The sequence below is a fragment of the Paenibacillus sp. OAS669 genome (assembly GCF_014873645.1).
Taxonomy (GTDB): Bacteria; Bacillota; Bacilli; order Paenibacillales; family NBRC-103111; genus Paenibacillus_S; species Paenibacillus_S vulneris.
Genome location: NZ_JADBDR010000001.1, coordinates 1 through 57,671, shown reverse-complemented (window position 1 = coordinate 57,671; position 57,671 = coordinate 1). Strand labels below are relative to the sequence as shown.

At 48.4% G+C, this 57,671-nt stretch carries 40 protein-coding genes, 1 rRNA gene and 1 pseudogene (1 of these 42 running past the window's edge); 36 read left to right on the top strand and 6 right to left on the bottom strand.

The features are described from left to right. From GGC63_RS00210 to GGC63_RS00195, 4 genes are all read left to right on the top strand, one after another. Positions 1–868 carry the 3' portion of an ABC transporter substrate-binding protein gene (locus GGC63_RS00210; RefSeq protein WP_192700629.1) on the top strand. Its footprint begins 419 nt before the window's first position, so only the last 868 of its 1,287 coding nucleotides appear in the window; its start codon lies off the left edge, out of view; the stop codon is at positions 866–868. Between the two features lie 151 nt (positions 869–1,019). Next, positions 1,020–1,901: a hypothetical protein gene (locus GGC63_RS00205; RefSeq protein ID WP_192700628.1), complete on the top strand. Its 882-nt coding sequence runs from the start codon at positions 1,020–1,022 to the stop codon at positions 1,899–1,901. Between the two features lie 272 nt (positions 1,902–2,173). After that, positions 2,174–2,458: an HPr family phosphocarrier protein gene (locus tag GGC63_RS00200; RefSeq protein WP_192700627.1), complete on the top strand. Its 285-nt coding sequence runs from the start codon at positions 2,174–2,176 to the stop codon at positions 2,456–2,458. A 44-nt stretch (positions 2,459–2,502) separates the two neighbouring features. After that, entirely contained in the window at positions 2,503–3,702 is a 1,200-nt protein-coding gene (locus GGC63_RS00195) for an MFS transporter (RefSeq protein ID WP_192700626.1), read from the top strand. 35 nt (positions 3,703–3,737) lie between these two features. On the opposite strand, the gene GGC63_RS00190 is transcribed toward GGC63_RS00195, so the two are convergent. From GGC63_RS00190 to GGC63_RS00175, 4 genes are all read right to left on the bottom strand, one after another. Next, on the bottom strand, positions 3,738–4,187 hold the full coding sequence (locus GGC63_RS00190; protein WP_192700625.1) for a hypothetical protein: 450 nt from the start codon (positions 4,185–4,187) through the stop codon (positions 3,738–3,740). A gap of 161 nt (positions 4,188–4,348) precedes the next feature. Then, positions 4,349–6,607 (bottom strand): hypothetical protein, encoded by a 2,259-nt coding sequence (locus GGC63_RS00185; RefSeq protein ID WP_192700624.1) that lies wholly within the window; start codon positions 6,605–6,607, stop codon positions 4,349–4,351. 142 nt (positions 6,608–6,749) lie between these two features. After that, a complete protein-coding gene (locus GGC63_RS00180; RefSeq protein WP_192700623.1) occupies positions 6,750–8,078 on the bottom strand; it encodes an ABC transporter substrate-binding protein in 1,329 nt (442 codons plus the stop codon). Positions 8,079–8,345: 267 nt separating this feature from the next. Further along, a complete protein-coding gene (locus GGC63_RS00175; RefSeq protein WP_225947841.1) occupies positions 8,346–10,169 on the bottom strand; it encodes a hypothetical protein in 1,824 nt (607 codons plus the stop codon). A 465-nt stretch (positions 10,170–10,634) separates the two neighbouring features. Here GGC63_RS00175 and GGC63_RS00170 point away from each other — a divergent pair, with 465 nt between their 5' ends. The 20 genes from GGC63_RS00170 to GGC63_RS00075 all read left to right on the top strand — a co-directional run bounded on the left by GGC63_RS00170 (position 10,635) and on the right by GGC63_RS00075 (position 38,340). After that, positions 10,635–11,429 (top strand): Nif3-like dinuclear metal center hexameric protein, encoded by a 795-nt coding sequence (locus tag GGC63_RS00170; protein ID WP_412973846.1) that lies wholly within the window; start codon positions 10,635–10,637, stop codon positions 11,427–11,429. Between the two features lie 202 nt (positions 11,430–11,631). Beyond that, the gene (locus tag GGC63_RS00165) at positions 11,632–13,434 is read left to right on the top strand and encodes a sensor histidine kinase (protein ID WP_225947840.1); all 1,803 of its coding nucleotides are present in this window, start codon (positions 11,632–11,634) and stop codon (positions 13,432–13,434) included. After that, positions 13,397–14,209, top strand: coding sequence for a response regulator (locus tag GGC63_RS00160; protein WP_192700621.1), 813 nt, complete (start codon positions 13,397–13,399; stop codon positions 14,207–14,209). Before GGC63_RS00165 ends, GGC63_RS00160 begins: the two co-directional genes overlap by 38 nt. Before the next feature lie 101 nt (positions 14,210–14,310). Beyond that, positions 14,311–15,663 carry an extracellular solute-binding protein gene (locus GGC63_RS00155; protein WP_192700620.1) on the top strand — a complete coding sequence of 451 codons (1,353 nt, stop codon included), beginning with the start codon at positions 14,311–14,313 and terminating at the stop codon, positions 15,661–15,663. Between the two features lie 317 nt (positions 15,664–15,980). After that, positions 15,981–16,862 carry a carbohydrate ABC transporter permease gene (locus tag GGC63_RS00150; RefSeq protein WP_192700619.1) on the top strand — a complete coding sequence of 294 codons (882 nt, stop codon included), beginning with the start codon at positions 15,981–15,983 and terminating at the stop codon, positions 16,860–16,862. A 30-nt stretch (positions 16,863–16,892) separates the two neighbouring features. Further along, positions 16,893–17,759 carry a carbohydrate ABC transporter permease gene (locus GGC63_RS00145; protein WP_412973845.1) on the top strand — a complete coding sequence of 289 codons (867 nt, stop codon included), beginning with the start codon at positions 16,893–16,895 and terminating at the stop codon, positions 17,757–17,759. A gap of 14 nt (positions 17,760–17,773) precedes the next feature. Beyond that, positions 17,774–18,751, top strand: coding sequence for a glycoside hydrolase family 43 protein (locus GGC63_RS00140; RefSeq protein ID WP_192700618.1), 978 nt, complete (start codon positions 17,774–17,776; stop codon positions 18,749–18,751). A gap of 313 nt (positions 18,752–19,064) precedes the next feature. Further along, positions 19,065–20,684 carry an extracellular solute-binding protein gene (locus tag GGC63_RS00135; RefSeq protein ID WP_192700617.1) on the top strand — a complete coding sequence of 540 codons (1,620 nt, stop codon included), beginning with the start codon at positions 19,065–19,067 and terminating at the stop codon, positions 20,682–20,684. A 68-nt stretch (positions 20,685–20,752) separates the two neighbouring features. Further along, complete coding sequence (locus tag GGC63_RS00130) at positions 20,753–21,670, top strand: ABC transporter permease (RefSeq protein WP_225947839.1); 918 nt, start codon at positions 20,753–20,755, stop codon at positions 21,668–21,670. Positions 21,671–21,697: 27 nt separating this feature from the next. Continuing rightward, positions 21,698–22,576 (top strand): carbohydrate ABC transporter permease, encoded by an 879-nt coding sequence (locus GGC63_RS00125; protein WP_192700616.1) that lies wholly within the window; start codon positions 21,698–21,700, stop codon positions 22,574–22,576. Positions 22,577–22,637: 61 nt separating this feature from the next. Then, complete coding sequence (locus tag GGC63_RS35025; protein ID WP_192700615.1) at positions 22,638–24,920, top strand: helix-turn-helix domain-containing protein; 2,283 nt, start codon at positions 22,638–22,640, stop codon at positions 24,918–24,920. A 48-nt stretch (positions 24,921–24,968) separates the two neighbouring features. Next, positions 24,969–26,732 (top strand): glycoside hydrolase family 35 protein, encoded by a 1,764-nt coding sequence (locus GGC63_RS00115; protein WP_192700614.1) that lies wholly within the window; start codon positions 24,969–24,971, stop codon positions 26,730–26,732. Positions 26,733–26,770: 38 nt separating this feature from the next. Then, on the top strand, positions 26,771–28,018 hold the full coding sequence (locus tag GGC63_RS00110; RefSeq protein ID WP_225947838.1) for an alpha-L-fucosidase: 1,248 nt from the start codon (positions 26,771–26,773) through the stop codon (positions 28,016–28,018). A gap of 244 nt (positions 28,019–28,262) precedes the next feature. Continuing rightward, positions 28,263–29,087, top strand: a complete 825-nt coding sequence (locus tag GGC63_RS00105) for a sugar phosphate isomerase/epimerase family protein (protein ID WP_192700612.1) — start codon at positions 28,263–28,265, stop codon at positions 29,085–29,087. 139 nt (positions 29,088–29,226) lie between these two features. Next, positions 29,227–31,455: a helix-turn-helix domain-containing protein gene (locus GGC63_RS00100; protein ID WP_192700611.1), complete on the top strand. Its 2,229-nt coding sequence runs from the start codon at positions 29,227–29,229 to the stop codon at positions 31,453–31,455. Between the two features lie 463 nt (positions 31,456–31,918). After that, on the top strand, positions 31,919–32,860 hold the full coding sequence (locus GGC63_RS00095; protein ID WP_192700610.1) for an ABC transporter permease: 942 nt from the start codon (positions 31,919–31,921) through the stop codon (positions 32,858–32,860). A 28-nt stretch (positions 32,861–32,888) separates the two neighbouring features. Continuing rightward, the gene (locus tag GGC63_RS00090) at positions 32,889–33,764 is read left to right on the top strand and encodes a carbohydrate ABC transporter permease (RefSeq protein ID WP_079913129.1); all 876 of its coding nucleotides are present in this window, start codon (positions 32,889–32,891) and stop codon (positions 33,762–33,764) included. 50 nt (positions 33,765–33,814) lie between these two features. Further along, complete coding sequence (locus GGC63_RS00085; RefSeq protein WP_192700609.1) at positions 33,815–35,377, top strand: extracellular solute-binding protein; 1,563 nt, start codon at positions 33,815–33,817, stop codon at positions 35,375–35,377. A gap of 282 nt (positions 35,378–35,659) precedes the next feature. After that, the gene (locus GGC63_RS00080) at positions 35,660–37,360 is read left to right on the top strand and encodes an alpha-L-rhamnosidase C-terminal domain-containing protein (RefSeq protein WP_192700608.1); all 1,701 of its coding nucleotides are present in this window, start codon (positions 35,660–35,662) and stop codon (positions 37,358–37,360) included. 218 nt (positions 37,361–37,578) lie between these two features. Then, complete coding sequence (locus GGC63_RS00075) at positions 37,579–38,340, top strand: hypothetical protein (protein ID WP_192700607.1); 762 nt, start codon at positions 37,579–37,581, stop codon at positions 38,338–38,340. 291 nt (positions 38,341–38,631) lie between these two features. On the opposite strand, the gene GGC63_RS00070 is transcribed toward GGC63_RS00075, so the two are convergent. Then, the gene (locus GGC63_RS00070) at positions 38,632–39,207 is read right to left on the bottom strand and encodes a dihydrofolate reductase family protein (protein WP_192700606.1); all 576 of its coding nucleotides are present in this window, start codon (positions 39,205–39,207) and stop codon (positions 38,632–38,634) included. A gap of 696 nt (positions 39,208–39,903) precedes the next feature. On the opposite strand from GGC63_RS00070, the gene GGC63_RS00065 reads away from it, so the two are divergent. Next, a complete protein-coding gene (locus tag GGC63_RS00065) occupies positions 39,904–41,337 on the top strand; it encodes a DHA2 family efflux MFS transporter permease subunit (protein WP_192700605.1) in 1,434 nt (477 codons plus the stop codon). A gap of 343 nt (positions 41,338–41,680) precedes the next feature. On the opposite strand, the gene GGC63_RS00060 is transcribed toward GGC63_RS00065, so the two are convergent. Continuing rightward, positions 41,681–43,735 carry a TIM-barrel domain-containing protein gene (locus GGC63_RS00060; protein WP_192700604.1) on the bottom strand — a complete coding sequence of 685 codons (2,055 nt, stop codon included), beginning with the start codon at positions 43,733–43,735 and terminating at the stop codon, positions 41,681–41,683. 125 nt (positions 43,736–43,860) lie between these two features. Here GGC63_RS00060 and GGC63_RS00055 point away from each other — a divergent pair, with 125 nt between their 5' ends. The 11 genes and pseudogenes from GGC63_RS00055 to GGC63_RS00005 form a co-directional block, all read left to right on the top strand. Then, the gene (locus tag GGC63_RS00055) at positions 43,861–44,736 is read left to right on the top strand and encodes an AraC family transcriptional regulator (protein ID WP_192700603.1); all 876 of its coding nucleotides are present in this window, start codon (positions 43,861–43,863) and stop codon (positions 44,734–44,736) included. A gap of 153 nt (positions 44,737–44,889) precedes the next feature. Continuing rightward, on the top strand, positions 44,890–46,236 hold the full coding sequence (locus GGC63_RS00050; RefSeq protein WP_192700602.1) for an ABC transporter substrate-binding protein: 1,347 nt from the start codon (positions 44,890–44,892) through the stop codon (positions 46,234–46,236). A 203-nt stretch (positions 46,237–46,439) separates the two neighbouring features. Beyond that, positions 46,440–47,369, top strand: a complete 930-nt coding sequence (locus GGC63_RS00045; protein WP_192700601.1) for a carbohydrate ABC transporter permease — start codon at positions 46,440–46,442, stop codon at positions 47,367–47,369. Beyond that, on the top strand, positions 47,370–48,197 hold the full coding sequence (locus GGC63_RS00040) for a carbohydrate ABC transporter permease (RefSeq protein ID WP_192700600.1): 828 nt from the start codon (positions 47,370–47,372) through the stop codon (positions 48,195–48,197). A 166-nt stretch (positions 48,198–48,363) separates the two neighbouring features. Next, positions 48,364–49,803 (top strand): glycosyl hydrolase family 28 protein, encoded by a 1,440-nt coding sequence (locus tag GGC63_RS00035; RefSeq protein ID WP_192700599.1) that lies wholly within the window; start codon positions 48,364–48,366, stop codon positions 49,801–49,803. Positions 49,804–49,926: 123 nt separating this feature from the next. After that, the gene (locus GGC63_RS00030) at positions 49,927–51,702 is read left to right on the top strand and encodes a sensor histidine kinase (protein ID WP_192700598.1); all 1,776 of its coding nucleotides are present in this window, start codon (positions 49,927–49,929) and stop codon (positions 51,700–51,702) included. Next, positions 51,699–53,300 (top strand): response regulator, encoded by a 1,602-nt coding sequence (locus GGC63_RS00025; protein WP_192700597.1) that lies wholly within the window; start codon positions 51,699–51,701, stop codon positions 53,298–53,300. The genes GGC63_RS00030 and GGC63_RS00025 overlap by 4 nt, the downstream gene beginning before the upstream one ends. A 68-nt stretch (positions 53,301–53,368) precedes the next feature. Then, positions 53,369–53,479: pseudogene (locus GGC63_RS00020) on the top strand (IS1595 family transposase); the annotation flags it as partial. A gap of 61 nt (positions 53,480–53,540) precedes the next feature. Next, entirely contained in the window at positions 53,541–54,053 is a 513-nt protein-coding gene (locus GGC63_RS00015) for a GNAT family N-acetyltransferase (RefSeq protein WP_192700596.1), read from the top strand. A 378-nt stretch (positions 54,054–54,431) separates the two neighbouring features. Then, the gene (locus GGC63_RS00010; protein ID WP_192700595.1) at positions 54,432–56,702 is read left to right on the top strand and encodes an OmpL47-type beta-barrel domain-containing protein; all 2,271 of its coding nucleotides are present in this window, start codon (positions 54,432–54,434) and stop codon (positions 56,700–56,702) included. A gap of 884 nt (positions 56,703–57,586) precedes the next feature. Then, a 16S ribosomal RNA gene (locus GGC63_RS00005) occupies positions 57,587–57,671 on the top strand; the annotation flags it as partial.

The following is a 57,671-nucleotide window of genomic DNA, read 5'->3' as shown; positions in this document are numbered from 1 at the left end:
TGGGGACAAGAAAGAGATTTTGTACGGTCTGCCGTTCGCGCAAGATTTTTATGCTTTGTTTTATAACAAAGATCTATTCGACAAGTTCGGTGTAACTTATCCGCAGGATGGGATGACCTGGGAAGATACGATTGAGCTGGCTAAGAAGCTGACCCGTGAAGATGGAGGAATCCAGTATAAGGGGCTCGATCCTGAAGGGCCGGAAAAGCTCGGCAATTCGCTGTCCCTGCCGTTTGTCGATCCGAAAACGCAGAAGGCCACACTGGATACCGAAGGGTGGAAAAGAGTATTCGAAACCTTGAAGCAAATATATAGTATCCCAGGTAACCAGAACACGATATCGAATCATGCGGGAACGGTTAACCGCTTCGCCAAGGACAAAAATGTCGCAATGTACGCATCTCACGGCGTGATAAGCGGCCTCGCGCAATCTGATGTAAATTGGGATATAGCCCAATACCCGAGCTTCGCAGATAAGCCTAATGTGTACGGCATGGTTAAGGCATACAGCCTCTGTATCACGACGACAAGCAAACATCGCGAGCAGGCGATGCAGGCGCTTCAAGTGATGACTTCGGACGAAGTGCAGCTTGCGTACACAAAATCGACAGCTTTACTGTCGGCGCTGAAAAATCCGGAGATGAACAAACATTTCGGTGAAGACCTTCCTCTATTGAAGGGGAAGCATATTGAGGGGATTTTTAAGAGCAAGCCGGCACCCTTCGTTGCCCAATCATTGTATTCCGGTAAAGCGCGTCCGCCCCTAGAAGCAAAATTCAAAGACGTAATGGCCGGCAAAGATATCAATACGGCGCTGAGGGAAGCGCAGGAAGAAGCGACAAAGCAGATCGATGCGTTGAAGAAGTAATCCGCACTCGAATGGAGAGGAAGCGGAGGATTCCTATCAACTAGCATTAGCAGCCCAATTTATGGATGTGTTTCCTTCACTTTGTATAAGTTTTGTCCGATATAATAGATAGACATACCCCTTAGTTACAGAGAGGACAGGAGGAAACAGGATGAATTTTGAGCCGCTTAGAGGCCAGCAGGCTGCTCTTATTAACTCTGACAACCTACGGATCGATCCGACAGCCAAACAATCCGCGCCACCGCAGCTCCAAGAAAAAGTACTTTCCGGATTCGTCGTTCGAGACTCCGTAGAGATTAGCGAAACCGGCAGACAACTGGCAGAAGGCGATCTTAAGTCACAGCCTATGAAGTATTTCGGTACAACCCAGATCAACGATTCGTTAAGCCGGGTTTTGGAAGGACAGCCAGAAGAAGTATCCAATGCAGTGTACAGGATGATCGAGTCCAATTTTATCGTTGACGGAACAGTAACGGATGATAGTCAGCGAGCTGTGCTGCTGGAGATGGGACTATCCCAATCCAGGTATATTGCAGAGCATTATATGGAAGGCGGTAAGGCCAAAGAATTTCTGGACACGATGGACAGGATCGCCGCGATTGCTACGACACGATCCATTGACCCAGGGACCGGGGATATTAGCTACACGACTCCTCCAGATCGCCCCGTAGGTGCCCCCGAGGACTACATCAAACCATCGGAACTGATGAAGCTGGTAGCTCCCCAGCAATATGCCGCGTTCGAAAATGACATAAAAAATGGGGGGAATGGGCTGAGCCATTTGCTGGATTTTGTACGAAAGATTCCCCAAAACCCCGGTTGGATAGAGAGATATAAGGAGCACACGAAGCAGACTGAGGCGGTATTGAATAACGTGGAGCTAACAAACCGGTTTGAAAAAGCCGATACGACATCAGCCTCCGCCTTTATGAACAGTATGCAGGATCTCCTTAAGGAAACGACTGCTGTAAACGATTCTTACCTTAGGAATATGAGGGAATTTTTCCGGGGCCTGGGCGTACAGGTTCATTGAATGAATTGAAGGAAAGGTCGGATTGGAGCCTAGTCTTGCTCTTAATTCGGCCTTTTTGGGGTTCAGCCCGATTAGAGTTGATCAAGAAATATCAAAGCTTCATCACCACAGACACATAACGGCAGATGCCATTGACTAACAAAGCGCAGTGAGTTATAATCAAGTAATTACATAGTATTCCAATAGGAATTATAAGTCAACCAGACAACTGGAGATTCGCCTATTTCATAGGTTTGAATCTCCTTTTTATTTTCCACAGGGAGGGACTCCAATTGAAGATTTTACGAAGCTACCAATTTCCAAACGGATTTTCGTTGAGGCAGATCCTCAAATTCGTCAGTGCGGCAAATCAATTCAAGAGCCAAGTCTCGTTTGCATCTGACGGTTATTTATTTAATTCTAAGGGGGTCCTGGGTATGGTACTGTTCTTCTCCCAATTCCCAAGAACCGAGGAGATCCAATTGATCATAGAAGGCACGGATGCGGATGAAGCGAATAAAATTCTCGAATCCATCTTATATTCAGGCAGTTCGTACGCTTATAGCGCAAAGTCGTAGGAAAGTTATATCTTGACAAGCAAGCGAACGAAAAGGAGGGCGGGATGGAGCTTCATTGGAGACGAAATCTTAGCATATTATGGCTCGGTTTATTTCTCAACCATATAGCTTATACGTTGTCGGTGCCCTTTTTCCCGCTATTTCTGCAGACAGAGCTGGGGATCAGTAAAGGCGTCGAAGCCTGGTCGGGAGTGTCGATTTCGATCAGCTTCCTCATCAGCGGTTTATGTGCGCCCTTCTGGGGATCTCTTGCTGATAAATATGGCAGGAAATTGATGCTGGTTCGTTCGGGGATAGGGCTCGGTGCGGCTCACCTAGCTAACTATTTCGTTTACGACCCGTATACGTTCATCGCGGTCCGCATATTCCAAGGGTTAATGGCCGGCTTCAGCCCTGCGTCGGTCGCGTTGGTCGGCACGAACACGCCGGAAAAGCATGTCGGTTACGCTCTGGGCGTTATATCGACGGCGACTGCAGCTGGAGGGATACTAGGGCCGCTGGCGGGAGGGCTGTTGATCCACTGGGTCGGATTACGGGAATGCTTCATAGCTTCCGCCATAATCACATTCCTATCCGCCATCCTTGTTCTTGCGGGAGTTGTAGAGATTCACAAAAAGCAGGAAGGACCGCGGCCTTCCATGATAGACGACTTAAAGCAAGCGGGGCAGAACTCCCGGTTGATGAGGATTTACTGGTTAATCTTCCTTGTATCGACATCGGTCATGATTTTGGAACCGCTGATTACTATCTATGTCGTGCAGATCGGCGGAAGTGCGGATAAGGCTTCGCTCAGCTCGGGCATCGTATTCTCTGCGGTCGGGATCGCTACGGTCATTATGGGCCCCCGGTGGGGAAGGATCGGCGGACGGATTGGTTATCACAAAACTTTGCTGATCGGCCTGCTCGGCGGAGGGATTGGCAATCTGCTTCAGCTCGGAGTCACTCATTTGCTTGGCTTCGGCCTATTGCGGTTCGGTTACGGGTTATTTTTCGCGGCCGTTTATCCGGCCTTGAATGCGCTCATTATCCGTTACGCGGACAATGAATTTCGCGGCCGGGCGGTCAGCTTAAGCCAATCCGCCAACCAGTTCGGCATCGTCGTTGGCCCCCTGCTGGGAGGATTTATCGGCGGATGGATCAGTATACCGTTCGTGTTCCTCCTGACCGGAGTCGCGCTGCTGGCAGCCGCATGTGCATTAAGAACGCTCGGTTCCGGACATATAGACCGGACGGCATCCGGGTAATCAAGGGAAACAGGAAGCTGGCGCTATTTATGGCGTCAGCTTATTTTTTGAGCCTTCAGGTACTTATCTGCTTCCTCTTGCGCTTGCCTTAAAGCTGTATTCGCATCCGGAATTTTCCCCTTGACATAGTCATTATAGTATTTATCAATAATACTTCTAATCTGCCCGTCGTACTTCGTTGGGGTTGGATAAGGGCTGACCTTGCTTTTCGTAATTGCCTCGATATGCTTTCCTTTTAAGGCGGGGACGTTCTGACCGAATGAATTTTTAACAGCCGGATCAGTTAACACGGCCATTTGACCATACTCCTTGGCGCGAAACATTTGGATTTCCTTGGAAGTAAGCGCTTTGATGACTTCTGCTGCCTCGTCCGGATGAGAACTTCCTTTAGGAATAAACATCGCGTGGATATCCACCTGATTCACTACATCAGGCAGCTGCGGATGGGTTGAAAATTGTGCAATGTCCCAATTCATTCCTATCAAACTTAACACCCTTTCCTTGGTTTGATGAGAAAATGGGTGTTTTCATTACGATTTTCTGCAAGCCCTTCGTTGCGTAAGGGCCTGCCATGGACGGGAGAAGGGTATGGGGTGAGCCCCATACCCTTTCCATACTGCTCCTTGTTTTGGCCAGCAAGCAGCTCTTAATGAATTACTTTGAATGAATCCTTGCCGGTGAAGGTCCTTCCGTCCTGCAGATAACCGGTGATACTAAACGGAATGCTGCCATTCAGCCCGGCTAACGCGTTGATGACTTGCTGCCTGTCAAACTTGACCGTTAATTTCCCGTTAGCGTCCCGATCAAGATCTCCCGCTTCCATCGGAGCGGATTGGGCATAGATGGTCACGCCATTGATATTCATCCTTATGGAAGCAGCGTTTACAAGCGAGACATCCTTCGAGGCCAGTTTAATGGTTGCTGTGATGTATTTTCCATTGCTTTTGAAATTTAATGTTTTCGGCTGGGCTTCCACGTCTGCATCTATTAGCTTGCCTGCGTAATAAATATTCGGAGTAGGAGGAGCAGCCATGCCATCTCCAAGGTAATAATCGGTTAAATGAGATTGGACATACCCTTTAATCGTTATCCCATTACGGTACAGCGGATTGTGAGGGAGCGTATAGATTCGGTGATCTGTTGGAATCGGTGTTGTGAAAATGATGAGTTTGTTGTAATCCTTATTGGTTAATATAGCCTCTTCACGCCAGTCACCCATAATATCGCCGAGGAACTTGGGAACCCCGCGCCAGCTGCTAACCGCATTTTCATAATTCGTAGTCGTTACCAAACGAGACACGGAGGTTGTTTGATAATTCCATTTTTCGATTTTCCCGTTATTATAGCTTTCACTCAATAAATCCCCGTCCCAGAACATACGCATAGTTGGCCACGGATTCCCTTTATTATCCTTTGTGGTAATCTGTGTGTTGCTTGGGCCATGGTATATCCCTTCAAATGAAAAGACTTCATAACCAGGATAACGAGGGTCAATATCCCCAACATCGCCACGGCCCACATCCCATGCAGGAGGTGTAGTATTATGCTGCCAAATCATCTGACCTGTAGTGGCATCGTAATAGTACTCAAGTAAACCATAAGGGTTATTCTGTTGAATGGCATATCCTTGAAGTCCAGGCCGGTTCGGATCCATCTTGCCGATGTAGAAGCGATCCCCATGCACGACGTTACTGTCCGTTAAAGAATAAAGCAGCGTGCCGTCATGATCCAGGACGAAGCCAATTTGTGCTATTTCATCCTTTCCATCCCCATCTACATCTGCGATACGGATTTGGTGACCGTCAGCAAGGTTTTGAGAACCGCGCAGCCATTTCCAGTCTCTTACAAGATTGTCACCCTCCAGATGATAAGCCGCAATAAGCATATTAAAGCCGCCGTCTGCTCTACGATTTTTGGCATTAACGACAACACTCGGCGTTGTTCCGTTAAGATATCCGATGCCAAGCTGAGCGGCCAATGGACCGATGGAAATATAATCATCCGGAAGCTCACTGGCGCTTTGGAGTTTTCCTGTCATGCCGTTAAGTACTGCCAGCCATTGTTTCGTATCGTTTTGATCGGTCCATACCTCGCCATCCCCAAACTTCACGCCATTGGCGATCTTGAGGAGGACTTCTGCCTTCCCGTCTCCATCCATATCATAAACAGTAAGCCCATCCCAATGTCCAACACTAACTGTAGCTGAACCAGGGGAAATATTATCCTGATTCAAGCTGTTAGGACCAAGATTTACTTCCCAGAGAAAGGTTCCGTCGCGTTTGTACGCTTCAATGATCTGAGGCTTCTCAGCATCTCGAGCCACGAGATAATCATATTCGCCATCTCCATCAAGATCTCCAACCCATATATGATTGATGCTGCCGCCATCACGTATTGGAACGGTGAAGTACGGTGCATCCACAGGATTCGCTGGAAGGGTAAACGAAGCACTAGCTTTTTGTTTTTGACCGTTGATCACCGGCTTCACAAAATAAACATTATCCTTCGTCAGATCAGCCGTAGTGTCTGTATAATTAGTGCCCTTTGTCAGAACGGAACCATTCAGCTTAACGGCTTGACCGCCTGCTGTGGAACGATAAATATCAAAACCAATCCCTGAAGGATCCAATGCGAGCAACCGCCAACTGATGAATACATTGGAGCCACTGCGGACTGCAACGACTCCACGGCCCAGATCTTCCATGCGTCTTAACAAATCACCATTCGTCGGGGCTGACTGGCCCGGGGATTGTTCCAAAGTAGTATAAACGCTGGCTGTGACAGAGGCTGTTTCCGCCTCATTTACGATTGGACCACCGGTTTCATTTGCGTTTGCAGCTAATACCGAGCTGTACATAGTCGTGCATATAGAAAGTATTAAAGATAGGCTAACTCCTTTTTTCACTAAAAAATCTCCCTTCCTTGGCTGTTATTCGAATCTATCCTCTCATGGGACGAATTACAATTCTGTTATGTACATTGGGAGAGAGGGTATGACTCAGAGAACCCGCTGACCGTCCTCATGCAGCTGGCATCACGCTTTGTTATCATTTGGTTTGCTCGGCTTCGATTTTCTTATTCGAATTTTCATCGATCGTACGAAGTGCCGTATTCATATCGGTTTCCCCTAGAACAACCTTAGGCAGCAATGCTTTGACCTCGTTTTCCGGAGTGCCGTCGTATGGTGACTTCAAGGGAATAGCTGCCGGTTTATGGGCGAATACGGCAGACCAGTTTTTATCTTTAAAAGGACTTCCCTGGGCAAAAGCTTTCTTTACGGTATCGCTTGTCAGGACAGGAACCTCACCTTTTTTGGAGATGGCCAATTGAAACTCTTCGGAAACCAAATATTTGATGACTTTTATTGCCGCTTCTTTGTTTTTACTTGTTTTGGTGACGCTGAAATAGACCGGATAAGGTTGGCTTCCAGTTCCAGGCATATCCTTGAACACCGGCAAAGTCGCGATATCCCAATTCATCCCTTCCATGGCACTGGCGCTTGTAAACACAGTACTCGTCAATCCGACATACATGGCCAGATTGCGATCCTTCACGAAATTGTCCTTGGTAGGAAGATTCCCCGATCGTACGTTCATCATGAACTCTTTGTACCCTGCATTTGAAGCCGGCTTCACATAGATTGCCTCAAAAAGCTTATTCCATAATTCGTTGGTGCTGAAGGTGGCTTTGAGCGTTTTGGGATCCACGGTCCCAAGGGAGTATTGATTCGTTCTGAGAACATGCCCGGTCTCCCCGTATAGACCCACGATTTGCTGTCCATTCTCGTTTCTTGTCAGCTGCTTGCTGAGCTCAGTCGCCTCATCCCAGGTTAACCCGTCTTTGGGATAAGGTACGCCGAACTTATCAAACAAATCCTTGTTATAGAACAAGACCACATTCAAGTTCGTGACCGGTATTCCCCATAAGCCGCCGCCGGAAAGCTGCTTCATCCCATTCACAGCCACCGGATCAAGCTGATTTAAATCGATATTTTCTTTTTTGATCAACTCGCTCATATCGTATTGCAGGTCATTTTTCACCATGGAGTTCATGAAATAGCCGATGGAATCGAAATTCATATCGATCGGTTGGTTTGCGGCGAACAGCTCGCTTTTGCTTGTTCCCTTCCCAGTCTTGATATAGGTGATGGTGTAATTAGGGAATTTACTGCGGATCGCATTGCCGAACCGTTCATCGAAGCTCTCCACAGAATCACCGCTATCGGAATGAATCACCAATTCCACAGGTTTGCTATCCCCTTCAGACAAACTCACGTTAGATTCCTGACCGGTCTTTTCGCTGTTGCTGCACCCCGTTGCCAGCGCAGCAGCGATAGTGAAGGTGAGCATCGTACTGCCAGTTTTTTTACGATTCACTTTGTATTTCCCCCTTAATAATCGAAACTCATCCCTGCTGGCTCAAAAAACAACTGCCATTGACTGTGAAAGTTAGATTGACACACCTCCATGATTTAACTTTATCTACCATTTAAGTAATTGCATATCACCTCCTTTCAATATTTGGGATGACGAATTATTGATCATAGACTAACAAAGTCTCTGGGGAAATTCCCCGCATATCTTACGTATTCGCTCGGCAAATCCCGCATTTTTGGACAAGATAGGTTATATGCAAGGGCATCATTACGGCGTTAAATAAATATTGGGTTTGGGCGGTGTAGACATTCCGTTTCCAAGGTAATAATCCGTTAAATGAGACTGCTTGTATCCTTTAATAGTCATACTGTTCCGGTATAAAGGGTTTTGAGCAAGAGTGTAGAGTCGTGTATTGGTTGGAAGGGGAGTAGTAAAGATGACGAGCTTTGAAAAATCACTGCTTGTTAAAATAACTTCTTCACGCCAGTCACCAAAAATATCACCGTAGAACATAGGAGCACCACGTTCACTGCGAGTGGCTGTATGGTAATTCCAGGTAGTTACCAATCGGGAAACAGAGCTTGAGCTATAGTTCCATTTCTCAATTTTTCCGTCATTAAAGCTTTCACTCAAGAGATCTCCGTCCCACCACAGACGGAAGGCAGGGTATGGTGCTGCCGTCGTTGTTATCTGATTGTTAGTCGGGCCGTTATAAATTCCTGAGAAAGACCACGTTTCGTAACCGGAATACCGGGGGTCAATATCCCCAACATCTCCACGGCCAACATCCCCCGTTGGAGGTGTAGTAGTATGCTGCCAAAGCATCGAACCCGTCGTAGCATCGTAATAGTACTCAAGCAGCCCAAACGGATTGTCCTGTTGAATACCATAGCCTTGAAGTCCCGACCTGTTGGGATCCAGCTTGCCGATATAGAAGCGGTCGCCATGTACAACATTGCTGCCCGCCAAAGAGTAACGTAATGTACCGTCGCCATTAAGGACCAAGCCAATTTCCGCTATCTCATCTTTACCGTCGCCATCCAGGTCCGCAATCCGCATTTGATGGCCGTCCGGGGCGTTTTGTGAACCGCGTAACCATTTCCAATCCCTTGTAAGGTTAGAGCCGCTCCAACGATAAGCAGAAACAACACAATTAAAGGAGCCGTCTGAATTACGGTTTTTCGCAAAAACAACGATGCTTGGAGTCGTTCCATTGAGATAACCAATGCCCAATTGAGTGGCTAGAGGGCCAACAGAGCTATAATCGTCCGGAAGAGGAGAGTAATTTTGGAGCGCTCCCGTCATACCGTCAAGTACAGCAAGCCATTGTTTCGTATCACTGCTGTTATTCCAAACAGTACCATCGCCAAAAGTAACACCATTCGCGATTTTGAGTACGACTTCGGCTTTGCCGTCTCCATTCAAATCATAAACCGTAACGCCATCCCACATTCCGACACTAATCGTTGAAGAACCGGGCGAAATGTTGTTTTGATTGCTGCTGTTGGGCCCGAGATTGACCGACCATAGAAAAGTGCCATCGCGTTTGTAGGCTTCCAGTCTCTGAGGGGTTGTTTCGGTACGGTCCACGAGAAAATCGTATTCATGATCCCCATCGAAATCTCCGACCCATACGTTTTTAATGGCTGAGCCGCTACGCAGCGGAACTGTGACGACAGGCTCATCTGCATGGTTGGCCGTAAGGGTAAATGAAGCGCTTGCCGCTTGTTCCGCACCGCTGATTACCGGTTTCACGTAATAACGATTAGACTTGGTAAGATCGGCAGTCGTGTCCGTAAAATTGGTGCCTCCGGTCAAAACCGAGCTGTTTAGCTTGACTGCGGCGCCGCCCCCTGCAGATCGGTATATATTAAAACCAATTCCTGCCGGATCCAGTGCCAGTAAACGCCAGCTGATAAAAACATTGGAGCCATTTCGGACAGCTACTACACCCCGGCCCAGGTTTTCCATTTGCCTAGGACCTATTGCTGCGTCTGCCGAGTAGATGGGGAAGAATAGTGAAGTAGTGATGAGGGTAGAAGCAACGACTAAATTCAAGCCGCGCTTTAGTAAGCTGCCAGTCTTTTTCAATAAAATCAACTCCTCTTATGAATGTTGAGTCGAGCTTTTGGCAATCAAGACCAGAATCCCCCAGCAATAGAACGCTTACATTATACTCACCCCCCTTTAAATTTTTTTAGAAATCATCAGTGTCCCGATAGAATGAGGCAAGACAATTCCTGCCTTGTCTGTAATCCCTCCTTGGTTCGCACTTTGTTTTGAATACGTTTACATTAACAGATCAATAAACTTAATTCTTCGCTTATTTTTATGATTTTTCAAAACCCCGTTTATTTTGTTCTGGCCTATACAATTTCCTGATTGAAGCGGGAAAACATATTTAAAAATTACAATTTTTGTTGAATTGTTCTATGTAATAAACAGGCTCTTTCCATTAGAATAAATATACAAGCGAAGGCTCCAAGACAGGATCGACAGGTAGACGCAGGTCCCGCCGTTGAGCAGCGAAAACACTAGGATAAAGGAATGATGCAGTTGACGATCACCATAGGACAGGTTATTGAGTTGTTGTTGGAGAAGGGTCCGCAAAACGAATCTACTGTTGATACATTAAGATACGGATCGCCTCAGACGGTAGTAACGGGGATAGCCGTCGTTTTTGTGGCTACTCAGGCAGTGATTGAGCAGGCCGCGGCTTTGGGAGCCAACTTGATCATTTCACACGAGGGTACGTTTTACCGCCATCAGGAGGATGGGATGATAGGGCAGGATGATCCGGTTATTATGGAGAAAAACAATTTGCTTGATCGCACCGGCATCGCCATATATCGCTACCATGATCATATTCATCGTTGGGAAACAGACGGGATTATGACCGGTTTGCTCAATGCACTGGACTGGACGCCTTACGTTGAAGAGCATCTGCCTGCCGCAACGATTGTACAAATTCCTGGCATGTCCCTTGAACGTACAGCGCAATATTTGAAGGAAAAGCTGCAAATTCCATTCGTGCGTGTTGTGGGGGAACCGGAGATGCCCTGTACCCGCATTGGGTTATTGGCAGGTTACCGGGGAGGGGGGGCCCTGGCACTTCCATTATTGAAGGATTACCATCTCGATCTGGTTATCGCCGGAGAAGGGCCGGAATGGGAAACACCGGAGTATGTTCGGGACGCTGTTCATCAAGGAAGGAACAAGGCATTCATCGCTTTAGGCCATGCGGAGAGCGAGGAGTACGGCATGAAGGAATTATCGGAGCGGCTGCGGGAGCAATTCCCTGGTCTTCCCGTACATTTTATTAGGGAAAATCCGTTATTTCGTATTGTATAGGGAAATACGACGATGATGTACATCAAGAATGGCCTGCCTGGAATGGCGGTCATTCTTGATTTTATTTTGGGGCGTCAGATCGTATCTTAATAATACGCAAGCGCTCTGCCGTTGGCGGGATGGAAGTAATAGTCAAATGAACAGGGGTTGTAGTATGATTTGGTCAGGACATGACGCAACTAAGATGAGGGAGGACCCTACTTTGTGGCAGAAGGTGGCACATTGGAACACGCTGCGCAATCAGATGCTGGCTGGATTCGTTTCCGTTATGATTATCGTTCTGATTTGTGCCGGCATCATAACGTACAACTCGGTTTCCGGGCTCCTCAATTCCAAAGCGGAGACTCAGATGAAGCAAATCGCCAGCCAAGCCGACGGCAGATTGGAAGCGGTTATTAAGCAGATCGACACCTTAACCTTGCAGGCGGTCAACGACGCGTACTTGCAGCAGCTTTTTCTGTCGATGGTTAACGGGGATAAAGCCAGCTTCAGCGACCGCCAGGCTCTGATGAAAATCGCCAATCATATCCAGGGGTACAGCGGTGGCGTAACCAACGTTGAATTGTATACTCCGGATTATGTAAGGGTATTTCCGCTAGACGAGGAAAGCCTTACGCATCGGGTTACTACAAGCTGGATCGAACAGGCCGATAGAGAGAAGGGAAAGCTGATCTGGGTCGGGAACGACCCGAAGGATTCCGAATCGGTCTTGGCGATACGCAGGATCAATCTGGTTGACCGCTGGTTTTCGAACGGCGGGTATTTACTGGTACGCATCAACCGAAGCTATTTTGAATTCCAGCCCGGGCTGCCGGACAGCGGGCATCGCGAGCTGCTGCTGCTTGCCGATAGCGCGGGAAAACCGATTGTGGCGGACGGAGCGGCACTCTCCGATGTGAGTGAACTGATGGTCACCGATGCACAGAAGGTTACGATCGGGCAGCAGCGCTACATTCTCGTCAAGCAGCCTTCCGAAACGACCGGCTGGACGCTCATGATTTTGTACCCGGTCAGCGACATCACTGAAGGAATTTCCGTACTGCGATGGGCCATTCTTGTATCCGGGGCGATCGGTTCGATTTTATTTATTCTTTTGTCCTTCGTGCTATCGATGATGATTACCAGACCTATCCTTCGGCTCATGAGGGCGATGCGCAATACCCGGCAAGGCGTTCTGACGCCTAACCTTACGAAATCCTATACGACTGAGCTGAATGATTTGAATATGACCTACAACCAGATGGTGGATAACATCAACCGTCTCATTAAGCTGGTGTATGAAAAAGAAGCTCTCCAAAGCCGCACCGAATTGAAAGCGCTGCAGGCTCAAATCAATCCCCATTTTCTGTATAATACTTTGGAAGCGCTGTACTGGTCCTTGCAGGAGAAGGAGGAGGAAGAGCTCGCCGACCTCGTCGTGGCAATGTCGGATTTGTTCCGCTATGTCATAGACAGCCCGAATAAAGACGAATGGGTTACCATCGGTGAGGAGCTTGAACATATCAAACGCTACCTGCGTATTATGAGCGTTAGGTTTGGCAGCCGCCTGGTTTGGGACATTAGCGCTCCCGACGTTTATCATCACGTTCATGTTCCCAAGCTGCTGATTCAGCCGCTGGTGGAGAACGCGATTTTGTACGGACTGGAAGGGAAAACAGGATCAGGCCTCATCACCATCCGGGTAGAGCCGTCACCTGTACAGGCATCGGAGGTGCGAATTATGGTAAGTGACGACGGTCCAGGTATGAACGAGCGAGAGCTTCATGCCATCATGAGTACCCTGAAGGCGGGAGGTGTTCCTCCAACGAAAGGAAAGGGAACCGGGACGGGCATTTTGAATGTACAGCGACGCATTCGGCTCTATTACCCGGCTTCCGCCGAGGGCGGCAGAGGATTGTCGATTATCAGCAACCCCGGGCAAGGGACCCGTGTTAGCTTTGAGATTCCGATTCATAAGGAGGCAGCCGATGATTCAATCCGGGAAAACCATTCTTATTGTGGATGATGAACCGTTAACCAGAGAGGGCATTCGCAAAACCTTGGAGACATGGTCGGCCGGGCAGCATCAAATATGGAGCGGCAGCAATGCGGCGGAAGCCCTTGAGGTGCTATCCAGCCGTCAGGTCCATCTGCTGATCACAGACATCCGAATGCCGGAGGTAAACGGCCTGCAGCTGGTGGAAACCATGCAGCGTACCGGTCATAAACCCGTAGTTATCATCATTTCCGGACATCCGGATTTTCAGTACGCCCAATCGGCGATTCAATTAGGTGTCGTCAATTATTTGCTGAAGCCGATTCAGAAGAGCAAGCTGGTTGAGGCCGTGGAGCAGGCGCTGCGAATCGAAGAAGAGCGCGGACGCGTTGAAGTACTGGAGAAATTGGTCGATACGCGGCTCATGCAGGCCAAGACCGCTGCCAAGCAATATAGTCTGCCGGTCCAGCAAGCAATCAGCTATGTGGAGCAGCATTTGCAGGAGCCGCTCGGCATGCGTGAGGTAGCAAACCAGATTCACCTGAATCCGAGCTATTTTAGTGCGCTGTTCAAGGAACAGACGGGCTTTACCTTTAGCGAATACATAACGAGAAGCAGGCTGCAGAAGGCGAAGGAGCTGCTGCTGCAAACCAGGCTTTCGATTACGGATATTTCGGAACAGATCGGCTACCAGACGCCAAAGTATTTTATCAAGCTGTTTAAAGATTACGAAGGGATTAGTCCGAATCAGTACCGTAAACAAGCGAACGAAGCCGGAAGCATGGTTGAAAACGTAGAGACCTAAAAAAAGTGGAATAATTCCCGATGGCCGTTACCTCCTGCAACGGAAATAAAAGCGTTACAATCAATCTCGTAGTCAATATATGGTTGAGGGGGAAATGAAGCATGGCGAATAAAGCGCTTACTTGGACGTTGACCACAATGCTAAGCCTAGGTATGGTACTGTCAGGCTGCTCCAGCTCGAACGGAGGAACAAGCCAGAACTCGCAGGAACCGGCGAAAGGCGGCGGCACAAACACAACCGAATCAACTAAGAAAGTTACGATTAAAATGATGCACCTTTGGCCGGCAGGGAGCTCGGCTACACAGAACAAAATTGTAAACGATATCATTAAAGAGTATCAGACCGCAAATCCCAACGTTACGGTAGAACAAGAGATTCTGGAGAATGAGCAGTATAAAAACAAAATGAAAGTGCTGTCCACCGCCAACAATCTTCCGGACGTGGGCTTCACGTGGGCGGCGGGGTACATGGACCCTTATGTAAAAGGCGACATGTTTGCTCCTCTGGATGATTTGCTTCAGGGCGATCTGAAAGATAAGTTTGTCAGCGGAACGACAAATGCTTACGCCTTCAGCGGAAAAACCTACGGCCTTCCCGTGGAGCTGAACATTGTGCCGGTTTACTACAATAAAGCAATATTTGCCAAGTACAATCTGCAGCCGCCCAAAACCTACGACGATTTTAAAAATATCGTGAAAACGCTTAGCTCAAACGGCGTAGCCCCAATCGCGCTGGGTAACAAAGACCGCTGGACGGGTTCACTCTGGTACATGTATTTGGCCGATCGGCTGGGCGGACCGGAAACGTTGAAAAAGGCGATTGACCGTACAGGTTCGTTCGAAGATCCGAATCTGATCCGCGCCGCTTCCGAAATTAGACAGCTTGTAGATATGAACGCATTTAACAAGGGCTTCAACGGCTTGTCCAACGATGAAGGCAAGGCGGAGTTCATGAACAGCAAGGCGGCTATGTACATGATGGGTACATGGGAGCTTCCGAACTATACGACGAACAAGGATGTTCCGCAATCGTTCAAAGACCAGATCGGCTTCTTCAAATTCCCGACGGTTGATGGCGGCAAGGGGAACCTCGACAGCTGGGTTGGCGGGCCGGGGGTCGGCTTGTTCGTGGCCAATAACTCCAAGGTGAAGGAAGAATCCAAGAAATTCGTAAGCTTCTTCGTTCAAAAATGGGGAGAGCACGCGATCTCGGAAGCCGGTGTCATTCCGGCAACCAAGGTGGACACCTCCAAAGTAAAGCTTCCTCAAATGTATATTGATCTGTTGAACGAGCTGAATAAAGCGAGCAATATCACCTTGTTTGCGGACGTTCAGATGAAGCCTTCCTCGGCCGAGGTGCACTTGAACATGATTCAAGCGTTATTCGGTAAAGCGGCGACGCCTGAAGAGTTCGCCAAGAAGCATGAAGAGGCTCTGGCTAAGGAAGGCAAATAGTAGTCTAGTAGAATAAAGCATAGAAAGAAAGAGCATATTTTTGGATAGGTCTAGATTTTCGAGAAACCCAACTATTCAGAATAAGGCAGATGGGTGGAGGTGGGGTATCCCCTGTAGGAGCGGTAGCGTCCGCCTTTGTTATCGGGAATATACCGCTGTTAAACGATAAAAATAAATTTCCCGATAACAACAGCGGCTGGAAGGGGATACCCCACCGGTGTACCACGTACAGATCTGGATCTTTGCAGGTTTCTCGAAAGTCTCAGCATATCTGGATATGTCCTTTCTCTCTATCGCCAGGAAAGGGGAGTGCCAGATTGAATAAAGTCATGTCCAGCAAATCTATCATCGCGCTGTATGTCATTCCCTCGCTGCTTTTAGTGTTGGCCTTAATCTATTTGCCGATCGTGTTGACGGGCTATTATGGATTAATGAAGTGGGACGGCGTCGGCAAGATGAGTATCATCGGTTTGCACAACTATACCACGCTGCTTCATGATGAATTGTTCTGGAACAGCGCCAAGCATTCTTTTCTTCTTGCGCTGTTTTCAGCGCTGAGCTTGCTGGTCTATTTGCTGGTTGCGCTGGTCTTGTCCTCGCAAATTCGCGGTGCCAACATCTTTCGCAAAGTGTACTTGATTCCCATGCTGCTGTCGTCCGTAGCAATCGCCCAGCTGTGGCTGAAAATATTTCATCCGACGAATGGCGTACTAAACCATTTGTTATCTTCACTGGGAGTTAAATCTACACCCGAATGGCTCTCGGATCCTTCGATTGCCCTGTATGCGATCTTTATTCCGATATTGTGGCAGTATGCGGGGTTTTATATTTTGATTTATTATGCCGCGCTAAAAAATGTGCCTGCCTCACTCATCGAATCGGCCCGGATTGACGGCGCAAGCCCGTGGCGGATGGCTTGGTCGATCCGTATTCCGTTAATCTCCGAAGTATTGAAAGTGACCGTCGTGCTTGCCGTTGTCGGCTCGCTCAAATATTTTGATCTCATCTATGTCATGACGGGCGGCGGCCCGAACGGAGCCAGTGAAGTCATGGCCTCCTACATGTACAAGAAGGCGTTCAAAGAATACGATTTCGGTTACGCCAGTGCAATCGGCTTCTTCCTGCTGTTGATTTGCCTGGTGATGACGTGGCTGATACGCAAGCTGACAGCATCCAAGGACAACATCCAATATTCATGATGAAAGGAGAACCCGGTGAATATCCAAACGATAGAGCGTAAAACACAAACGGCCGCCGTGAACAGCAAGCTTTTCGCACAGATCGGATATGTCGGTCTGTACATAGTTTTAACCGCCGTCGCCGTGATTCAGATTGTTCCGCTGCTTTGGCTGATGCTGTTCTCCTTGAAAAATAATGAAGAAATATTCAATTTGGCTCCTTTCGCATTCCCGGAACGGCTTCGCTGGGAAAATTACGAGAAAGTATGGACACAAGGGCATATTAGTGCCTACTTTTTCAACAGTGTGTGGATGACCGTCGTTTCTGTTGCGGTTACCGTATTGCTGGCAAGCCTCGTCACCTTCGCGTTGACGCGGATGAAATGGAAGCTGCAGTCGCTCGTTCTCGGCATTTTCATGGTCGGATTGATGATTCCCGTGCATTCGACGCTTATTCCGCTTTTCAGCTTGTTTACGCAAACCCATTTGACCAATCATCCGCTGTCGATCATCCTGACGTATATCGCCTTTAACCTGCCGATTACGATTATGATTATGCTTGGATTTTATTATACGCTGCCCCGCGAGGTGGAAGAAGCGGCAGTCATGGACGGATGCTCCGTGAACCGTATCTTCTTCAGTATTATCCTGCCGATGACTGTATCAGTCCTATCGACAGCGGTTATTATCAATATGATTTATAACTGGAATGAGTTTATTTTCGTCAACACGTTCATCAGCTCGGATAAGTATAAAACATTAACGGTCGGCATACAAAACTTCATCGGCCAATATACGACGGACTGGGGGGCCATCGGGGCTACACTCATGATCAGTATTCTGCCGATATTACTGGCGTTCGTGCTGCTAAGCAATCGCATAGTAGAAGGGATTGCAGCCGGTTCGGTCAAAGGATGAAAGGAGCAATCGAAATGCAAAATCTGCCTATACCCAAACAACCTCTGGTTACGCATATGTACACTGCCGATCCATCTGCACATGTATTCGAAGGGAAGCTCTACATTTATCCTTCTCATGATATTGATCACGATGGGCCTACGAATGATAATGGCGACCAATATGCGATGGAAGATTATCATGTCTTGTCTCTGGATAACTTTGAATCGCCTGTTGTCGATCACGGCCAGGTCCTTCACCTGAAAGATATCCCATGGGCTTCCAAACAGCTTTGGGCCCCGGACGCTGCGTACAAAAATAACACCTACTACCTGTTCTTCCCCGCACGGGATCATGAAGGGATCTTTAGAATCGGCGTTGCAACGAGCACGTCGCCGGCGGGTCCTTTTCTCCCGCAGCCGCAATATATCGAGGGCAGCTTCAGCATTGACCCCGCCGTTCTCGTCGATGATGATAGTCAAGCCTATATGTATTTTGGCGGACTATGGGGAGGGCAGCTGGAGAAATGGCAGACGGGCGTATTCAATCCGAATGCTGAAGGGCCCGCTCCCGGCGAGCCGGCGCTTGGTCCTTACGTTGCGCTGCTAAGCGAAGACATGCTGTCCTTTCAAAGCAAGCCTGTGGAGATTTCGATAGTAGACGAAGCCGGCAACCCCCTATTGGCAGGTGACGAGGAACGTCGTTATTTCGAAGGACCTTGGGTGCATAAATATAAGGGTTGGTACTACTTGTCTTACTCTACAGGCACGACCCACAAGCTGGTCTATGCGATCAGCCGGAATCCGGAAGGGCCGTACACCTTTAAAGGGACTATCCTAACCCCGGTCATCGGCTGGACTACCCATCATTCCATCGTCCAGTTCGAGGACAAATGGTATTTGTTTTATCATGACTGCTCCCTTTCTGATGGAGTGGATCATAAGCGCTGCGTGAAATATGCTGAGCTGCATTATAACGAGGACGGGACGATACAAACGATCGAACCTTATTAGTAATGCGAGCAACTGTTTTAGTAAAAGAAGTATCATGCGAAAAGCCTCGAGCTCTCGAGAAAGAGAGATTCGGGGCTTTTTTTATTCGAAAAAAACAGTCGAGAGCCCCGAAAAGCCTTATGGAACAAGGCTTTGTCATAAATTGTAGATCGAGGCAAATAGAAGCGATAGCAATTTCATAAGAAATCGATATAGTAGAATTATTGAAGATATACTTCATGATGAATCGAATGTATTCTTGCATTCATAGGCTTAAGGCTACTCCACGATATGGTGCCGGTGCCGAACCTAATACGATAAAGGGGAGTGTTTTATGAAAAGTAAGATACGTTCGAAAGCATTGCCGGTAGCGGCTTCTATTCTTGCATTGTCGCTGACGGCAGCCTGCGGCAGCACGGGGCAGGATAACGCGAAAGGAAGCGGAGCATCGGCTGATAACGGAGCTTCCGGAGCTCCAGTGAAAGTAACTATGTGGACACCGCTCAATCCTAACGCTGCAGCTGCAGTCAAGAGTATGAGCGAGCTGCCCATGATGCAGGAATGGTCCAAAAAGACGAATGTGACCTTTGAGTTCCAGCATCCATCAGGTACGAGCACGCAAGATCAGCAGCAGCAATATGGCGTCATGGTAGCCTCCAACAATTTGCCGGACTCGATGCTGTGGAACTGGAGCAACATAACCGGCGGTACAACCAAGATGTTTCAAGATGGAACCATCATGAAGCTGAACGATCTGATCGATAAGTATGCGCCGAATTTGAAGAAAATTTTGAATGACAATCCGCAAATTGCCAAGCAGGTCAAGGCAGACAACGGCGATATCTATGTTTTGCCTCATTTGAGAGTAGGGCAGCATGGACAATATAAAACCTTCTCGGGATTGATGCTCCGCCAAGACTGGCTCGATGAGCTGGGACTGAAGATGCCGGAGACGATGGACGAGTGGGAACAGGTACTGAAAGCGTTCAAAGAGAAAAAAGGCGCGATCCCTTTCACTTCTCAGAAGAACTATGTGATCTCCAATTATGATTTTGCAGGCGCTTTCGGGCTTCCGGGCATGAACTTTTATGTGGATAACGGCAAGGTCAAATATGGGCCGCTTGCACCGGAATATAAGGAGTATTTGGCGTTAATGCAGCGCTGGTACAAAGAAGGCCTGATTGATCCGGACTTTGCGTCTAACGACTCCAAAACGATGGATGCGAAGGTGACTTCCGGTAAAGCGGGGGCATTCTTTGGTTATATCGGCGGAAGCATGGGAGTGTACACGCCCGCTTTAGTAAAAGAAAATCCGAAAGCCAAGCTTGCGGCCGCGCAATTTCCGGTGATGAAGAAAGGCGAGGAGCCTAAATTCACGCAAGCGTCATGGGAATATGACAATGTAGGTACGGTCATTTCAAGCAAGAGCAAGCACGCTGCCGACATTGTGAAGGCTATGGATTATCTGTACAGCGATGAAGGTGCTATGCTGAAAAACTTCGGTATTGAAGGTCAAACGTACAAAATGGAGAACGGTCAGCCGAAGTATACGGACCTGATTTTGAACAATCCGGATAAATTGCCGATTGCTACTGCGATGGGTAAATATTTTATCGCGAACTACAGCTTTACCGGTTTGGACGATGACCGCTATAACGATCAATACTACCTGCTGCCTGAGCAAAAGGAAGCTGTGAAAATCTACTCGAAGTACTCAAATAATACGTATAAATATGCACTTCCTCCGATCGTGCCTACACCCGAGGAAGCCAAAGAAATGTCTAAGATTAAGAACGATGTGGAGACGCTGTTGAAGGAGCAAGTAACCAAAATCATTATGGGCTCCGTAAAGGTTGAAGATTATGATAAAACCATCGAGCAAATCAAGAAAATGAATATTGATCGCGCAATAGAAATTAACCAGGCGGCATTGGATCGTTACAACAAGCGTTAATAGACAGATGAATCGAGGGGGAGCCTATCTGTTTCCCCTCTTTCATACGCTGGAGAGGAATGGAAAATATGGCGAAGTCCATTAGGTTGCTAACGGATGATATTAGGAAGAATCGCGCCATCTACCTGATGGTACTTCCGGTTGTCCTGTATTTCTTTATTTTTAAATATTTGCCGATGTACGGCGCTGTCATTGCTTTCAAGGATTTTAGCCCGGCGAGAGGGATTTGGGGCAGCGAATGGGTCGGATTGGATCATTTCACCGCATTTTTCAAAAGCTATTATTTCGTCCGCGTGCTGAAGAATACGTTTTTGATCAGCTTTTACAGCTTGATATTTGGTTTCCCGGCGCCGATCCTTTTAGCTTTGCTGCTGAACGAGCTTCGTCAAAAATGGTTTAAATCGATCGTGCAAACGGTTTCTTATTTGCCGCATTTCGTCTCCATTGTCGTCATTGCCGGCCTCATTATTGACTTTACGAATCGTGACGGCATCGTAAATTCCGTGATTACCTTCTTTGGAGGGGAAAGCTCAACGCTATTGAACGATCCAAGTAACTTCCGTACGATTTTCGTCAGCACAGGGGTTTGGCAGGAGCTTGGCTGGTCGTCCATTATTTATTTGGCTGCATTAAGCGGCATCAACCCGGAGCTGTACGAAGCCGCTCGTGTGGATGGGGCGGGCAGAATCCGGCAAATATGGAGTGTGACGCTGCCGGGTATTGTTCCTACGATTATGATATTGCTAATTCTTAGAGTCGGCGGTCTTATGGAGGTCGGATTTGAGAAGATCGTCCTGCTGTACAACCCTAATACTTATGAAACCGCAGATGTCATCTCGTCCTTTGTTTACCGTGAAGGCCTGGCTCAAGGCAATGATTACAGTTATACAACGGCTGTAGGCTTGTTCCAGTCGGTGCTGAACTTTGTGCTGCTGATTGGCGCTAACAGCTTCTCCCGCAGATTGACGGGGAACCAGTTATGGTAGTTACAGCTTGGGGAGGGTTTCCTGCATATGAAAACAAGCGCATCTGAGCGTACGTTCGATGTCATCAATATACTGATCATGACGATTATTATGGTTTGCACGCTATATCCGTTTTACTATGTTCTGATGGCTTCCATCAGCGATTCCAATTTGCTTATCCGTCATACCGGATTGCTGCTGAAGCCGGTAGGCTTTAATCTGGAAGCGTTCCAAATGGTGCTGAAGAACCCGAATATTTTTTCAGGCTATAGAAATACCCTTATTGTTCTGGTTGCAGGAACGGCTATCAATTTGTTGTTCACAACCCTTGGAGCGTACGCTCTTTCCAGAAAGTTTATGCTGCGGAAATACATCATGATGGCCATCGTATTTACCATGTACTTTAGCGGCGGATTAATTCCTACTTATCTATTAATTAATAATACTCTTCATATGGGTAACAGCCTGCTTGCGCTTATCGTTCCGGTAGCGATCAGCACGTGGAACCTGATTATTATGCGAACCTCCTTTGAAGCGATCCCGGAGGGTCTGCTGGAGTCTGCCAAAATGGACGGCGCAGGGGAATACCGCATCTTATTTCAAATTGTTGTCCCTCTTTCTATGCCCGTTATAGCCGTAATGGTGTTATACTATGGCGTGTCTCATTGGAATTCCTGGTTTCAGGCGATGCTGTTTCTTCAGAACCGGGAATTGTTTCCGCTGCAGCTCATTCTAAGAGAAATTCTTGTACAGAACAGCACGGATTCAATGACTACCGGTACGGGGAATGCGAACGATACGATGGCGATCGGGGAGAGTATCAAGTACGCGACGATCATGGTAGCGACGCTGCCCATCTTGATCGTATATCCTTTTTTGCAAAAATACTTTGTAAAAGGCGTTATGGTTGGGGCTATTAAAGGGTAGGAGCAAAAATCGCTGATAGGAAAACAAAATGAGATTTAACAAGTATGGGGGGCTTCTTCTAGTGAAACGCAGCATATATTTATTTTGGCTAATCTCCAACTTAACCATTCTATGTATTCCTATCATCATTACGATGCTTGTCCTTTTTCAGTCCCAGCATTTGTTGAGTACAGAGGTAATTCGCTCGAACAGGGCACTGCTCAATCAGATCAAGCAATCTCTTGACAACCAGTTTAAAGATATTAAGCAGATGGGCATGCAGCTGTCGCTGGACCCTAAGGTTGTCAGTTATGTGGATAAAGCGGATTACAGTGATGTGCAAACCAGGCTGGATACGTTAGCCTTAATTCCTTCGCTTAATTCTTATTCAGCCTCCAACGGGAACATCAGTGAAATGTATGTCTATTTGAAAAAGCAGCATTTTGGCGTTACGACGTCGACGATGAACGAGGAGCCGCTGCTCTTTCAGCTGCATCACGGGAACGAAGGCATCACGCTGCAGCAATGGAGAGAACGTATGGAGCAGCCGTACTTCGGAAGCTTTCTCTCCTTAGCCCCCGGCAGTCTGGTTTATTTGCAATCCTTACCGCTTCAGATTGGCGATAACCCGCCGGCTACTCTGGTCGTTCTGCTGAATGAAGAGCGTCTCAAAAATGAGATCTCGAATATTCAAATTGCCCAAGCCGGCACCGTAACCATTCTAGATAAGGAGAATCATCCGATTCTGTTTACTGGAGACCCGGATACCGCTAGTCAACTCGATTTTAGCCAAATCCAGTCTTCAGAAGGCTCCTTTAACCAGCAGCTAGGCAAGGAGGAAGTGACGGTATCCTATATAGCCTCTGTAGAAACGGATTGGAAGTATGTGTCCATCATTCCGGCCAAAGTATATTCCGCCAAGGTAAGTCAGCTGCGCAGCTGGATCTATGTAGCCTTGCTGCTCTGCTTATTCGTAGGCGGACCGTTATCCATCTGGATCACAAGGCGGCATTATATGCCGATCCGCCGCATGGTGGACAGCGTATCTCCGAAGGTGAGATCCAATCTGGAAGGCATCGGAGATGAGTTCTCGCTGCTGCAGTCCTTCATGACAGAGAATGCGGCTATGCAGGATTTGGCCAACCAGACGATCCAGAAGCAGCAAAATGCGTTAAAAAGCCATTTTCTCGCACGGCTTCTGAAAGGCAGGGTGGAAAGCGGCTCAGCGCTGATCCAATCGCTGGAATCGTTCGATCTGCGTTTTGAGACGAATCGGTTTGCCGTACTGTTCATGCATATCGGTGATTATTCGGCCTTGTTCAAGGATAATGATTTGCGCGACGCGGAATCGAAGCTGCAGTATGTTTATTTCATCGTAACGAACATTACGGAGGAGCTCATTAAACGCAGGCACGCCGTACATTCTACGGAAGTGGATGGCATGATGGCTTTCCTTGTCAATATTTATGGGTATGATGAGGCACGCGCTAAGCAGGAATTGATCGAAATCGCCCATGAGGCGCAGAAGGTCATTCAGGATAATTTTTATATCCAGGTGACGATTGGGATCAGCGGAATTCATTCCTCTCTGAGTGGAATCCCGCATGGATTCGATGAAGCCCTCGAAGCATTGGAATATAAATTCGTCATCGGGCCAAGCCAAATCATTCCGTTTGACCGGATCAAGCGGCCCAAGAATGAGCTGTATTATCCGCTGGATATGGAGCGGCAGCTGATTAATCATATTCGTACGGGACAATATGAAGAGGCTATGGAAACCGTTGGCGAATTGATAGCTACGAACGTATCGGATGGTACGCTGTCCCTGCAGCTCGGCAAGCTTCTCATGTTTGAATTGATCGGGACGATTCTGAAAGCCATTGAGCATATGGATCACGGGACGAACGAGCTGGCTGCGGAGAAGCATGAGCTCATTAAACAGTTGACCCAGTGCGAATCGTTTACGGAGATTGAGGATGAAATATATCAATTTTTGAAGACCGTGTGCGATTACGTCGATTCCAAGAAAAAGAGCCATAATACGAATCTGAAGGAGCAAGTGCTTACCTATATTGAGGACAATTTGTCCGATATCGATTTGAGTCTGACGTCGACTTCTCATCATTTTAATGTGAACGGGCCATATTTATCGAGGTTTTTCAAGGAACAAACAGGAGAAACGTTCATCGACTATGTGAATAAGCAGCGTGTACAATGGAGCAAGAAGCTTCTGCAGGAATCCGAGGAGACGATTACGGACATTACGCAAAAGGTCGGATTCTCAAATAGCAATACGTTTATTCGAGTGTTTAAACGATACGAGGGGATTACTCCCGGGCAGTTCAGAAAAGGGGAGCAGCCGTAAAGGCGATCCCATCAGCCATTTTCATTCTCTTGAGGAGGGGGACACGTAATGCCTATTTTGCAAGCAAAAAATCGTCAGTTTCTTTTGGATGGGGAACCGTTTCAAATCATATCCGGAGCCATCCATTATTTTCGCGTCGTGCCGGAGTATTGGGAGGACCGCCTGCTCAAGCTTAAGTCGTGCGGATTCAATACGGTGGAAACCTACCTTCCCTGGAACCTGCATGAGCCGAAGGAAAATACCTTTTGCTTTGAAGGACTTGCCGATGTCGAGGGCTTTATTCGCCTCGCCGGTGATTTAGGGCTGCACGTCATAGTAAGGCCTAGCCCGTATATTTGTGCGGAATGGGAATTCGGCGGTCTGCCGGCTTGGCTCCTGCGCTATCCGGACATCAGGCTTAGATGTATGGATCGAACGTATTTGGAGAAGGTCGATCGTTATTACGATGAGCTGATCCCTCGCCTCGTTCCGCTGTTAAGTACGAACGGCGGACCGATTCTGGCGGTGCAGATTGAGAACGAATACGGCAGCTACGGCAATGACAAGGCGTATCTGGCTTATTTGCGGGACGGGCTTATCCGGCGCGGAGTGGACGTGCTGCTGTTTACTTCCGATGGCCCGACGGATGGAATGCTGCAAGGCGGGACGCTGCCTGATGTATTAGCTACCGTCAATTTTGGTTCGAAGCCTGAGGAGGCATATGAGAAATTCCGTGAATACCGGCCTGATGAGCCTTTGATGTGTATGGAATACTGGAACGGCTGGTTCGATCATTGGTTGAAGCCGCATCATACGAGAGAGGCAGACGACGTGGCGGATGTTTTCGAACGTATGCTTCAGGCAGGCGCTTCCGTCAATTTCTATATGTTCCACGGTGGAACTAATTTCGGCTTCTACAACGGGGCGAACTTCCAACAGAAGTATGAAGCTACGGTTACCAGCTACGATTACGATTCGCCTTTGTCCGAGTGCGGAGATGAGACGGAAAAGTTCCATGCTGTGCGCCGGGTGATTTCCAAATATCAGGGGGTTCCTTTGGAGAGCTTTCCTCCCATGCCTCAACCGACCATTAAAAAAAGCTATGGCCGCATAGCGTTAAATGAACAAGCCGATGTTCTGGCCCATTTGCCGCTGCTGTCTGAGCCTGTCCAGCGAACTTGTCCCGACCCGATGGAGCTGGTCGGCCAAAGCTACGGATTCATCGTATACTCGACGCAAATCTCGGGACCGCGTACCGGTGAGCTGCTGCATCTGGATGAGGTTCACGACCGGGCGCAGGTGTTCCTGGATGGCGTGTACCAGGGCACCGTTGAACGCTGGAATCCCCAGCCGATCGAGCTGACAGTTTCCAAGCCGGGAGCCAGATTGGACATTATCGTTGAGAATATGGGCCGGGTGAACTACGGACCTAAGCTGAAGGATTATAAAGGAATCACTCATGGTGTTCGGCTGAACAACCAATTTCTGTTCGATTGGACGATATATCCGCTTCCCCTTGAGAGCTTGGCTTCTATACCGTTTGAGAAGACTGCAGAAGAAGCTGCCGAAAGGAAGGACCGGCCTGTTTTTTACAGAGGAGAGCTTGAGGTTGAGGAACGGGGAGATACGTTCATTCGTACGGAGGGTTGGACCAAGGGCGTCGTATGGATCAACGGCTTTAATCTGGGCCGTTACTGGAATCAGGGACCGACGCGTACGTTATATGTGCCGGCTCCGCTGCTGCGCGCAGGCCGCAATGAGATTGTTGTTCTTGAGCTGCACCATACGGAGAAGACAACGATTGAACTGGCGGATACGCCTGATTTAGGGTGAGAAGCAAAAGATGATGTAGAGATGAGGGGATGTTGGCTATGACTACAAAACCAGTGCCTACCGCCAGACAGCTTGCCTACCAGGATTGGGAATTCGGCTTATTCATTCATTTCGGCTTACGTACCTTCTATGAAGGCTATGTCGATTTTGATTCCAGGCCAATGGACCCAGCCGCTTTCCATCCTGTCGATCTGGATTGCGATCAGTGGATTCGTACGGCAAAGGAAGCGGGTATGCAGTATGCGGTATTAACGGCTAAGCATCACGACGGCTTCTCCAATTGGCCGACTTCTTACAGCTCCTTTACGGTTGCCGCTTCTCCTTGGAGGGGAGGCCAGGGGGATGTGATCCGCGAATTCGTTGATGCGTGCCGCAAATATGAGGTGAAGCCGGGGCTTTATTATTCCCCTTACGACGGCTCGGCCGACTTCTATACGCAGGATGAGCAAGCGTATGACGACTACTTTGTCAATCAAATCACAGAGCTTCTGACGAACTATGGTGATATCGATATTCTCTGGTTCGACGGCTGCGGATCCGAAAATCATACGTATGATTGGCCGCGGATCATTGGCGAAATACGCCGGCTGCAGCCCAATATTTTGATATTCAATATGGGGGATCCCGATTTCCGATGGGTCGGTAACGAAGACGGCATAGCACCTGTTCCTTGCTGGAACGCGGTCAGTTCAACGTCCGTTTCGATTTTGACGGAGGATAAAGAGGAGCTGCCCGATACCCTCTGGCTTCCGGCAGGGTGTGACGTTCAGATGCGTGCCAATTGGTTCTACAGCGACAGCGATGAACCTACCATGAAGAGCCTGGATGAGCTCATGGGGCTGTATTATTATTCGGTTGGCCGCGGAACGAACTTACTGCTGAACATTGGGCCCGATCGGGAAGGGAAGCTGCCCGCTAAGGATACGGAGCGGCTTCTTGAGTTCGGGGCGGAAGTCCGCAGGTGCTTCGGGAACCCGCTGGCCACGATTGCCCAATGCTCAAAGGACGGTCAGACTTGGGTCTACGAGCCGGCAGAGGCTCATTTACTGGACCATATTGTGATCCAGGAGGATCTGACCGGGGGCGAATGCATCCGCCGCTTCAAGATATCGGTCGTGACCGCCAAATCTCATCGGGTCGTCAGTCTCTACGAAGGCCAGAACATCGGGCATAAGGCCATAATTCGCCTTCCCGCGGTTAAGGCTTCCCGTGTGATAGTGGAAATACTCGAGTGTGATGGAGAGCCGAGCCTGCGGGAGCTTGCTTTCTTTTACACCGGAGGGTAGAAGGGGAATGAATAGCTCACCCTTTCATCGCTGCTGAGCAGTGGTGGAGGGGTGATTTTTTTTGCTTTTTTCCCCTTTTGACTAAAAAACATGTGCGACCCATTGGATATCGCAAAATGATTTGAAGCATTTCAGCCTAATTCTTTAATAATTACAAATAATATTTAGTTATTCTATAGAATTTGTCATAGCCCAACTTTATAATGTGGACAGATCATTACGCCTATTAAAGGAGAGGTTTTCTGTGATTACGTTAACCGGATTCGCGGATGAGATATCATCTGATTTAGAGGAACAGCTGGACGTGCTTGAATCGGAAGGTATTTATCATCTTGAGCTTCGCAGCGTATGGGGAAAAAACGTGTTGAAGCTTTCGAACGAGGAAACGGTGAAGGTGAAAGAACGGCTGGATCAACGGGGATTTCGTGTTTCCTCGATCGGTTCACCGATAGGCAAAATAAAAATAACCGATGCTTTTGAACCTCATTTGGAAGAGGCCAAACACGCCATTCAGCTTGCCAAGTTCTTTGCTGCACGGTATGTCCGTATTTTTTCCTTTTATATTCCGGACGGAAACCCGGCTGACTATCGAGCAGAAGTATTAGGGCGCATGGAACGGCTGACCCGTTTGGCGGAGAGCGAAGGGGTAATCCTGCTGCACGAGAATGAAAGCCATATATACGGTGACACGGGTGAGCGGTGTTTGGATATATTGCAAGCCAATGCTTCGGCACATTTGCGTGCCGCTTTTGATCCGGCAAACTTCGTACAATGCAAGGTGGAACCTGTAACGCAAGCTTATCCGCTGCTGAGTGAATATATTTCCTATATCCATATTAAGGACGCATTGATGGAGAACGATAAGGTAGTACCTGCTGGAGAGGGAGACGGACAGCTGTGTCAGCTTATCCATAAGCTGAATGAGCGTGGATATTCAGGATTTTTGTCTTTGGAGCCGCATTTGAAAGCGGAAGGGAAATGGCAGGGCTTTGATAAGCCGGAGTTATTCGTTGTTGCAGCCAAAGCCTTAAAGCAGCTGTTAGCAGAAAACAATATAACCTGGTCATAGAGTTCGCCCTTCTTAATAAAAGCAGCCCCTACGGCCCTCCTGACGGAGAGCATAGGGCTGCTTCCAGATCTTTTATCTGAAATCGCATTCAACAGGGGGAAAATGATAAATACCGAGAGATCATAGGAGGCTGTCTGAAATGAGGATGAGCTGGTACTACCGTATGATGTTATCTTATACGCCGATTTTTTTCTTAGTCATCTCTTCCGTCATTTTTATCTTCTTTACCACCTTGAATCATGCCTCGGAGAACCGGTACATCGAGACGAACAAGGCGATCGTCGAACAGATGATGCAGAATTTGGAGGCTGATTTGAAGCTTATTGAGCGAAATGCGGTAAGCGCTTTAATTACCGACAAAAAGATAGAACAATTTTTTTTCGAGCAGCAAATGGCCATCTATGATTATTATGTCATCCAGCAGAATCTGATCGCTTTGAAGTCTACTTTTCCGTTCCCCAGCTCCATTTATCTGTATGATGAGGCAAATAAACGCATTCTTTCCGATTCCAACATTTACGATTTAGACACTTTTGCCGACCGGTCGTTTTTAATAGATGCTTCACGGCAATCAACCAGATCAGGCTGGACCGAGCCGCGGGACTATACCTTATCGACAATCGATAACAACAAACAGAAGGTCGTTTCAATCGTGAAAACCTACTCCTACTCCACCCTCCAAAAAGGAACCATTGTCATTAATATTTACGTCAGCTCGCTCATGGAATTTCTGAATAAGTACAGCCAGGAATATCGGGGAACGGTTCATATTCTGGATACCGGCGGTCAACAGTTCCAGACGCCGGCGGCGGAGCATTCAATATCATCCCGTCTGCGGGTGGCCTCGGATTATACGGGATGGACCTATTACACGGACACCATCAATGCAGTAGGCTATTCTGCGCTATCCTTATTATCCAACGTGTGGATCATCACGATCCTTGTCATCATTGTACTGGCGCTTATCTGGTTTACTTTCATCACTCACATCCACTACAGGCCAATTCAAAATCTGGTCGACAAGATCAATGCAATAACGGTCAGAAAAAGCGGCACACGGGGCGTCAGAACACATCTCAACGAATTCAAAATCATCGAATCGGCTATCGACAGTCTACTTGCCAAAGCGATCGATTACAACACTCTGCAAGAGGCCGAGGCACTGCATCGCAAGCGGATCCTGCTGCAAGAATTGACCGTCGGCCATCGGAAGCTAAGCGATTTAAAATGGAAGGAAGACGCCGTATCATTAGGACTGCCGGCGGATTACGATAGAATCTGTGTCGTCGCCGTTGAAATTGACCGGTACAGCGTTTTTACGGAATCCTATAAGCCGGGTGACCAGCATCTTCTGAAATACATTCTGGAGAGCGCCTTTATCGAGTTAGCTAATGACCGCGGTGTACAGCAGTGCTGCGTTTGGACGGAACCGCAGCAGGCCTCATTTATATTGTTCCTGAAGGAGCCTCACAGCCCTTATCCAGAGACGATTTATCGTATGTGTGAGGAATACAGGGGCTGGATTCATGCAAATCTGCAATTAACCGTATCCGTTGGTATCGGCACCGTGTCGAACGGAATGGAGGCCATCGCACAGTCATACCGCCATGCGTGCATCAACGTATCCTACAAGGCCGTATTTGGGACCAACTCTGTTATCGACAACCGGCTGGCCGAATCTAAACCGGATAACGACTCCTATACTCTATTCAGCACCATGCCGGAAATGGTTCATCTGCTCCGGAAGGGTGACAGTCAATGGCGAAATAAGCTGTCCCAAATCATGGGAGAACTGCAAAGCAGAAGGCTGGGCAGAGCGGAATTAGCCTCTTTCACGACTAGTCTGGCCCAGTATATTGAGAAAGAGCTGACCTCCATGCCGGTTGAATTGACAAGAGCTTGGCACGAGTCCTATAGCGACCGATTTGAAGCTCTTGCAGAAAAAACGGAAACATTGGGAGAGCTGCATCGGGACCTGGAAGTCGTCATGAGCGATCTGGCGATGGACATTGGGAAGATGCAGGAAACTTCCAGCAGCAAATCAATTGCCATGCGCATGAAAGCATATATCGATGCAAACTACACGGATTCAGAGCTGTCCTTAGTGGGGGTCAGCGAGGAATTCGATATGCCTGTCAGCAACGCTAGTCTGCTTTTCAAGAAGGAGATCGGCGAGAAGTTTATTGATTATGTATTAAAGGTTCGACTCGAGCATGCGCGCGGCATGCTGGTAGAAACGGATGATCCGATTCAGTCCATTGCGGAAAAAGTCGGGTATTCCCATGTACTTTCCTTTCATCGTGCCTTCAAGAAAGTGTTCGGGTTCCCTCCCGGCGAGTACCGGGCGATCTATCGAACGCATCGATAGAGTATCTAGTCCTCTGCCTGTAAAGCTCCGTACAGGAGCTTCAGATTGTTGAGACCTGGTTTTGCGTGAACTATGCCACATAAGGAGGTGGGGTATGCCTCGGAGGAGTTTACGTCCGCCTTTGAAACCCGTGAAAGTACCAATAAAATACAATCACCTTTCACGGGTTTCAACAGCGGCTGGAGGGGTATACCCCACTGGAGTATATTGGCAATAGTTCAAGCTTAACAGAGTTTTTCAACAGTCCCAAGCTCCGAACAGGAGCTTTTCTTTTTATCCTCAAAAAGAAGTTAAGTCTCAAAAAAAGGTAAAGCAGCCTAAAACCCTTTCCACAAAACGGAAGCTAAGCCTCAAATTATTGTATATGTTCAACATGACCGTCCGGATGATACAGTATGACCTGTGAGACCAGCCCAACCATGCATGGGGTGTTTGGCAAATTATTTGAATAGAGGGGAGACTTATGGCGATAACAACAAAGCCGAGGATCCGGGAAGCATCACGTTGGCAGATAAAAGCCCTTGTCCGCGACTGGCAGCTTTACATCCTGCTCGTGCTCCCAATGCTGTATTTTCTAATATTTAAGTATGTCCCTATGCTCGGCGTTATCATTGCGTTTAAGGACTATAACATCTTCAAGGGAATTCTGGGGAGCTCTTGGGTGGGCCTTGAAACCTTTCGGGAAGTATTCAAGATGCAAGGGTTCTATCTCGCATTGCGGAATACGTTCACGCTGAATCTGCTCGATTTGCTCGTCAGCTTTCCGATTCCTATCCTGTTAGCCATTCTTCTCAACGAGCTGCGTATTCAATGGTTCAAGAAGGGGGCGCAGATGGTCCTTTACCTGCCGCATTTTATTTCATGGGTCATCATTGGCGGCATGGCGGTTCAACTGCTCGCTACAAATACCGGGATCGTGAATAGTGTATTGAAATCCTTGAACCTGGAAGCGATCCCCTTCCTGACGGAGCCGGTGTATTGGGTCTTTACCTATCTTGGAATCGGCATCTGGCAAAGCGCGGGATGGGGGACCATCATCTACCTGGCCGCCCTGACGGGCATCAATAAGGAGTTGTACGAGGCTGCAGATGTTGACGGGGCCAGCCGCGTTCAGAAAATTTGGCACATTACGCTGCCCGGGATCAAGCCTACCATCATCATCCTGCTCATCATCAATATCGGCCATATGGCAAGCATAGGCTTCGACCGGCCGTTCGTGCTCAGCAATCCGCTCGTGACAGATGTGTCTGAGGTTATTAGTACTTACGTGTATAAGATCGGTATCCAATCGGCTCGCTATACCATCGCTACGGCAATCGGATTATTCCAGGCGGTCGTCGGCCTGATCTTCCTGTTGTCTGCCGATTATGTATCCCGCAAGGTCAATGACCAAGGCATCTGGTGAGGAGGAACGTTTCATGAACAGCCAAGGTATGGCAACAAAAACTGCAGATAGCGGCGCTAAGCTGTTGGACGGGATCATCATTGGATTGATCGGAATTGCCAGTGTGCTCTGTCTGATCCCCATGCTTCACATCCTGGCCCTATCCCTAAGCGGGAACAGCGCCATCTTGGCCGGTAAGATCACGATTATCCCGATGGAGATCAATCTGACGGCTTACAAATCCGTGTTTGGCAACGCGCAAATGATTCGTTCCCTTTTATTCACGATTCTTCTAGTGGCGCTATTCACGGTAATTTCCATGGTCATGACTATTATGGCCGCCTATCCGCTGACCAAAAAACATCTGAAAGGGCGCAACTTCTTCTTATTTGTGATCGTTGTAACGATGTTCTTCAGCGGCGGAATGATTCCGGAGTATCTCCTTATCAAAAATCTGAATCTGCTGGATTCCATCTGGGCGTTGATTCTGCCGGGCGCCATTAATGCCTTTTACTTACTCATCATTAAAACATTTTTTTCTTCGATACCGGCGGAGCTTGAGGAATCCGCGCGAATGGACGGTGCGAGCCAATTCCGTATTTTGCTTAGCGTCATCCTTCCTTTGTCTCTGCCTGTACTGGCGACTTTAAGTCTCTTCTATGCAGTGGGCCGCTGGAACGGATTTATGGATGCACTCCTTTACATCACGAATTCCAACCTTTATCCGCTGCAGCTGCGATTGTACGAGATGGTCATGAACAGCCAGATCAGCGATATGGCAGAGGGACTTAGCACGACACCTCCCGTACCTGAAAGCCTCAAAGCGGCGTCCATTATGTTCGCTACTCTCCCGATTCTGTTGGTATACCCCTGGCTGCAGCGTTACTTTGTTTCCGGCATGATGATCGGCGCCGTCAAGGGATAACGTGTTCTCAAGACTTATGGAAGATATTTTACTAAAAAGGAGTAGGTCAAATGAAAGTAATGACAAGCAGATGGTCAAAAAGCCTGGTCGCCGTCGTTTCCACAACGACCCTTTTGGCAGGCTGCGGAGATAACAATTCCGGAAGCAGTACGGAGAAAAAGCAAGCGCCAATAACACTGCGCATCGAGCTGTTCGATCGGAATAATACGCCGGCGGGCGCGCCGCCTATTACGAACAATTTTATGACGAAGTATATTCAGGAGAATTTCGGTGACCCGAACAACATCAAGGTCCAATTCGAAACGGTGCCTCGTACCCAAGAAGTTGAGAAGCTGAATGTTCTCATGGCGGCCGGTCAAGCCCCGGATCTCGTATACACCTACGATACTCCTACCGTTCAGAAGTATGTGAAGGATGGGGGATTGACCGATCTGGGGCCGCTTGTCGAAAAATATGGCCAAAACCTGAAAAAGGTGTTAGGCAGCGACGTATTGAGCTACGGGGTGTTTGAAGACAAGCAGTACGCTATTCCGGCACGCCGGATGCTGCTCCCGCAGAGTACGACGCTAATACGGCAGGACTGGCTGGAAGAAGTGGGCCTGCCGGTACCTAAGACAACGGAAGAGTTCTACAATACCTTGAAAGCGTTTAAAGAGAAAAAGCCCGGCAAATCCGGCGATAAAGTCATCCCGTACTCCAATATTGATCCCTTTCATATGAAGCCTCTTCAATATTCGTTCTGGGAGTGGGACAAAATATCCGATTCGGACCTGTTTGCAATGCCGGAATGGCTTCTTCCAGGCAACAAGGAAGGCCATCGCTTTCTGAATAAGCTGTACAACGAAGGGCTCATCGATCGGGATTTCCCGCTCACGATGAACAAGGATTTTCAGAAATTTCAGAAGGATCTGATCAGCGGCGTAGCCGGCGCCGGTACGGCAAATACGAACGAACCGGTCTATCAGGGATATTTGGCGGAAATTTCCAAGGCGGATCCTAAGGCGAAGCTTATTCCGATTGATCCGTTCACCACACCAAAAGGCAAGCATCCGAAAGCCTTATATTCGCCGAACGGCATGTATATGTTCGTGCCTAGTACGAGCAAAAATGCAGAAGCTGTCGTGAAATATTTGGACTGGATGGCACAGCCGAAAAATATCATAGCGCTCCAGAACGGAACCGAAGGAAAAACCTACGAAATGAAGGACGGTATTCCACAGACGCTGGACAACGAGGAAGCAAAGCAGACGCTGTATAACTATCCCGATTATAACATTATTCTCAACGGCAAGTTTGTAAGTACTACGGATGAGAATCTGAATATTGCCGCGAATGCGTCCGACCCCAAATATAAGGATTTTACCATTTCAAGCATCAAGCTGGGCAGTACAGACGGAGTCATCAAGCCTAACGTGAACACGCCGATTCAATCGGAAATCAAGTATGCCGCGACACTTAAAGCGAAGAACGATGAAATCTTCGTTAAAGTCATTACGGCAAAGCCGGCAGACTTCGATAAGGTTTACGATGCCGAGGTGAACGATTATATGAAAATCGGCGGCCAAGAGGTTATGGATGAGAAGCGTAAGGCATTTGAAGCCAATAAGAAATAAGCAGGCGGCATAAGCTGGCTCGCGAAAAAGCGGAAAACATTCAGCCTCTTCACTAGACGGGAGGCTGATTTTTCTATTCCGGTAGGTCTATTCATATTCAAGTTCGATAGATGAGGGCTTATCAGCAGCCATTCTCCTAAGAAATGATTGATTAACGCTAAGGGTCGGAGTAATGTAAAGATGGACAGCAAAGTTGTACTAACAGCCAACGTGACGATTGGCGGGAAAGTTTCGATATCATTTCGTTCCTGCATAACCCTAAGGAAGAAAGGAAGCGCAGCTATGATACCTTCTTGGAAAAATGTAAAGCTGAACAAGGAGCCGCGAACCCGGTATTACATAGATCCGGTCCGGATCGTCTGGAAATCGGAGGAGTCGATTCTTGAGCGTACGGAGCTGCTTCTAGCCGGTCGAGACGGTCAATCCGTGTTGAGCTCACCCATGGATAAGGCTTGCATTCTGCGTCATGCCGGTACAGCGCCTGGATTTTTGCTGGATTTCGGAACAGAGCTGCATGGAGGAGTGCAAATCTGCATAGCAGGAGGAAGCAACAAAGACCGGAGAACGGCGAGGCTGCGTGTCCGGTTCGGGGAATCGGCCATGGAAGCGATGAGCGAACTCGGCGGAAGCACTAATGCTACGAATAACCATGCCGTGAGAGACGGCGTGTTCGAGGTTAGCTATATGGGGGCGGAAGAGATTGGGAATACCGGATTCCGTTTTGTCCGGATCGATTTTTTGGACGAAGGTCATTTCGTGCAGCTGCTTAGCGTCCGTGCTGTGGCAGTGATGCATGATGTGGACTATAAGGGCAGCTTCCGCTGCAGCGACGAACTGCTGAACCGGATTTGGGACACTGGGGCATACACGGTGCATCTCAATATGCAGGATTATTTGTGGGATGGGATCAAGAGGGACCGGCTTGTATGGACAGGCGATATGCATCCGGAGACCTCAACCCTTCAGGCCGTGTTTGGATATCATGACGTGGTTCCGCGGAGTCTGGATTTCATTCGGGATGAGAGTCCGCTTCCGGGTTGGATGACAACGTTTCCTACCTATTCCATCTGGTGGATTCTGGTGCATCATGACTGGTTCATGCATAACGGAGACCTGGATTACCTGCTGAAGCAAAAGCCTTACATGACAGGACTGCTCCGTCAGCTTGGAGCTTGCGTTCGAGATGACGGTACTGTAGACATCCCCAATCCGTTCCTGGACTGGCCGTCCTCAACAAATCCCGAAGGAGTCAGGGCCGGAGCCCATGCCTTGTTTATATGGTGTATGGATGCAGGGGCGAAGCTTTGCAAATTTATGGCTGATGAAGAAACAGCCGAATTTTGCCGCCGGACCGAGGCCAAGCTTCGGGAGGTAACGCCGGATCATAATAATAGCAAGCAGGCGGCTTCCTTGTTGGCGCTTGTCGGACTGCTCGATCCGCTAAAGGCCAACGAAGAGGTCATCGCACCGGATTCACCCAAGGGCTATTCGACTTTCTACGGCTACTATATTCTTAAGGCACGCGGGGAAGCAGGAGATATCCAGGGCAGCCTGGACAGTATTAAGGCTTACTGGGGCGGCATGCTTTCGCTTGGGGCAACTACGTTCTGGGAAGATTTCGACATCAGCTGGCTGGACAATGCGGCACGAATCGATGAGCTGACGCCGGAGGGCAAGATCGACGTGCACGGTACGTATGGAGGCTACTGCTATCAGGGCTACCGGCATAGTCTATGCCATGGCTGGGCTTCCGGTCCGACAGCATGGCTGAGTGAATATGTGCTTGGCGTTCGTGTGGCAGAGCCGGGATGCCGTACGATTCGCATTATTCCGCAGCTGGGAGATCTGGAGTGGGCGGAGGGTACCTTTCCGACACCTCATGGCATCGTCAGATTGAAGCATAGTAAAAAAGCGGATGGTACGATACACTCAGAAATTGAAGCACCAGAGGGTGTAACCGTACTGAAGTGTATCATAGATTAGCGTATAGTTAGAAGCACTTGAAAGCTGCCGAAGCCTGTCGGCGGCTTTCAAGTGTTTTTGGCATGTAGGCGTTTTTTTCAGCAAATATAAAGGGAATTCTCAGTGCTTGTTAAGTGGAAGCTCAGGGGAGATTCAGGAAAGTAGCCTATACTTGGTCTTGTAAGCAGCAAGAACACTACAACATTCTTAAACAAAACTAACGCAGAGGTGGAATAACCATGAAAAACATTAGCAAAAAAGTAATCACAGGTACAATCGCAGCTTCCTTCTTACTCGGCGGCTTAGGCTATCTCGGCGTCTCCCAGAATCAGGCTTTTGCTGAAACGACAGGCGGCTCGACAGATATCACCGCAACTACACAGCAGAAGGGACCGGGACATGGGTTCCGCGGCAGCAATATCGTGAAGGAAGCCGCGGCGATTCTCGGCGCAGATGAGAGCTCGATTCAAGAGTCGGTGAAAGCAGGTAAAACATTAGCGGAGATTGCAGCTGCAGCCGGTACATCTAAGGATACATTCCTGGACAAGCTGGTAGAATCCGAGAAAACGGCAATTGCCGCACAAGTCACGGCTGGAACCCTCACCCAGGAGCAAGCGGATAAGATCGTATCCGGCCTGTCCGACCGCTTGAAGCAGCAAATTGAGAACACGAGACCGCAAGGTCAAGGAGGCAAAGGCCCGAATGGCCCCGGCGGACGCGATGATATGCATATGGGTCTGATGGGTAATTCCGAATTGCTGACGAATATTCTCGGCCTTACCCAAGATGAACTCCGCACGGAGCTTGATGCCGGCAAATCCATAGCCGAGATAGCAGCAGCCAAAGGCATTAGCGAAGACGATCTGATCAGCAAGATTAAGGACGGCTTGACAGATTCCTTGAAGCAGTTTGTCGAGTCCAAGCATACTAAACCGTTAGACGTCCCTGCCAAGGATGCTCAGAGCGGCAAGGTTGATTCTACCGAGACTACAACGAATTAATCGAGATTTAAGGGAGAGGAGAGAGAGTGGCTCGCCATTGCGGGCTGCGCTCTCTTTTTTTGTATTAGGCTATGTTTGACCCATGTTGTTGATATTTGACAAATAGGAACAAGTGTTCTATAATTGAAATTAACATTACGTCATTAAGATCCACACGAAAGCTTTCGCACAGTAAGTAAAAGGCTATGTTATATTCTAATGTTGATTTGTAACCATAAGAAAACCGCCTTGTGAAAAGGCGGTAAATTGAATTATCGTCCCACGTCAGTGTTATCACCTTAAGTGAAAAGGTCATCTTACCGTCTGGTAAACGAGACCTATGGCTCCAGAATTAAAGGTCTTGTTTTCGATTAGCTTAAGATTGATCTTCTCCTTAAGACCTTGGAATAACGGCAATCCCTTACCGATCAGGACGGGAGACACCGTAATTTTATACTCATCAATTAAATCAAGCTGCATAAGGTGGTGCGCGAACCTAGGACTGCCTAGGATGACCATATCCTTGCCTGGCTGCTGTTTGAGGTTATTGATCTCTTCCTCGACATCTTCTTTCACGAGTCTGGAATTATTCCATTCGACTTTCTCCAGCGTCGTGGAAAAAACGATTTTGGCTGTCTTTTCGATCCACTCGGCATGATCTCGTTCATGCTGCGAAGCCGATGGGTTCGAAGGCACTGATGGCCAGTAACTATGCATCATCTGATAAGTCTTACGTCCCCAAATGACAGTGTCGGCATTACTCAGAATATCTTTTGCGTGTTTCTCCAAATCAGCATCGTAGGAAATCCAGCCAATGTCCATTTCACCATTCGGTCCTTCTACAAAACCGTCAAGCGATGCATGTAGAAATAGAACGAGTTTTCTCATTTTCAGTACTCCTTTGTTCATGAGGGATAACTACATTATAAATTAACTTCATTCTAGCATAATTCAACTTGGATTGTTTCTTATGGATTGCTAATCCCAAACCTGCCCGTTAACAAGAATAAGCAGTATGCAGAAGCTTTGTGTTCGTGTCGGTGACAGTAAACAGCACGATTTGACCAACAACGAACCCTCACATGAGGTCTTCTCGTTCGTTGAAGCGTTGATAGATATGAAACAACAAAATTTGATGCTAATTAAAGTTGATTATTCAGATTTAATAGACAGGTGTAAATGAATTCGTAGTACGATGCAAAATGAATTGAAAAAAATGAATATTGGACCGTTTTATTTTCATTGGAATAACTATGAAAAAGAAGTACAGAATATTTTGGGTACCGCTGGAATTCAATAAGAAATAATTTAGAAGAAAACTTTCCATTGTCAGGAACCAATTTGGTTTATATACTGGTATATATTTTGTATGTATTAGTACTAATACAGCGATATAAGTAACGGGCCATCAAGCTGTAGCCGCGCAGCGGAAATGAAAATATTACCAGTCATTTTATATTTACAAATAAAATACGTTTCTGGTATTGACATATAGAACTGTTACCATTATCGTAACAGTTAGCGAGCGATTACCGTATCGCTTATAAAATAGAGATTTTATAGGAGAAGGAAGTGGAGTCTACAATGAAGCAATATAATACGCGAGCCATCATGGCATCGTTGCTTATCTGCGGTTTCGTCGGCATGTTCAGTGAAACGGCACTCAACATCGCGATAAGTAATTTAATGAACGTGTTTCACATAACGGCCGCGACAGCGCAATGGCTAACAACAGGCTTTCTGTTGACGCTCGGCATATTAATGCCGATGACGGGGCTGCTGCTGCAGTGGTTTACAACAAGGCAACTGTTTATCGTCTCCCTTGTGAGTTCAATTATGGGGACACTCATCGCGGCGCTGGCATATAATTTCGAATTGTTAATGGTCGCCCGAGTCTTGCAAGCCATTGGTATGGGCTTGTTAATTCCGCTCATGTTCAACACGATCCTCGTCGTTTATCCGCCGGAGAAGCGCGGGGCTGCGATGGGCTTTGTCGGTCTCGTCATTATGTTTGCGCCGGCGACCGGTCCCACAGTGGCGGGTCTCCTGATCGAATATTTATCGTGGCACTACATTTTCTGGCTGTCTCTGCCGTTTTTGGTAGTAGGCCTGTTGGTAGGGCTCAAATATTTGGAAAATGTAACCGAACCTACGAAGCCTCACATCGATCTATTGTCCATCCTATTATCCACGATCGGCTTCGGTGGGGTTGTATTCGGCTTCAGTAAAGCCGGTGAAGGGGAAGAAGGGTGGAGCAGCCCGATTGTGGTCGCATCCATCGTTATTGGGATGATTGCGCTCTTGTTATTCGTGCTGCGTCAAATATTTATGCGCGAGCCGATTATGAACTTGCGTGTATTCAAGTACCCTATGTTCATAGTAGGGCTGCTGATGGTCTTGTCCTGTATGATGATTATCCTATCCAGCATGATCATTCTGCCGATGTATCTGCAAAGCGGCATGAAGCTGTCCGCATTTACTGCCGGACTAATGCTTCTGCCCGGCAGCGCTCTGAATGGTATCCTCTCCCCTCGTATGGGACGTTTGTTTGACAAGTATGGTCCGAAGTGGCTGGTCATTCCCGGCCTCATTATTGTAGCAGCTATGCTGTGGTTCTTCTCCGGCATTACGCTGGCTTCTTCGGTCGCATTGATCGTTGCCCTGCATATCGGCCTAATGGTCGGCATCTCTATGGTCTGGATGCCTGCTCAGACCAACGGTCTGAATCAGCTGCCGCCGGAGCTGTATCCGCACGGCACCGCCGTCATGAATACACTGCAGCAGGTTGCTGGCGCAATCGGTACAGCCGTAGCCATCAGCATCCTGACCAACGGCACGGAAAAGTATTTGCACGAATCCCCTACTCCTAGTGAGCCGATCGAGATGGCAAACGCGATGACCTTCGGCTCGCAGAATGTGTTCTTTTTTGCGATGGTTGTCACAATCATCGGTCTGGCTGTAGCGTTCTTTATCCGGCGTGTCGTCGTCAGCCGCGCGGCGATGGGTTCGATGCATTGATTTACAGGGAGCCGTTGGCTCCCTAATTGAAAAACAAAGCTTGAACTATCACCAATATACTCCGGTGGGGTACCCCCCTCCAGCCGCTGTTGAAACCCGTGAAAGGTGATTATATTTAGCGGTATTTTCACGGGTTTCAAAGGCGGACGTAAACTCCTCCGGGGCATACCCCACCTCCGTGCAGCATAGTTCGCGCAAAAAAAGGTTTTTCAACAAACTGCAGGGAGCCATAGGCTCCCTGCAGTTTGTTTTTTCGGAAAGCGAAAGCTGCGTGTTTGTCGGTGCCACAGCTTCGAAGCTGATTCAAGCGCTTTACATGGTGCACCCAGCCAGCCATCGATTGCTACACGTTATACCGCCTGCCATCGAAATCGCCGATCCGCTCTGTATGGAGGCTGCCATCAGGGTTTAATATAACCGTAACCCAATTGTACTGTCCATCACGGTAAGCAAACGAGCTCCCGTCGTCCTCATATAATGTACAGCTAGCTGCACTTCCCCCATAGGCTTGGAAGCTAACGTCGAACACGGTGTCGTCACCCACATAAGGCACAGGTTCAGCGAGAGGAAGGAGTGTGCCATCCTTAACGAATACCGGAATCCGTTCAAGCCCCGGAGCCATGGTATAGGACTGTCCGCCTTCATAGGTTTCGTTCGTCCAGAAGCAGTGCCAGGTTCCTTGAGGGAGATAGACGCTTCGCTCTGAAGTTCCCGCGATAAGCGGTGCCACCAGCATCGATTCCCCCATCATATAGGCATCATCGATCCCGTACGTATTTGAATCATCCGGATAATCCATCACGAGAGCGCGGAACGGAGGCCTGCCTTCCATGCTGTACCTGGCATAAGCGGTGTACAGATAAGGGATCAGAGCCATGCGGGTTTCAAATAGCGTGCGGCAAATATCCCGGATCTGCTCATAATTGTCCAAGAACTCGCCTCGGATGTTCTTGTCCCGATCCACTTGCATCCAAGGCGGATTCGGGATTCTCCAGCAATTCAGCAGCGCCATCGGTGAGAAGACGGCGGTCTGGATTCTCCGAATCAAGTCCTCCGGCGATTCGGCTTGGCGCACCTCCGGTGACCATAGCAGTCCCGAGAACCCGCAATTGGCGACGCCGCGGATGAACACTTTATGATTATACAAGTCACTGTAAAGGACAAAAGGATATGGCGATGCCAATGCGCCGGAGGCGCGAACCTGGGATAATGTTCGTCTGCCCGCTTGTTCGAAAGGAGCCAGCAGGGTCTCCTGATAGAGCGTTCCCAGCATATTGTGCATTTGCTCTCCGTCCATACCTGAAGGAAACAAAGAAGTATCCGGGAACGACCAGTTGGAATGAACGAAGTCCGAGCTGTCGCACTCGTCCAGCTTGAAGCCAGCAATCCCTTTGCTCACAAACTCTTTCTCATGATGCTTCGCAAAAATTTCCCTCGCCTCCGGAATCGATAAATCAGGAACCAGCCCTTCCCAAACCTCGTAATCCCCGGAATGGGGCTTTAATGCAGAATATATAGGGGATGTAGGGTGCACGAAGAGATGCTCCCACAGATTGACCCGGTAATTCAGGTCATACAATTCATCCAGCATGTTCTCATGTTCGGGGAAGCGTCCTTCATCCCAAACAAACGAGCAGGAGTAGGCTTTGGTTTGCCATCCGGGCTCGAAGCCAAACACATCCACGGGCATGCGATCTTCCCGGAAGGTATGAGCCAGCCTCATCACATCCTCCTTCTTGGCGGCACTGTACGCGCGGTACCACATGCCGAGCCCCCAAGCCGGAGGCAGACAGCCGCCGCCGGAGAACAGATTGTAGCGCTGAACGGCCGTCGCCAATTCAGGGCCTTCAAATACATACACATCCATTCCCCTGGCAGCCGGGACATCCACGACAACCGTCCGATTTCCCTCCGACACCTGATAACCGTACAATTCAATCTCCGAAGTGCCAACCGTTTTTGCCACATGCTTCTTGTGCTCGGAATCGCCTTTGCGAAGATTCGTTCCACAATAGAACGTCGCATACCGTGCCGTATCCACATAGACGCCGTAGCCAGCGGTGGAAACATAAAAAGGAACCGGTGCGTGGCTGTCGCCCGTATCCGCCACTGGATCGCTGTTCACCCGGATGACCTTCTTCCGGCCGGTATGATCGAGGCGGTGCAGCTGCAGGCCGAATCCGTAAATATGCTCTTCTGCCGAAAGCGGCAGCTCGATATGAATACCTCTTGCCGTCTGTTTAATGCTGATTTCTTGTGCCGCCATGGGCGGAATACCCGGGCATTCCAGCTTGCTGAGCTGCTCTGTTTGCATTTTCGTTTCACGAAGCTGCACGGGAGTGTATGCTTCCGGCTGGCCGAAACGAAGTCGCCAAATTCCGTTTGCGATTTGTTCCATAATAATCCCTCTCTCATGATGATGTTAAAATAACAATATTTCCCCCATTATACCGCTCCGGTTATGTCCAAAGTTATGATAAACTACGAGAAAATGTTAGATTTTTATCCAACTGGGGAGGAAGCATGAACAAGCTGTTTGAACCCGTTTATTTGGATCAGGCATCCTTATTTTGGGATTACCGGATCCGCATTGAGCATGGCTACAAAGGATATTATCATTGGCATCAAATCTGCGAATTCGTGCTGGTGCATGAGGGTCAGGGCACCATTGTGGTCAATCAGCAGGCCTACGATATAAAGCGCGGGATGGTTTTCTTTTTTCCGCCCTATCAGCTTCATCAGGTTTACGCAGATGTCTCTGTGAGCCATCCTTATTTGCGGTCTATTTTTTATACAGACCCGTTATTGATAGAGAAGCAGCTAAGTTCTTTTCCAAGGCGTCAGTCAAGGTTTGCAGACTTATGGAAAGGCGCGGTTCCATCACTTGGTTTTGATCTAAAAGACAAGGTGCAGGAAATGGAACGGATTTTCGAGCAATATGACCAGGCTTACCGATGCGGCAGGGGAGAGGAGCTGGAAGAAATTACGTTGCTATTTTTGCAAATAATAAATCTGCTACCTCTGTCCGATACGCCAGATGACGGCAGGCATCCGATGCTTAAGAACGGCGGAGCAGGCCGCTATTCCGAATCGATCATGCGCTGGATTGAAGAGCATTATCACGAGGAGGTTAGCCTTGAGCTTTTGGCTGAGGAGCTCCACCTGTCGCCGAATTATATATCCAGGGTGTTCCGGCAGGAGACGGGCAGCGGCATTAAGGATTATTTGACGGCGCGGCGTATTAAGCAGGCATGCCGCCTTCTGGAGACGACGAATCGTCCGGTAGAGCAAATCGGATACGAGGTTGGCTTTGACAACCATTCTTACTTTATTCAGCTTTTCAAGAGAGTCGTCGGAGCCACTCCGTTAAAATACCGTTTTTCCAGAACAAGGCGATAAACATCTTAAATTTCATCACTTCGAAGTTAAAAAACAGCATACTAACCATTTTCGGCGTGTGATAGTCTTAAATCACGAAATCAGAAACGGGAAAGCAGCCATCCATCGGTTTCTGAGGCTAGAAGGGTTCAATAAAGGGGAGGGTAACTAGAAATGGTTAAGACTAGAAAAATGACAGCGGCATTCGCAAGTGCAATTGCCTTATCGGTTGCATTAACCGCCTGCGGCGGTCCCTCGAATTCCGGCACGGACACAGGGGCCTCAAGTACAGGAGCAGGTGCTTCAGCATCCAAAAAAACCGTCACGTTCACTATCGGGTATGCTACCGGCGACCCGGCAACGAAACAAGCGATGGCGGATTCCATTGCGGCGTTCACGAAGGCCAATCCGAACATCAAGATCAACGACTTGTCCGAAGGCGGCATGGCCTCGTATCTGGATTGGTTGAAGACGAAGGATGCGGTAGGCGAATTCCCGGACTTGGTCGAAATGAGAGATACCCAGCTATTCTCCGAAGCCGGCAAGATCGCTGAGCTCCCCGCGGAATGGGTTGGATTGTTCGCAGACGCGCCGAAGCTGAACGGTAAAATCTGGACCGCTCCGATTGTCGGAACGGCTCCTCAAGGGATCATCTACAGCAAAAAAGCTTACGCTGATGCAGGAATCGCTGCCGAACCGAAAACCTATGACGAATTCTTAGCCATCCAGGAGAAGCTGAAAGCGAAAGGGATCACACCGCTGACCTTCGGCGGCAAGGATATTTTCCACTGGGGCTTCTGGGTGAACAAATTCCTGATGGATGATGTGTTGGCGGATGACCCGAACTGGAACTCCAAGCGGACCAAAGGGCAGGTCAGCTTCACCGATGCCGGCCCAATGCAGGCGATGAAGGATTTTAATGAATTGTTTACCAAAGGGTATGTGGATAAAGGCTACCTAAGCACGGCCGACAATCAAACCGCGTCGATGCTCGTTACGGGAAAAGCAGCGCAGCTGTTCTCTGGCCCGTGGATGTTTGCACAGATTGCACAAGCCGATCCGAAATTCGATTTTGGCTGGTATCCGGTACCTGACCGGAAAGGCCGTATCGTGGTCAATGGCCTCAACAGCCTGCAGGGCTGGTCTATTTCGACCAAGGCCAATCAGGATGCGGATAAAAAAGCAGCGATTTCGGAATTTATCAAGTTCTTCTTCTCCAAGGAGCAATATTCCAAATTCCTGAAGGCGGTCAACGGCTTGCCGACAACCAAGGAACCTATCACTTACGATTCGGCTCCGCAAATGAAGCGTGTGCTCGAGGTCATGAGCGATCCGAACACGATTAAGACGCTTCAGATCAACTCGTTTTGGGGCGAGAATCAAATGCCTCCGCAATGGCGGAATTGGTATTACAAGCTGATCCAGGATTGGCTGACCAAGGGCGATTTCAGTGCAGATTATATGAAAAAGGCCGATGCCGAATGGGACGCTAACGTGAAAGCGAATGCGGCCGGCAAATAAACGGCAGCTTGAAAAGATGAGAAAACCTCTATCGAGGCCTTTCAGAGACGTGCGACCGCGTTTAGAGGTAGGTTTTATCGCCAAATAGAATTTTCACATTCGATGACCTCGGAGTTTTATAAATTCTATTATGGTAAAGCATGCCTCTGCTGCGGCAGAGGCACAATTTCGCTAAAAAAGCGGTCATCTAGGAGAGTGAGAGCATGGCGAATTCGGAGCCTATACGGGCGATGACCGGAATACATTCAGTACCTAAAAAGAAAAAGTGGTTGTCCTATTCCTTTTGGTTTATTCTTCCTTCTTTCTTGCTTTATACGCTATTTGTCATTTATCCAACCTTAAACAGCTTTAATCTGAGCTTTACGAACTGGGACGGCGTAAGCAGCGAGATCCATTACATCGGTCTGGACAACTTCAAAGAAATGTTCAGCAGCGACCGGTTCTACAACGCTTTGAAAAATACGCTGATCTTGTCCGTATCTCTCGTTGTTCTTGAGAATGCGGCTGCGCTTCTACTGGCGATGCTGGTGGACCAGGTTCGCTGGTTCAAAAATTTATTTCGCAGCATTTTTTATTTTCCCGTTTTGCTCAGCGGTATTGTCATGGGCTTTGTTTGGGCTATTATTTTCAACTATAACTTTGGAGTCGTTTCGCAATTGCTTGACAAGATAGGACTCGGTGCGCTTAAGATCGACTGGCTGGGCAATCCTGACTTTGCAATGATTGCGATAGTGATTACTACCGTCTGGAAGGGCTCCGGGTACTATATGATCATTTATTTAGCGGGGCTGCAAGGGATTCCGGCGGAGCTTCATGAAGCGGCGGCCATTGACGGAGCGGGCCGATGGCAGCAATTCCGGCATATTACATTCCCGCTCTTAGCGGGCGCAATGACCGTCAGCGTGATGCTCTCGATGATCGGTGCGCTCAAGATCTTTGACCAAATTGCGGTCATGACGGATGGAGGCCCGGGCTTCGCCACGGAAACGTTAACCTACATTGTGTATAAAGTAGGCTTCGGAGAGCTTCGGCAAGGCTATGGAACGGCCCTTTCCCTTGTTTTGTTCATTCTGATTCTCCTGGTCTCCTTGATCCAGATCAAGCTGCTGAGGAAACGGGAGGTGCAGATGTAGATGTTCAAGTCAAAAAGGTATGTCGATCTGATCTTGTTTGCCATCACGGCAGTGCTAGCGGTTCTGTTCTTTTTCCCGGTGTATTTCAGCCTGATATCCGCGTTCAAAACCAACGGGGAGATATTGCGGGACGCCATAGCGATGCCAAGCAGCTTCTATTTGGACAGCTTCCAATATTTGCTGACGAAGACCCGATTCCCATCCGCGATGTTAAACAGCCTGATCCTGACAGTGACCTCCGTCGCATTCATGATTCTGCTCATCCCGATGGCCGCCTATGCGATCGAGAGAACGGGGAAAAAGTGGACCCGCGCCGTATACGTTTACTATTTGGCAGGAATGATGGTTCCGTTTCAGGTTTACATGATTCCCCTGTTCAAAGAAATGAAAACCTTGGGGCTATACGGAACATTAACCGCTCCCATTCTCATTTATATATCCGGCTCGGTTGGCATGGGGGTGCTGCTATTCACCAGCTTCATCCGGGGCATTCCGGTTGAAATCGAGGAAGCGGCGGCGATTGACGGCTGCTCCAAAGTCCGGATATTCTGGCAGATCGTGTTCCCGCTGCTGGGACCTTGTACGGCCAGTATGGTCGTGCTGCAAGGGCTCGGTATCTGGAACGACTTCCTGATGCCAAGTCTGGTGCTCCAATCGGCCAAGAGAACGATGATTGTGGAAATATTCAAATTTGTAGGCGAACTGGCTTCGCAGTGGGATATGGTGTTCGCCGGCACGACCATGTCTATTGTGCCTGTACTGATTGCCTTTATCGCGCTTCAAAAGTATTTTGTGAAAGGCATTGCTGCTGGCGCAACCAAAGGGTAATGCCCTTAAAGCCGCTTCTGGTTCCTACAGGGGCGGCATTTTTAACAGTATTGAATTTATAAATTTCGGGGCTCCCCGCAAAGTACCTGAATCAGCTTCGAAGCCAACGCCCCACTTTGTGGGGTTATTTTATTGCACAATTTCGATCGAAAGGTTGTCCGATAATATGAACCGTGTATTGGTGTATGACGCCCCGCAGGGAGCGGTCTCAAATGATGATTTTAAGGTAAGTGTACGTACTCTGGATGGGGAATGGCAGGAAGTATTCGTTTATGAGATCAAAGTGGATATGCACCATGTTCGTCGCGGATCAATGGTCTATTTTGATATGGAGGGCACCGTTGAGGTCCGTGTGGAAAGCAACCATCAGATGATTCAAAACGCCACGATCCGGCCGCTTTCCGCTAAGATGAATTACAGCCATGACGAAAGGGCAGTCCTGTTTACGCTGGATCGGCCTCAAAAGCTATCGATCGAGATCAACGGGGATCGTTTCTCCAATCTTCATTTATTTGCCAATCCTATGGAGCACGATGCTCCTAGTCCGGAGGCGAATAATGTACTGTTTCTCAAGCCGGCCATTCATCGAACGGAGGATATATATCGTATGGCGCGGGCTCTCAAGACGGCAGATGGCACAACGCCGGATACGATTTATTTTGCACCGGGAATCCACTACTTGGAGGAGACGGTACTTCGAATACCATCAGAAACGACCGTGTACGTAGCCGGAGGGGCGATAGTGGTTGGTTCCCTGGTCTGCGAGCATGTTCAGGATGTTGCTATACGGGGGAGAGGAATGCTGGTCTTATCCGATTTTCATCGGTTTTCCGCTTTCCGCGGGGTCCGCATCGTCTTCTCGGAGCGTATTTCCGTTGAAGGAATTATTACTGTAGATCCGCCGCATTACAGCATCTATCTGGGCCAGTCGCGGCATGTGAGCATATCCAATTTCAAGACCTTCAGCACCCGGGGGTGGTCGGACGGAATCGACATGATGTCGTGCTCGCATATTGAGATTGAAGACGTGTTCCTCCGTACGTCCGACGATTGCATTGCGATCTACGGCTCGCGCTGGGACTTCTATGGGGATTCCCGCCATATTACCGTTCGTAACGCCATATTATGGGCGGACGTAGCGCATCCATTAATGATCGGAACGCACGGCGACCATCACCGCAATGGGGATCTTATCGAGGATATTTTATTCGAGAATATCGATATTCTGGAGCATCATGAGCCGCAGCCAGGCTATATGGGAGCTATGGCCATCAATGCCGGCGATCGAAATTCCGTCAAGAATGTAACCTACCGGGATATCCGGGTGGAGGATTTCGAGCTGGGCCGGCTGATCGATCTCCGCGTGGTATGGAACAAGGATTACAACCCGGTACCGGGAAACCGGATAGAGAATATCCGATTCGAGAACATCATCTATAACGGGGCGAATCGGATGGCCAGCCAAATCTTCGGATATGATACCGACCGTCCCGTAACCGGGATTCGCTTCCAAGGACTTCAAATTAATGGAGAACTGATTTTGAACCCGGAGCAAGGACATATCGAGGTCAACGAGTTTGCGCAAGATCTTTCTTTTACGGAATAATCGCTTCAAACTGAGAGGCGGGCCAACAGCTTTTTCCTGCAGGTTCCGGTTGGGACAAAAGGCAAAAACTGCTATGATACAAGTAGAATCCTGTTCATACCAAGGAAAGGAGCCCCTGAAGACATGTTTCGGCTCTTTCGGCTGCGCCAAAGCATTTTCGTTAAATTCGCTTTTTCGTTTATCATTGTGGGCTTGATTCCGCTCCTTATATTAAGCTTTTTTGCCTTAAATACCTTCGGAAATTACATGGAGAAGTATACCATCAATAATTTCGAGCAAATGGTGATGTATGCGGGCAAGAACGTCGATGATCTCTATACGAAATACAATAATATTTCCAAATTGATGTATTCTTATGGACAGCAGGGCCATTACGGCCAGCTGGGAGAGGCGATAGCGAGTGCGTCGACGGAAGGGAATCTCCGGGTTTCCGCTACTGTAGATGATTTTCTTAAGACCGTAGTGGCAACCGATGTTCATATCCGAAGCGCCGCATTCGTATTTTCCTCCGGCAGCTACCAGGATCTCAGCCGGGAAGGGAGCCGGATTGACTTCCGGTCTATATTCCCGCCTCCGCAATGGCAAAAGGTGGTTTCGGAAAACCCGAAGCAGCTGACGGTATTCCCTACTCATGCCCAAGACTACTATCCGAATTCCAATGAACAGGTGCTCACGTTCTCCCGCAATTTGATTGACGTGTTAGGCAGCCCGCTGCTGAATGAAACTATCGTCGGCAGCCTGTATATAGATATATCGCTTAGCGCGTTCTATGAGATTTTTCAACAGCTGAATATCAACCCGGAGGACGGTATGTATGTAACAAACCCGGCAGGCCTCATTTTATATAGTAACAAGCGAGAGCAGATCGGCCATCCTCTCCAGCTCTCCCAATCGGAGGAGTATCATTATGTGCAGCAAGGGATGCCGAACTCGGGGTGGAGCGTCTATGGGGAAGTGAACAAAAACGAATTGTTCAGCAAGATCAACCAAATCAAGAGCACCATCGCCGTCGTCATTGGCATGTGCATCGTGTCTCTCATCATCGTGGCGGTATGGTTCTCGAACAACCTGTCCACCCCCATCCGCAGCATTATCAGACACATGTCTCGTGTGGAATCCGGCAACTTCAATCAGCAGGTACCCGTTCGGAGCACAGATGAGATCGGTATGCTGGCAAACGGGTTTAACAAGATGGTCTATCGTTTGGAGAGCTATATCGATGAGGTGTACGTGGCTCAAATTAAACAAAAACAGGCCGAGCTGACTGCGCTCAAGAATCAGATTCGCCCTCATTATTTATACAATACGTTAGAAGTAATCCGGATGAGTGCGGTGAGCAATGATGATGAGGAAGTAGCGGATATGATCCTTTCCTTGTCCCATCAATTGAAATATGTACTCGATTACGGACATGAAACCGTCACCCTTCTGGAAGAGAAAACGAATATCGAGCAGTATTACCGCTTAATGGCGCTACGGTACGGGGAGCATCGGCTGGCGATGGATCTTAGGATTGACCGGGAGCTGCTTGGCTGCATGCTGCCAAAACTATCTATTCAACCCTTGGTAGAAAATGCAATATATCACGGGATCATTCCTAAGCTTGGCAAAGGTACCATCCGGATTACGGCTGAGAAAGAGGAGCACCGGCTGGTCGTTACCGTCGATGATGACGGGATCGGTATGGATGAGGCAAAGCTCGAGCAGCTGAGGGGGAAGCTGGCGGGTGCTGTGCCATCCGAGCAAGGAGGCAGCGGTGGAATCGGAGTCAAGAACGTACACGACCGAATGACAAGATTATACGGGCCTGAATACGGCATCGAAATCAACAGCACGCTGCATATAGGCACTTCCGTCCGGTTACTACTTCCCTATCAGAAAGAGGTGAAAGAAGCATGATCACAGTGGTCCTGGCCGACGATGAACCGATGATTATTAAAGGCTTGAAAAAGCTGCTTCCGTGGGAGGAACTCGGCATTCGGATCGCTGGAGAGGCTTGGACCGGTCAGGGATTAATGGAGCTGATCGAAAAGGTGCGCCCTTCGCTTGTAATCACCGATATTAGTATGCCAGGCGGTTCCGGGATCGACGTCATTAAAGAGATCAATCAAGCTGGATTGCGGACTAAGGTTATTTTTATCAGCGCTTATCAGGAATTTTCGTATGCCAAGGACGCTCTGGCTCTGGGAGCCGTGGATTACCTGGTCAAACCGGTGGAGAAAGGGACTCTTCTTAAGTCCGTCCAGCGGGCCATGGCGGAGGTAAGGGAAGAATCGGAAGAGCAGCAGTTTAAGAGCAAGCTGGCCCACTATGAGCACAAGGATAAAAAAACGCAGCTGGAGGAAGTGTTTGACCGCCTACTGGACGGCGATATCCGCCAGGAGGAAGCCGAGGAGAAGCTGCGGATTCTGGATGCGGGCTATGTCTATGATCATTATACCGTCATGCTGCTGGAAACGGTACAGCCGGTAGGTGTCAGCAGATGGGGGGAGCACGAGAAGCGGCTTCTGTTATTCGCGATTGGAAATATGGCGGAGGAGCTGGTAAGGCGCAATTCGATGGGCATTCTTTTACGCAAAGGCGATCTGCTCTGTGCCGTCGTAAACCATAAAGAGGATGCTTCGATGGAGGCACTGGCCGAAGAAATCATTTCCAATGCGGTTGCTTACTTGAAGATGAACTTATCCATTGGGATTGGCTGGCGGGTTTCAAAGCTCCAGGAGATCAAAATATCCTATCGGGCAGCGGCCGAGGCTCTTGAGCAGGCCTATTTTGCAGAAAGTGTATGTGCTATCTCCAGGAAGGCGGAGGAGCAAGAGAGCAAGGTTTCCGAACGGGAGCTGGGTGAAGCCAGACACGATTTGCTCCAGGCGCTATTAGCCAAAGATTCCGAGCGCTTGAGCGGGAAGCTGGAGAATCTGCTGGAGCTTGTTGTCCAATATTCCGGCGGCAGCAGGGAGAAGGCGGTGATGGCCTGTTACACTACGATTATCGAATGCGGGGAAGGCTTGGAGGATGTCGGCATCACACTGGAAGCAACAGGAGCCGAGCTGCAGGGGCATCTTGCCGTTATGCAAGGCTTTAACCGTTTTGGAGAATTAGCCGAATATATCCGTGAAATCGTGTTAGGATTGCTGGAGCGGCTTACAAGAGGAGGGCTCGGTAAAGAGGCACAGCAGCTCTTGATAGCAAAGGAATTTATCGAGAGCCATTATATGGAGAACCTCACCCTGGAAGGGGTGGCGTCCAAAGTGTACATGAATCCTTATTATTTCAGCAGCTTTTTCAAAAAGCATACCCAGATGAATTTCAAGCAGTATGTAACGGAGGTTCGAATGATGCAGGCCGTCAAGCTGCTGTTGAATACGGATTTGATGATTTATGAGATTGCCGATAAGGTCGGCTATAACAATGCCCGTCAATTCAGCGACATGTTCAAGAAGCATTACGGGAAGCTGCCTCAGGAATACAAGTCGAGGCTGGAACCGAAAACGTAACGGTAGATATTCTTAATATCACTGCTCAGAGATGATTTACCCAGGGAGTTGCGGTTCCAGTTTGAGTGATTGATGAAACTCAAGAGCATAAAGATGGGCTTGTTTGCCCGCATTGTAAAAACCATTCTGTCGTGCGATTTGGAAACTACGTTGTAAAAATACGTACTGGAGAGGTTAAAAGTTTTACTTCAATCCGCAAGTTTTATTTAGAACAATTTGATAAATGAACGGAAGTGACTAATGAACATTCGTCTGTTGAATGACTCTGATGCCCCAGAGTACAAGGAAGTAAGGTTGCGTGCATTGAAAAATGATCCTGATGCATTTGGATCAACGTACGAGCAAGAAGAAACTAAACCTCTGGGGCACTTTATTGAAAGGATACACCATACAAAAGATCAATTTGCATTGGGATATTTTAACGACAATAACACATTAGTTGGCATTGTCAATTTTTCACGTGAAAACAGACTTAAGACGTCACATAAAGGAAATATTTACGGCATGTACGTAGAGCCTAAATTTCGAGGACGGGGGTTAGGTAAAGCCCTTCTAATAGCCTTGATTGAAAGAGCAACAAAAGAATGTGAAGGGTTGGAACAGATTCATTTGACGGTTGTGTCTGATAACAAATCAGCAAAACGCTTATATGTCTCGCTGGGGTTTGAAGTTTACGGTGTAGAACCACATGCATTAAAGTTTGGTGAACAGTATTTCGATGAAGACTTAATGATTTTAAGATTGCGACTATAAACTAAAGGACACGATAGCTCAATGAACCGCCTTTTCAGCAAGGAGGTTTTCTTATGGTTTATTATCAACATTAGAATTTAACATGGCCATTATGAAAAGAGGCGATCTGCAGCATAGCTGAAGACGCCTCTTTCTGTTGACTACAAACGCATAGCCGCCGTTAATGGTTGCCGAACAGGAAATTGGTTATCCATGTGGTCTCGCTGTTATAGGATTGCCTGTCCGGTTATCGTGTCTAACGATATGTTTTTTGCTGATATTCATGATCCAATGACGCAAGGTGTTTAAAAAACGATGCAATCGTTAGTTTTTATCGTTTCACTCCGGGGACATTCCCCTTATGATTTGGGTACCAAACGATAAAAGGAGGCATCTCTAATGCTACAAGCCAGAGGAATCGTGTATATTGCTTTGGCCCTGCTAATAAGCATGGTGACATCTGTCGCAGCGCTGATACTGTTTGAGCCGGGTAAGGCGTCTGCATCAACCACGTTTATACACCCCGGTATGCTACATACCCAAGCGGACTTGGACCTGATGAAGACAAAGACAGCCGCGGGAGAAAGTCCGTGGGCGCCGGAATGGGATAAGCTTAGGGTCAATAAGCTGGCTTCTCCCAAATACACGGCTACCGTGTACAGTACGGTATATTTGAACGACCCTCTCATGAAGGATACGGGCAAAGGCGCATTAGCCGACAGCGCGACGGCAGCTTACTTTAATGCGTTGGGGTGGCATATTACGGGAGACCCGGCTTATGCAAATAAAGCAATAGACATATTAAACCGCTGGTCCCATCAATTGACTGGGCTTCAAGGCAACGATGCGATCCTGGGAGCCAGCTTAATCGGCTACAAATTATTGAATGCAGCCGAGCTTATCCGTTATTCCAATGCAGGCTGGGGACAACCCGATATCGAGAAGTTTTCCTCCATGATGACCAATGTTTTTTATTCGCAGACGAAAAACTACGCCTTCATCACCCGGACCGGAGCGTGGGCTAACGGAAACTGGGACGCAGCCGCCATACTTTTTAATATGTGCTATGGCATATGGAACAATGATGATACCGCTTACAACAATGCTGTTCATTTCATGAAAACCGGTCCAGGCAACGGCTCCATCGAACATTACATCCAGACGGAGGACGGCCAAACCCAGGAGAGCGGCCGGGATCAGGCTCATGCCCAATTGGGATTAGGACTTCTATCATTGGCCGCGGAGGTCGGGTATAACCAACGAACAGTGAATGTGAACGGCGCCGACCTATATGCTTATCCGAACAATACCTTTAAGCTGCTTAAAGGCATTGAATACACTGCAAGGTACAACCTGGGCTATTCCGTTTCCTGGACGACGCTGCCGGATGTCAATGGCGAAATCCGGTATGAACGGAATGTTTCGTCGGCAAACCGCGGGGAATTCCGCCCCATGTATGAGCAAATCTATAGCTTCTATAAGAATCGGATCGGGGTCCCGGATTCCGAGATCCAATATACGAAACAAGTTATCGATAGGGTCAAGCTTGAAAGCTTCCATATCGACCACCCGTCCTACGGAGGCCTCCTGCATGCGAAGGAACAAAGAACATCGTCGCTGCTGCCCAAAATCGCCTTAATCCCCAGGAACACCATCAATAAATACATCTCTGCCGGACAGTCAGGTGCAAATCCGCTGACAGCCGATCGTGACCGGTATAAGGCTGACGGCTCATTGAATATTGGGCCGGAGGAGACATTTGAGCTTGCGTATCTGGGGAACAAGAAGTATACGTTGAAATCGATGGCGAATGGCAGCTATGTGTCTGCCGGCAATGGCGGCGCAAGTCCGCTGCAGGCTGACCGTTCCAGTGCGGGGAACGAGCAGCGGTTCGAGATCGATGAGCAGACGAACGGTCTGTTTACGATTAAGGCAATGGCGAATAACAAATTCGTCACCTTAAACCCGGGTACGAAGCAATTGGAAGCCGATGCAGACAGTGTAACGGCTGACGATGGAAGATTCATTGTCATGTACCCGCCGGAGGATGTCACTCCTCCTGTGACGGTAGCGACGCTCAATCCGCAGAATCCTGACGGAGTGAATGGCTGGTACCGTTCCGATGTGACCGTAACGCTATCGACTTCGGATGTGCAATCCGGCTTGGCCGACACGAAAGTGCGGGTCAATGGAGGAGAATGGACGGCATATCGGGAACCGCTCACTTTCACTGAAGGGATTTACGACCTGGAATTTCGCAGCTTGGATTATGCGGGAAATGAGGAGCAGGTCCGATCGGTTAACCTGAGAATCGACAAAACACCTCCGGCTATCGATGTGAAGCTGGACAAAACGACCCTTTGGCCGGCAAATCACAAGATGATTACGGTGAACGCCACGATCGCTTCAAACGATCCAATGTCCGGAATAGCCTCCATTGTGCTTACTTCTATCACAAGCAGCGAAAAGGATGACGGAAGAGGAGACGGCAGCTCACCAGATGATATTCAAAATGCCGAGCTCGGTACAGAAGACACCACATTTGACCTTCGGGCCGAGAGATCGGGCAGCGGTAATGGCCGCGTATATACGATCACCTACACGGTCACCGATTATGCAGGCAATTCATCTATTGCTTCCGCAAGCGTTACAGTTCCTCACCATCAATAATGGGGCTCAAAAACCGATTAATCAAACTAGAAGAAGTTATTGGGGCATAAATTGTTACGGACCACTAAAAAGAATGGGACTACTATTTGATGGAGGCCGTGTTTAAGTTAAAAGGAAACGACTGTATCTTTAGTATGCTTCATTCTGCTCAAAGGCGTTCCCGGTTGCATAATCAACCGGGGATGCTATTTTTAAGTGCAGAAATGAAAAACAAAACATTAAATAATTGAAAGCAGGACAAATGCTTCTTCTTAAACGCATAAGGCCGAAACGGCGGTGGGGCTCGAATCGCGTGATTTGCGCCGGTAGGAGTCCTTAGGATGGGCCGGACCGGCTAGACGGCGACTCACAGGCGGAACCCGTTGGGACACAGGGGTGCACCAGACGGTAGGCAGTGGTTTCGGGTAACGCGGCTACGAGCATGCGGTTTTATTGTGGCATGGGAAAAATTGTACTTGCTTTCGAAATAGTGACTATGATATATTACTTCGCCCGACGGTCAGCACGGATGACCTGGGGAAAGGTGAGAGCGAGATAGCGAGTCTAATCACTTGGAGTTATCCAAATGTGGAAAAAATTTGTTCTTGCTTTCGAAAAAGTATCTGTGATATATTATTTCTCCCATTGGTCTTATCAATACTAGGGCAAGAATGGAAGAACAGTTCAATGCTTGCGGGTTACAACAAGCATGGAAATAATTGTTCTTGCAAAGTAATTAGATATATGTTAAATTAAATATCCGTCTGACGAAACAAAAGGCGCATGCAACATTGTCCTTTGAAAACTGAACAACGAGTGAATGTTTTAATGAGAATGAAAATTCTCGCTAGCATTGAATTTTGAGCTTAAGACAAGCTCTATTATAGATCACTTTGGTGATCACTTTAATGGAGAGTTTGATCCTGGCTCAGGACGAACGCTGGCGGCGTGCCTAATACATGCAAGTCGAGCGGTCCCTTCGGGGATAGC

Bases quoted from the DNA above. Each gene is read 5' to 3' on its own strand.
- GGC63_RS00095 (WP_192700610.1), top strand. From the start codon at position 31,919: ATGGCGATAACAACAAAGCCGAGGATCCGGGAAGCATCACGTTGGCAG.
- GGC63_RS00155 (WP_192700620.1), top strand. From the start codon at position 14,311: ATGGCGAATAAAGCGCTTACTTGGACGTTGACCACAATGCTAAGCCTA.
- GGC63_RS00045 (WP_192700601.1), top strand. From the start codon at position 46,440: ATGGCGAATTCGGAGCCTATACGGGCGATGACCGGAATACATTCAGTA.
- GGC63_RS00030 (WP_192700598.1), top strand. From the start codon at position 49,927: ATGTTTCGGCTCTTTCGGCTGCGCCAAAGCATTTTCGTTAAATTCGCT.
- GGC63_RS00075 (WP_192700607.1), top strand. From the start codon at position 37,579: ATGAAAAACATTAGCAAAAAAGTAATCACAGGTACAATCGCAGCTTCC.
- GGC63_RS00070 (WP_192700606.1), bottom strand. From the start codon at position 39,207: ATGAGAAAACTCGTTCTATTTCTACATGCATCGCTTGACGGTTTTGTA.
- GGC63_RS00195 (WP_192700626.1), top strand. From the start codon at position 2,503: ATGGAGCTTCATTGGAGACGAAATCTTAGCATATTATGGCTCGGTTTA.
- GGC63_RS00160 (WP_192700621.1), top strand. From the start codon at position 13,397: ATGATTCAATCCGGGAAAACCATTCTTATTGTGGATGATGAACCGTTA.
- GGC63_RS00010 (WP_192700595.1), top strand. From the start codon at position 54,432: ATGCTACAAGCCAGAGGAATCGTGTATATTGCTTTGGCCCTGCTAATA.
- GGC63_RS00050 (WP_192700602.1), top strand. From the start codon at position 44,890: ATGGTTAAGACTAGAAAAATGACAGCGGCATTCGCAAGTGCAATTGCC.
- GGC63_RS00100 (WP_192700611.1), top strand. From the start codon at position 29,227: ATGAGGATGAGCTGGTACTACCGTATGATGTTATCTTATACGCCGATT.
- GGC63_RS00055 (WP_192700603.1), top strand. From the start codon at position 43,861: ATGAACAAGCTGTTTGAACCCGTTTATTTGGATCAGGCATCCTTATTT.
- GGC63_RS00125 (WP_192700616.1), top strand. From the start codon at position 21,698: ATGAAAACAAGCGCATCTGAGCGTACGTTCGATGTCATCAATATACTG.
- GGC63_RS00090 (WP_079913129.1), top strand. From the start codon at position 32,889: ATGGCAACAAAAACTGCAGATAGCGGCGCTAAGCTGTTGGACGGGATC.
- GGC63_RS00035 (WP_192700599.1), top strand. From the start codon at position 48,364: ATGAACCGTGTATTGGTGTATGACGCCCCGCAGGGAGCGGTCTCAAAT.
- GGC63_RS00085 (WP_192700609.1), top strand. From the start codon at position 33,815: ATGAAAGTAATGACAAGCAGATGGTCAAAAAGCCTGGTCGCCGTCGTT.
- GGC63_RS00205 (WP_192700628.1), top strand. From the start codon at position 1,020: ATGAATTTTGAGCCGCTTAGAGGCCAGCAGGCTGCTCTTATTAACTCT.
- GGC63_RS00040 (WP_192700600.1), top strand. From the start codon at position 47,370: ATGTTCAAGTCAAAAAGGTATGTCGATCTGATCTTGTTTGCCATCACG.
- GGC63_RS00060 (WP_192700604.1), bottom strand. From the start codon at position 43,735: ATGGAACAAATCGCAAACGGAATTTGGCGACTTCGTTTCGGCCAGCCG.
- GGC63_RS00130 (WP_225947839.1), top strand. From the start codon at position 20,753: ATGGCGAAGTCCATTAGGTTGCTAACGGATGATATTAGGAAGAATCGC.
- GGC63_RS00015 (WP_192700596.1), top strand. From the start codon at position 53,541: ATGAACATTCGTCTGTTGAATGACTCTGATGCCCCAGAGTACAAGGAA.
- GGC63_RS00115 (WP_192700614.1), top strand. From the start codon at position 24,969: ATGCCTATTTTGCAAGCAAAAAATCGTCAGTTTCTTTTGGATGGGGAA.
- GGC63_RS00065 (WP_192700605.1), top strand. From the start codon at position 39,904: ATGAAGCAATATAATACGCGAGCCATCATGGCATCGTTGCTTATCTGC.
- GGC63_RS00140 (WP_192700618.1), top strand. From the start codon at position 17,774: ATGCAAAATCTGCCTATACCCAAACAACCTCTGGTTACGCATATGTAC.
- GGC63_RS00025 (WP_192700597.1), top strand. From the start codon at position 51,699: ATGATCACAGTGGTCCTGGCCGACGATGAACCGATGATTATTAAAGGC.
- GGC63_RS00135 (WP_192700617.1), top strand. From the start codon at position 19,065: ATGAAAAGTAAGATACGTTCGAAAGCATTGCCGGTAGCGGCTTCTATT.
- GGC63_RS00080 (WP_192700608.1), top strand. From the start codon at position 35,660: ATGATACCTTCTTGGAAAAATGTAAAGCTGAACAAGGAGCCGCGAACC.
- GGC63_RS00110 (WP_225947838.1), top strand. From the start codon at position 26,771: ATGACTACAAAACCAGTGCCTACCGCCAGACAGCTTGCCTACCAGGAT.